The organism is Lentzea sp. NPDC102401 (genome assembly GCF_044765805.1).
Taxonomy (GTDB): Bacteria; Actinomycetota; Actinomycetes; order Mycobacteriales; family Pseudonocardiaceae; genus Lentzea; species Lentzea sokolovensis.
The window spans coordinates 1-55835 of the sequence record NZ_JBIWKS010000013.1 but is presented as its reverse complement, the minus strand read 5'-3'; the positions used below and the strand labels follow the sequence as shown (position 1 = coordinate 55835).

General features: G+C 69.5%; 61 protein-coding genes (1 of these 61 running past the window's edge). 28 read left to right on the top strand and 33 right to left on the bottom strand.

Features of this window, described 5'->3' with window-relative positions; genetic code table 11:
* The 3 genes from ACIRG5_RS36215 to ACIRG5_RS36205 all read right to left on the bottom strand — a co-directional run.
* A protein-coding gene (locus tag ACIRG5_RS36215) for a hypothetical protein (protein ID WP_402913483.1) crosses the window boundary here: on the bottom strand, positions 1-67 show its 5' end (the start). 620 nt of this gene lie to the left of the window's left edge; the window shows 67 of its 687 coding nt (coding positions 1-67); it begins with the start codon at positions 65-67; the stop codon falls past the left edge of the window.
* 26 nt (positions 68-93) lie between these two features.
* Positions 94-675 (bottom strand): class F sortase, encoded by a 582-nt coding sequence (locus ACIRG5_RS36210; protein WP_402913480.1) that lies wholly within the window; start codon positions 673-675, stop codon positions 94-96.
* Positions 676-796: 121 nt separating this feature from the next.
* Positions 797-2200, bottom strand: a complete 1404-nt coding sequence (locus ACIRG5_RS36205; protein ID WP_402913478.1) for an NAD(P)H-quinone dehydrogenase — start codon at positions 2198-2200, stop codon at positions 797-799.
* Between the two features lie 109 nt (positions 2201-2309).
* Between ACIRG5_RS36205 and ACIRG5_RS36200 the strand changes: the two genes are divergently transcribed.
* The gene (locus tag ACIRG5_RS36200) at positions 2310-2759 is read left to right on the top strand and encodes a gamma-glutamylcyclotransferase family protein (RefSeq protein ID WP_030478530.1); all 450 of its coding nucleotides are present in this window, start codon (positions 2310-2312) and stop codon (positions 2757-2759) included.
* Between the two features lie 28 nt (positions 2760-2787).
* Here the strand turns inward: ACIRG5_RS36200 and ACIRG5_RS36195 are convergent, their stop codons facing one another.
* From ACIRG5_RS36195 to ACIRG5_RS36160, 8 genes are all read right to left on the bottom strand, one after another.
* Complete coding sequence (locus ACIRG5_RS36195) at positions 2788-3594, bottom strand: ESX secretion-associated protein EspG (RefSeq protein WP_402913475.1); 807 nt, start codon at positions 3592-3594, stop codon at positions 2788-2790.
* Positions 3594-4796 carry a PPE domain-containing protein gene (locus tag ACIRG5_RS36190; RefSeq protein WP_402913472.1) on the bottom strand — a complete coding sequence of 401 codons (1203 nt, stop codon included), beginning with the start codon at positions 4794-4796 and terminating at the stop codon, positions 3594-3596. Before ACIRG5_RS36190 ends, ACIRG5_RS36195 begins: the two co-directional genes overlap by 1 nt.
* A 2-nt stretch (positions 4797-4798) precedes the next feature.
* Positions 4799-5164: a transcriptional regulator gene (locus tag ACIRG5_RS36185; protein ID WP_093591718.1), complete on the bottom strand. Its 366-nt coding sequence runs from the start codon at positions 5162-5164 to the stop codon at positions 4799-4801.
* 97 nt (positions 5165-5261) lie between these two features.
* The gene (locus tag ACIRG5_RS36180) at positions 5262-5846 is read right to left on the bottom strand and encodes a DUF3558 domain-containing protein (RefSeq protein WP_402913469.1); all 585 of its coding nucleotides are present in this window, start codon (positions 5844-5846) and stop codon (positions 5262-5264) included.
* Between the two features lie 6 nt (positions 5847-5852).
* A complete protein-coding gene (locus ACIRG5_RS36175) occupies positions 5853-6419 on the bottom strand; it encodes a GNAT family N-acetyltransferase (protein ID WP_402913466.1) in 567 nt (188 codons plus the stop codon).
* Positions 6420-6592: 173 nt separating this feature from the next.
* Complete coding sequence (locus ACIRG5_RS36170; RefSeq protein WP_402913463.1) at positions 6593-7369, bottom strand: HAD-IA family hydrolase; 777 nt, start codon at positions 7367-7369, stop codon at positions 6593-6595.
* Positions 7348-7734: a DUF1707 domain-containing protein gene (locus ACIRG5_RS36165; protein WP_402913461.1), complete on the bottom strand. Its 387-nt coding sequence runs from the start codon at positions 7732-7734 to the stop codon at positions 7348-7350. The genes ACIRG5_RS36170 and ACIRG5_RS36165 overlap by 22 nt, the downstream gene beginning before the upstream one ends.
* Positions 7735-7887: 153 nt before the next feature.
* Entirely contained in the window at positions 7888-9654 is a 1767-nt protein-coding gene (locus ACIRG5_RS36160) for an acetyl/propionyl/methylcrotonyl-CoA carboxylase subunit alpha (RefSeq protein ID WP_402913458.1), read from the bottom strand.
* A 134-nt stretch (positions 9655-9788) separates the two neighbouring features.
* Here ACIRG5_RS36160 and ACIRG5_RS36155 point away from each other — a divergent pair, with 134 nt between their 5' ends.
* Positions 9789-10445, top strand: coding sequence for a hypothetical protein (locus ACIRG5_RS36155; protein WP_402913456.1), 657 nt, complete (start codon positions 9789-9791; stop codon positions 10443-10445).
* Here the strand turns inward: ACIRG5_RS36155 and ACIRG5_RS36150 are convergent.
* The 3 genes from ACIRG5_RS36150 to ACIRG5_RS36140 form a co-directional block, all read right to left on the bottom strand.
* On the bottom strand, positions 10442-11728 hold the full coding sequence (locus tag ACIRG5_RS36150) for a dicarboxylate/amino acid:cation symporter (protein WP_402913453.1): 1287 nt from the start codon (positions 11726-11728) through the stop codon (positions 10442-10444). The two genes, ACIRG5_RS36155 and ACIRG5_RS36150, sit on opposite strands and share 4 nt — an antisense overlap.
* A gap of 183 nt (positions 11729-11911) precedes the next feature.
* A complete protein-coding gene (locus ACIRG5_RS36145) occupies positions 11912-12511 on the bottom strand; it encodes a Maf family protein (protein ID WP_402913451.1) in 600 nt (199 codons plus the stop codon).
* Positions 12471-13880 carry an MFS transporter gene (locus ACIRG5_RS36140; protein ID WP_402913449.1) on the bottom strand — a complete coding sequence of 470 codons (1410 nt, stop codon included), beginning with the start codon at positions 13878-13880 and terminating at the stop codon, positions 12471-12473. The genes ACIRG5_RS36145 and ACIRG5_RS36140 overlap by 41 nt, the downstream gene beginning before the upstream one ends.
* A gap of 77 nt (positions 13881-13957) precedes the next feature.
* On the opposite strand from ACIRG5_RS36140, the gene ACIRG5_RS36135 reads away from it, so the two are divergent.
* A complete protein-coding gene (locus ACIRG5_RS36135) occupies positions 13958-14344 on the top strand; it encodes a hypothetical protein (RefSeq protein ID WP_402913446.1) in 387 nt (128 codons plus the stop codon).
* On the opposite strand, the gene ACIRG5_RS36130 is transcribed toward ACIRG5_RS36135, so the two are convergent.
* Together ACIRG5_RS36130 and ACIRG5_RS36125 are read right to left on the bottom strand one after the other, a co-directional pair.
* Positions 14341-14562, bottom strand: coding sequence for an acyl-CoA carboxylase subunit epsilon (locus ACIRG5_RS36130; protein WP_402913444.1), 222 nt, complete (start codon positions 14560-14562; stop codon positions 14341-14343). The two genes, ACIRG5_RS36135 and ACIRG5_RS36130, sit on opposite strands and share 4 nt — an antisense overlap.
* Entirely contained in the window at positions 14559-16205 is a 1647-nt protein-coding gene (locus ACIRG5_RS36125; protein ID WP_402913441.1) for an acyl-CoA carboxylase subunit beta, read from the bottom strand. Before ACIRG5_RS36125 ends, ACIRG5_RS36130 begins: the two co-directional genes overlap by 4 nt.
* Before the next feature lie 117 nt (positions 16206-16322).
* On the opposite strand from ACIRG5_RS36125, the gene ACIRG5_RS36120 reads away from it, so the two are divergent.
* The 3 genes from ACIRG5_RS36120 to ACIRG5_RS36110 are packed head-to-tail and all read left to right on the top strand — an operon-like array spanning position 16323 to position 18580.
* A complete protein-coding gene (locus ACIRG5_RS36120; protein WP_402913439.1) occupies positions 16323-17126 on the top strand; it encodes a biotin--[acetyl-CoA-carboxylase] ligase in 804 nt (267 codons plus the stop codon).
* 13 nt (positions 17127-17139) lie between these two features.
* Entirely contained in the window at positions 17140-17664 is a 525-nt protein-coding gene (locus ACIRG5_RS36115) for a PH domain-containing protein (protein ID WP_402913437.1), read from the top strand.
* A complete protein-coding gene (locus ACIRG5_RS36110) occupies positions 17651-18580 on the top strand; it encodes a hydroxymethylglutaryl-CoA lyase (RefSeq protein WP_402913435.1) in 930 nt (309 codons plus the stop codon). Before ACIRG5_RS36115 ends, ACIRG5_RS36110 begins: the two co-directional genes overlap by 14 nt.
* Position 18581: 1 nt before the next feature.
* Here the strand turns inward: ACIRG5_RS36110 and ACIRG5_RS36105 are convergent, their stop codons facing one another.
* Positions 18582-19019: a MaoC family dehydratase gene (locus ACIRG5_RS36105; protein ID WP_402913433.1), complete on the bottom strand. Its 438-nt coding sequence runs from the start codon at positions 19017-19019 to the stop codon at positions 18582-18584.
* A 96-nt stretch (positions 19020-19115) separates the two neighbouring features.
* Between ACIRG5_RS36105 and ACIRG5_RS36100 the strand changes: the two genes are divergently transcribed.
* Genes ACIRG5_RS36100 through ACIRG5_RS36085 form a run of 4 tightly spaced genes read left to right on the top strand, consistent with a single transcriptional unit; the run spans position 19116 to position 22786 of the window.
* Entirely contained in the window at positions 19116-19601 is a 486-nt protein-coding gene (locus tag ACIRG5_RS36100; RefSeq protein ID WP_402913431.1) for a YbaB/EbfC family nucleoid-associated protein, read from the top strand.
* The gene (locus tag ACIRG5_RS36095) at positions 19598-19912 is read left to right on the top strand and encodes a WXG100 family type VII secretion target (protein WP_319975134.1); all 315 of its coding nucleotides are present in this window, start codon (positions 19598-19600) and stop codon (positions 19910-19912) included. Before ACIRG5_RS36100 ends, ACIRG5_RS36095 begins: the two co-directional genes overlap by 4 nt.
* 1 nt (position 19913) lies before the next feature.
* Positions 19914-22535 carry a TNT domain-containing protein gene (locus ACIRG5_RS36090; protein ID WP_402913428.1) on the top strand — a complete coding sequence of 874 codons (2622 nt, stop codon included), beginning with the start codon at positions 19914-19916 and terminating at the stop codon, positions 22533-22535.
* A complete protein-coding gene (locus tag ACIRG5_RS36085) occupies positions 22532-22786 on the top strand; it encodes a hypothetical protein (RefSeq protein ID WP_402913425.1) in 255 nt (84 codons plus the stop codon). The genes ACIRG5_RS36090 and ACIRG5_RS36085 overlap by 4 nt, the downstream gene beginning before the upstream one ends.
* On the opposite strand, the gene hisN is transcribed toward ACIRG5_RS36085, so the two are convergent.
* A complete protein-coding gene (hisN, locus tag ACIRG5_RS36080) occupies positions 22767-23546 on the bottom strand; it encodes a histidinol-phosphatase (RefSeq protein ID WP_402913422.1) in 780 nt (259 codons plus the stop codon). The two genes, ACIRG5_RS36085 and hisN, sit on opposite strands and share 20 nt — an antisense overlap.
* A 32-nt stretch (positions 23547-23578) precedes the next feature.
* Between hisN and ACIRG5_RS36075 the strand changes: the two genes are divergently transcribed.
* Both ACIRG5_RS36075 and ACIRG5_RS36070 read left to right on the top strand, forming a co-directional pair.
* The gene (locus tag ACIRG5_RS36075; protein ID WP_330272542.1) at positions 23579-24253 is read left to right on the top strand and encodes a response regulator transcription factor; all 675 of its coding nucleotides are present in this window, start codon (positions 23579-23581) and stop codon (positions 24251-24253) included.
* Positions 24253-25527 (top strand): ATP-binding protein, encoded by a 1275-nt coding sequence (locus ACIRG5_RS36070; RefSeq protein WP_402913420.1) that lies wholly within the window; start codon positions 24253-24255, stop codon positions 25525-25527. The genes ACIRG5_RS36075 and ACIRG5_RS36070 overlap by 1 nt, the downstream gene beginning before the upstream one ends.
* 1 nt (position 25528) lies before the next feature.
* Here ACIRG5_RS36070 and ACIRG5_RS36065 read toward each other — a convergent pair whose 3' ends face one another.
* From ACIRG5_RS36065 to ACIRG5_RS36055, 3 genes are all read right to left on the bottom strand, one after another.
* Positions 25529-26062 carry a GtrA family protein gene (locus tag ACIRG5_RS36065; protein ID WP_402913417.1) on the bottom strand — a complete coding sequence of 178 codons (534 nt, stop codon included), beginning with the start codon at positions 26060-26062 and terminating at the stop codon, positions 25529-25531.
* Entirely contained in the window at positions 25992-26591 is a 600-nt protein-coding gene (locus ACIRG5_RS36060; protein WP_402913965.1) for a GtrA family protein, read from the bottom strand. The genes ACIRG5_RS36065 and ACIRG5_RS36060 overlap by 71 nt, the downstream gene beginning before the upstream one ends.
* 112 nt (positions 26592-26703) lie before the next feature.
* Complete coding sequence (locus ACIRG5_RS36055) at positions 26704-28926, bottom strand: sigma-70 family RNA polymerase sigma factor (RefSeq protein WP_402913415.1); 2223 nt, start codon at positions 28924-28926, stop codon at positions 26704-26706.
* A 142-nt stretch (positions 28927-29068) separates the two neighbouring features.
* On the opposite strand from ACIRG5_RS36055, the gene ACIRG5_RS36050 reads away from it, so the two are divergent.
* The 4 genes from ACIRG5_RS36050 to ACIRG5_RS36035 all read left to right on the top strand — a co-directional run bounded on the left by ACIRG5_RS36050 (position 29069) and on the right by ACIRG5_RS36035 (position 32196).
* A complete protein-coding gene (locus tag ACIRG5_RS36050) occupies positions 29069-29836 on the top strand; it encodes a GGDEF domain-containing protein (RefSeq protein WP_402913413.1) in 768 nt (255 codons plus the stop codon).
* A 109-nt stretch (positions 29837-29945) separates the two neighbouring features.
* Positions 29946-30326 (top strand): GntR family transcriptional regulator, encoded by a 381-nt coding sequence (locus tag ACIRG5_RS36045; RefSeq protein ID WP_319975142.1) that lies wholly within the window; start codon positions 29946-29948, stop codon positions 30324-30326.
* Positions 30323-31117 (top strand): ABC transporter ATP-binding protein, encoded by a 795-nt coding sequence (locus tag ACIRG5_RS36040; protein WP_402913412.1) that lies wholly within the window; start codon positions 30323-30325, stop codon positions 31115-31117. Before ACIRG5_RS36045 ends, ACIRG5_RS36040 begins: the two co-directional genes overlap by 4 nt.
* Positions 31114-32196 (top strand): hypothetical protein, encoded by a 1083-nt coding sequence (locus ACIRG5_RS36035; RefSeq protein ID WP_402913410.1) that lies wholly within the window; start codon positions 31114-31116, stop codon positions 32194-32196. The genes ACIRG5_RS36040 and ACIRG5_RS36035 overlap by 4 nt, the downstream gene beginning before the upstream one ends.
* Here ACIRG5_RS36035 and ACIRG5_RS36030 read toward each other — a convergent pair.
* On the bottom strand, positions 32154-32912 hold the full coding sequence (locus tag ACIRG5_RS36030) for an NAD-dependent epimerase/dehydratase family protein (RefSeq protein ID WP_402913408.1): 759 nt from the start codon (positions 32910-32912) through the stop codon (positions 32154-32156). The genes ACIRG5_RS36035 and ACIRG5_RS36030 overlap by 43 nt on opposite strands.
* A gap of 68 nt (positions 32913-32980) precedes the next feature.
* Here ACIRG5_RS36030 and ACIRG5_RS36025 point away from each other — a divergent pair, with 68 nt between their 5' ends.
* The 4 genes from ACIRG5_RS36025 to ACIRG5_RS36010 all read left to right on the top strand — a co-directional run bounded on the left by ACIRG5_RS36025 (position 32981) and on the right by ACIRG5_RS36010 (position 36693).
* The gene (locus ACIRG5_RS36025) at positions 32981-33805 is read left to right on the top strand and encodes a helix-turn-helix domain-containing protein (protein ID WP_402913405.1); all 825 of its coding nucleotides are present in this window, start codon (positions 32981-32983) and stop codon (positions 33803-33805) included.
* Positions 33769-34965: a 5-(carboxyamino)imidazole ribonucleotide synthase gene (locus ACIRG5_RS36020; protein ID WP_402913402.1), complete on the top strand. Its 1197-nt coding sequence runs from the start codon at positions 33769-33771 to the stop codon at positions 34963-34965. Before ACIRG5_RS36025 ends, ACIRG5_RS36020 begins: the two co-directional genes overlap by 37 nt.
* Complete coding sequence (gene purE, locus ACIRG5_RS36015; RefSeq protein WP_319975146.1) at positions 34962-35450, top strand: 5-(carboxyamino)imidazole ribonucleotide mutase; 489 nt, start codon at positions 34962-34964, stop codon at positions 35448-35450. The genes ACIRG5_RS36020 and purE overlap by 4 nt, the downstream gene beginning before the upstream one ends.
* A gap of 79 nt (positions 35451-35529) precedes the next feature.
* On the top strand, positions 35530-36693 hold the full coding sequence (locus tag ACIRG5_RS36010; protein WP_402913399.1) for an acyl-CoA dehydrogenase: 1164 nt from the start codon (positions 35530-35532) through the stop codon (positions 36691-36693).
* Positions 36694-36749: 56 nt separating this feature from the next.
* On the opposite strand, the gene ACIRG5_RS36005 is transcribed toward ACIRG5_RS36010, so the two are convergent.
* From ACIRG5_RS36005 to ACIRG5_RS35990, 4 genes are all read right to left on the bottom strand, one after another.
* On the bottom strand, positions 36750-37106 hold the full coding sequence (locus ACIRG5_RS36005; protein ID WP_402913397.1) for a hypothetical protein: 357 nt from the start codon (positions 37104-37106) through the stop codon (positions 36750-36752).
* Positions 37107-37184: 78 nt separating this feature from the next.
* The gene (locus ACIRG5_RS36000) at positions 37185-37907 is read right to left on the bottom strand and encodes a hypothetical protein (protein WP_402913394.1); all 723 of its coding nucleotides are present in this window, start codon (positions 37905-37907) and stop codon (positions 37185-37187) included.
* Positions 37908-37978: 71 nt separating this feature from the next.
* Positions 37979-38458, bottom strand: a complete 480-nt coding sequence (locus ACIRG5_RS35995) for an SRPBCC family protein (protein WP_402913391.1) — start codon at positions 38456-38458, stop codon at positions 37979-37981.
* A complete protein-coding gene (locus ACIRG5_RS35990; RefSeq protein WP_330278314.1) occupies positions 38455-38781 on the bottom strand; it encodes a metalloregulator ArsR/SmtB family transcription factor in 327 nt (108 codons plus the stop codon). Before ACIRG5_RS35990 ends, ACIRG5_RS35995 begins: the two co-directional genes overlap by 4 nt.
* A 313-nt stretch (positions 38782-39094) precedes the next feature.
* Here ACIRG5_RS35990 and ACIRG5_RS35985 point away from each other — a divergent pair, with 313 nt between their 5' ends.
* The 3 genes from ACIRG5_RS35985 (at position 39095) to ACIRG5_RS35975 (ending at position 41417) form a co-directional block, all read left to right on the top strand.
* On the top strand, positions 39095-40027 hold the full coding sequence (locus ACIRG5_RS35985) for a trypsin-like serine peptidase (RefSeq protein WP_402913387.1): 933 nt from the start codon (positions 39095-39097) through the stop codon (positions 40025-40027).
* An 85-nt stretch (positions 40028-40112) separates the two neighbouring features.
* Positions 40113-40871 carry an META domain-containing protein gene (locus ACIRG5_RS35980; protein ID WP_402913384.1) on the top strand — a complete coding sequence of 253 codons (759 nt, stop codon included), beginning with the start codon at positions 40113-40115 and terminating at the stop codon, positions 40869-40871.
* 129 nt (positions 40872-41000) lie between these two features.
* Positions 41001-41417, top strand: coding sequence for a DoxX family protein (locus ACIRG5_RS35975; RefSeq protein WP_402913381.1), 417 nt, complete (start codon positions 41001-41003; stop codon positions 41415-41417).
* On the opposite strand, the gene ACIRG5_RS35970 is transcribed toward ACIRG5_RS35975, so the two are convergent.
* The 3 genes from ACIRG5_RS35970 to ACIRG5_RS35960 form a co-directional block, all read right to left on the bottom strand.
* On the bottom strand, positions 41398-42081 hold the full coding sequence (locus ACIRG5_RS35970; RefSeq protein WP_402913379.1) for a TIGR03089 family protein: 684 nt from the start codon (positions 42079-42081) through the stop codon (positions 41398-41400). The two genes, ACIRG5_RS35975 and ACIRG5_RS35970, sit on opposite strands and share 20 nt — an antisense overlap.
* A gap of 10 nt (positions 42082-42091) precedes the next feature.
* On the bottom strand, positions 42092-43279 hold the full coding sequence (locus tag ACIRG5_RS35965; protein WP_402913376.1) for an LCP family protein: 1188 nt from the start codon (positions 43277-43279) through the stop codon (positions 42092-42094).
* A 69-nt stretch (positions 43280-43348) separates the two neighbouring features.
* Entirely contained in the window at positions 43349-44824 is a 1476-nt protein-coding gene (locus ACIRG5_RS35960; protein ID WP_402913374.1) for an LCP family protein, read from the bottom strand.
* A 195-nt stretch (positions 44825-45019) separates the two neighbouring features.
* Between ACIRG5_RS35960 and rfbB the strand changes: the two genes are divergently transcribed.
* Complete coding sequence (gene rfbB / locus ACIRG5_RS35955; protein WP_402913372.1) at positions 45020-46006, top strand: dTDP-glucose 4,6-dehydratase; 987 nt, start codon at positions 45020-45022, stop codon at positions 46004-46006.
* Positions 46007-46010: 4 nt separating this feature from the next.
* Positions 46011-46859 carry a dTDP-4-dehydrorhamnose reductase gene (gene rfbD / locus ACIRG5_RS35950; protein WP_402913369.1) on the top strand — a complete coding sequence of 283 codons (849 nt, stop codon included), beginning with the start codon at positions 46011-46013 and terminating at the stop codon, positions 46857-46859.
* Between the two features lie 252 nt (positions 46860-47111).
* On the opposite strand, the gene ACIRG5_RS35945 is transcribed toward rfbD, so the two are convergent.
* From ACIRG5_RS35945 to ACIRG5_RS35930, 4 genes are all read right to left on the bottom strand, one after another.
* On the bottom strand, positions 47112-48203 hold the full coding sequence (locus ACIRG5_RS35945; RefSeq protein WP_402913366.1) for a glycosyltransferase family 4 protein: 1092 nt from the start codon (positions 48201-48203) through the stop codon (positions 47112-47114).
* The gene (locus ACIRG5_RS35940; RefSeq protein ID WP_402913363.1) at positions 48204-50690 is read right to left on the bottom strand and encodes a glycosyltransferase; all 2487 of its coding nucleotides are present in this window, start codon (positions 50688-50690) and stop codon (positions 48204-48206) included.
* Positions 50691-50693: 3 nt separating this feature from the next.
* The gene (locus ACIRG5_RS35935; protein WP_402913360.1) at positions 50694-51245 is read right to left on the bottom strand and encodes a hypothetical protein; all 552 of its coding nucleotides are present in this window, start codon (positions 51243-51245) and stop codon (positions 50694-50696) included.
* A 70-nt stretch (positions 51246-51315) separates the two neighbouring features.
* On the bottom strand, positions 51316-52218 hold the full coding sequence (locus tag ACIRG5_RS35930; protein WP_402913357.1) for a glycosyltransferase family 2 protein: 903 nt from the start codon (positions 52216-52218) through the stop codon (positions 51316-51318).
* Positions 52219-52238: 20 nt separating this feature from the next.
* On the opposite strand from ACIRG5_RS35930, the gene ACIRG5_RS35925 reads away from it, so the two are divergent.
* The 3 genes from ACIRG5_RS35925 (at position 52239) to ACIRG5_RS35915 (ending at position 55349) form a co-directional block, all read left to right on the top strand.
* Positions 52239-53210 (top strand): glycosyltransferase family 4 protein, encoded by a 972-nt coding sequence (locus ACIRG5_RS35925; RefSeq protein ID WP_402913355.1) that lies wholly within the window; start codon positions 52239-52241, stop codon positions 53208-53210.
* Positions 53211-53290: 80 nt separating this feature from the next.
* Entirely contained in the window at positions 53291-54418 is a 1128-nt protein-coding gene (locus ACIRG5_RS35920) for a glycosyltransferase family 4 protein (protein WP_402913963.1), read from the top strand.
* 76 nt (positions 54419-54494) lie between these two features.
* A complete protein-coding gene (locus ACIRG5_RS35915) occupies positions 54495-55349 on the top strand; it encodes a glycosyltransferase family 2 protein (RefSeq protein WP_402913352.1) in 855 nt (284 codons plus the stop codon).
* The last annotated feature ends 486 nt before the right edge of the window (positions 55350-55835 follow it).

The window sequence follows — 55835 nt, the reverse complement described above, 5'->3', positions numbered from 1 at the left end:
CGAACGGCGCGAACGTGAGAGCGGTGGCGACGGCGGCCAGTCCGATGGTGGCCTTGATGATCTTCATTCTTCCCCCAGATAGGTTTCTCGTGTTCAGACGAGAGTTGCGTAGACGATGACGTTGTCCCGGTAGCTGCGCGCGGCCTGGTCGTAGTTGCCGCCACAGGTGATCAGCCGCAACTCGGGTGCGTCGGTGTCGCCGTAGACGGCCTCCGTGGGGAAGCTGGCCTTGGCGATCTGTTCCTTCTTGTACACGTGGAACTTCGCCGTGGTGCCATCCTTTCTGGACACCACGACCTCGTCGCCCACGACGAGTTCCTTGAGCCGGAAGAAGATTCCTGGCTGCCTGTCACCGTCGACGTGACCGAGGACGACCGCCGGTCCCGCTTCACCCGGAGTCCGGGCGAGGCTGTACCAGCCCGCTTGCAGGGGCTGTTCGACCGGAGGGACCTCGACCGTCTCGTCGGCGTTGAGTCCCAAAGGGACCAACGACGACACGGCGTCGATCTTCGGAATGCGGATCTCGATCGGCTCCGAAGGCGGCATGCCTCGTGTCGCAGGCGACTGCGCCGTCGATGAGAGGCTGACCTGTGGCTCAACCGCCTGCGGTGCGGCACACGAACCGAGAAGTACCGCTGCCGTCAGAGCGACGGCAGCAGCGAAGACGCACCTCATCCCCAGGCCTCCTGTTGTCCGGCTTGCAGAACGGAGTCAACCCGCTCTGCCTGCAGACCACCTGCAAGCCGCCTGTAGACGGCCTGCAGGTGCGGAAGTTCTCGGGGAGGAGGGAGGAGGGTCAGTCCAGGTCGTCGTGACGCATGAGCTGGCGGCCGGCCTCGGTGATCGAGCCGGACAGCGACGGGTAGACCGAGAAGGTCGTCGCGAGGTGTTCGACGGTGAGCTGGTTCTGCAGGGCCAGCGCGATCGGCAGGATGAGCTCGCTCGCGTTCGGCGCGACCACCACACCACCGATGACCACGCCGGTGGCCGGGCGGCAGAACAGCTTCACGAAGCCGCGGCGCAGACCCTCCATCTTGGCGCGGGGGTTCGTGGCCAGCGGCAGCATGATCGTGCGCGCGGGGACCTCGCCCGAGTCGATCGCCTGCTGGCTGATGCCGACGCTGGCGATCTCGGGGTTGGTGAAGACGTTCGCGGCGACGGTCTTGAGCTTGATCGGGCTGACGCCCTCGCCCAGCGCGTGCCACATCGCGATGCGCCCCTGCATGGCGGCGACGGACGCGAGCAGCAGCACGCCGGTGCAGTCGCCGGCCGCGTAGACGCCGCTGACGTTGGTCCGGCTGACCCGGTCGACGGGGATGTACCCGCCGCGCCCGAGTTCGATACCGATCTTGTCGAGGCCGATGTCGGTCGTGTTCGGCACCGAACCGACGGTCATCAGGGCGTGCGACGCCTCGATCGTGCGACCGTCTTCCAGGTGGATCAGAACGCCGTCTCCGGTGTTCTCGACCTTGTCCGCGCGGGCGTGCTTGACGACGGCCGTGCCGCGCTCGGCGAACACGTCCTCCAGCACCGCGGCCGCGTCGGCGTCCTCGTGCGGCAGCACGCGGTCCCGGCTGGAGACCATCGTCACCTTCACGCCCATCTCGGTGTAGGCGCTGGCGAACTCGACACCGGTGACGCCGGAACCGATCACCGCGAGGTGTTCGGGCAGCTCAGGCAGGTCGTAGATCTGCCGCCAGGTGAGAATCCGCTTGCCGTCGGGCTCCGCGCCCTGCAACACGCGCGGCGTCGCACCGGTTGCGATGAGCACCACATCGGCGTCGAGGATCTCGTCGGAGCCGTCCGCGCCGGTCGCCACGACCTGGTGCTGGGCGAGCCCGCGCGAGTCGTCGACGAACTTCGCACGTCCGTTGATCAGCCGCACGCCCTCGCGCTGCAGCCGTGCGCGCACGTCTGCGGACTGGGCCAGAGCGAGGCCCTTCACCCGTCCGTGCACGACCGGGAGATCCACCGTCGCGAGCTCGTTGTGAGTCTGAATGCCCAGCTCACCGGCGTTGCGGAACGCGCTGCGGGCCCCCGCGGAAGCGATGAAGGTCTTGGACGGCACGCAGTCGTACAGCACGCACGCGCCACCTGCCCCGTCGTTCTCGACGACGGTCACGTCGGCGCCGTGTTGCGCCGCGACCAGAGCTGCTTCGTAACCTGCGGGTCCGCCGCCGATGATGACGATGCGGGTCACGATCAGTCCCCTTCCACGGGCTTGTTGGGCGGCTCAACCGTACGCGTTGACCGAATCGACCGTGTCGTCAGTACCGAAAGCTGATCGTCGTGTCGCTACGCTGTCGGACGTGCCGCTCTATGCCGCGTACGGGTCGAACATGGATCCGAACCAGATGATGGAGCGAGCCCCGTACTCCCCGCTCGCGGGGACCGGCTGGCTCGTTGGATGGCGCATGACGTTCGGTGGCGAGGACCTCGGCTGGGAGGGTGCCCTCGCGACGATCGTCGAGGAGCCAGACCACCAGACGTTCTGCGTGCTCTACGACGTGTCGCCTCGCGATGAGTCGCGGCTGGACCGGTGGGAGGGTGCGCTCGGCCTGTACAAGAAGATCCGGTTGCGGGTGCAGACCCTCGAGGGGTCCGTGGTCGCCTGGCTCTACGTGCTGGACGCCTACGAGGGCGGGCTGCCGTCCGCCCGCTACATCGGGGTGGTCGCCGACGCGGCGGAAGCCGCCGGGGCGCCCGACGACTACGTGAACGACCTGCGGACCCGGCCCTGCCAGGGCATCGGGCCCTGATCCTGAGTCGAGGCTCCTGGCCAGGCGGTCAGGAGCCCGCGGCCTCCGCGAGCAGTTCCACCAGGTGGTGGTGCATGCGCCGGTAGTCGACCGGCGTGATGGTCGACCACGGAGGCTGACCGTCCACCGCGCGGCGCATCTGCAGGTAGCGGCCCTTCGGCGTGTCGTAGAAGGCGACCACTCGGTCCGGACGGACGCGTTTGCCCCACTTGTCGCGGGCCGCCGCGCCGAACTGACCGCGGTTCGAGGCGTCGCGGACCATCTCGGCCAGCGTGTGGGCGTCGTCGGCGCGCAACGTCGCACTCAGCGCGGCCTCCAGGTCCTCCGGAGTCGTCGCTGAGGCCGCTGCTCCGTCCAGGTCCGCCGACGGCAGGGTGATGGAGTGGCCCTCGCCCGCCGGAGCCGTCGGCAGGGCGGTGAGGGCCTCGCGCGGGAGGCCGTCGGCCTCCGCCGGGCGCAGGATGAGCTGGGTGCCGTCGAGGATCGCCAGCACGCCCGCCTGGCCCTTGCCCGCGGCCAGCACCCGGAGGCTGCGTTCGTTCAGCCACATCCGGGCGTCGATCTCCTGCTGCGGGCGGTTCAGGACGTGCAGCAGGTCTTCCAGGGTCGGGTCCAGGGAACGCGGGCCGCCGAGGCCGCGGGCGCCGAGCTGCAGCCAGACCTGGTCCTCGATGGCGCGGCGTTCCTCCGTGGTCTTGCCAGGTGAGGGCACCTTCAGGACGAGCGGCATCATCTCCAGGCCCAGGTGCTCCCAGAGGACGTCGAACTCCAGCGTGGAGATGATCACCGGGTCGCGCGTGTCGCTCGTCCCGACGTCCAAGCCGAACAGAGTCATCAGTCGGTCGTGCTCTCCCCGATGACGGGCAACGTGTAGCTACCCACGCCGTAGATGTCGTCGCGCTCGCGGAGGTAGTCGGCGGCCTTGTGCTCCAAGTCCTCCTCTTCCTCGCCCTTGCGCCCGCCGCCCATGCCGCCGAACGGGTCGAACGACTGCGGCATCGGCACGGCCCTGCGGTGGACCTGGTCGCCGTTGTTCGCGGCACCGACCGTGCCCATCGGGCCCATGGCGGAACCCGACGCGTTCGCGACACCGGCGGCGTGGCCCTGGTTCATGACCGTGCCCATGGCGGCACCGGAGGCCGCGGTCGCGCCGTCCTCCATCTGTTTCACCTCGTGGCCGTTGGAGTTGCCCGAACGGCTGGAGGTGCGCTGGCCCGGCAGGCCGACGCCGGCCGTGCCCGTGCCACCAGGACCGGTGGTGGTGCCGGCCGAGACCGAGTTGTGCGTGCCCTTGACGGCGGGAGCCGTGTTGGTACCCGTGCTCGACGTACGCGTCGTGGAGCCCGGTGCGGGCGCGCTGCTCCGAGGCGGCGGGGCAGTGGTGCCGCGCGTGCCCGTCGGGGTGCGGCCGCGGGTCGCGCTGCCGCCGGTGCCGTTCGGGCCGACACCCCAGACCGCGGCCGCGCCCACCTGGGCACCACCGCCGTGCACGGTGCCGGAGCCGCTGATCTGCAGCTGCGGCGGCTGGGTGAACTGGCCGAGCGTCGAGGTGTTCGCGGTCGTGGACGAGGCGTAGGTGGACATGACCTCACGGGCGCGGCGCTCGGCGGCGTCCTGGGCCGCCTCCTGCTTCTCGTGGTCGGTCTGGCCGCCGAAGAGGTGGGTGATGCCGCTGACGAGGGCACCCGGCTGCTCCGCGGTCACGTTGACCGGCGCCGGCATGTCCGCGCGGGCCTTCGAGACGTACCCGGCCTGCAGTTCCGCCGAGTAACGCATGACGTCCGAGCCGGTGCGGGCGCTGTCCGCCCAGGCGGCGATCGGGTTCAGGCCGGCCTGCGCCAGGTCGGCGGCCTTGCCCTGCCACTTCGCGCCCGAGAGCGCGATGCCGGAGTGCAGGTCGTCGTTGATCTCGGTCAGCGCGGCCGACACGCCCTGCCAGCGCTCCATCGACGCGAACGACGCGGAAGCGCCTGGGCCTGCGTGAATGCGCTCGTACAGCTCTTTGTGGCTGTAGCCCTGCCAGCGGTGATCTGCCATGGTCAGCACCCGCTCTTGTTCATCATGCCGGTGTTGTCGCCCTCGACCACGTTGTACTGCCGTTCGATCTGGTTGAGGTTGTCCATCGCGGTCTTGAGCTGCCGCTGGTAGTTCAGCAGGGCCTGCAGAGCCGAGTCCCCGTCCGCGATCGAGCGGTCGTTGAACTTCTCCGCCGCCTCCTGGCTGACCGGGTCACCCGCCCACGGGCGCACGCGGAACTCGGTGATCGCCATCTCGATCTGCTTGTCCAGCTTGATCAGGGCGGCCGAGAACGTGTTGCGCAGCGCCGGGATCGCCTCTGGCTCCACGTTCAGCTCGTGCGAAGCGGGCGGCGAGGAGTCTGCCCCGCTGCGTCCCCCTGGCGGCATGGTGGAACCTCCGGCGGTTGTACGTGCAAGCGCATCGACACTCTAGCCACCGAAGGTAACGCTGTGGAGTGCGAACAGTGACATCCGCCCGAGTGGGTCAGCGCTTCTGGAGCAAACTGGCCATCGCGGCCTCTGCCACCCGCTGGGCGCCGAGGCAAAGATGATCTTGTTGCACGGCAGTGGAATTACCGCCGTCGCGGAACATGACGTCGAGGAACTGCCCATCCGCGACGTCTATTTCCACATTGCAGACGTCGTGCACGTCGGGTGTGCGGACAGTAATCGCCGCGAATCCCTCGATCGCGCTCACCGTGTACTCCACCTGAGCGTTCTCCGAGAGCCACACGTCCGCGCCCGAGGCGAGCACCAGTGCGATCCTCGCCACATTCCCGCTCGTCGTGCTGCGGATCGTGCACGCCTTCGCACTGCCGAAGCTCGGTTCGACGTACGCGCTGGGCGGGTTGTCGAGGCTCAGCGCCGTGCGCTGGTCGGCGGTCAGCACCGCGCAGGGGTCAACTTCGTCCAGCGGCACCGCGCGCGGCCGTTGCGGGAAGTCGAGCTGCGAGGGCGTCGTCGTGGGTGCCGGCGGTGGGGGAGGCGGGGTGGTCAGCGCGCTCTGCTGGGGCGCCGCCGTGCACCCGGCCAGCGCCATCGCGACGATGAGGAGCCCCGTGGTCCGCATGGCCGGTCACCGTAGCTGCTCGGGATGGGGGTCCGACGCCAGCCGTGACCACAGCAACTGGTCTTCGCGCTGATCATCGACCATCGCCTCCTCGCGAAGACGACCCTCCAGGGTGAATCCGCACTTCTCCGCGACCCGCTGCGAGGCCGCGTTCGACACCGCGTGCCGGTACGTGACCCGGTGCACGTCCATCGCGCCGTAGACCCAGCCGAGCACGGAGTTCAGCGCGGCCGGCAGCACGCCCTTGCCGCGGTGCTTCGGCTGACTCCAGCACATCACCTCGGCGGAGGAGAGGTGGTGGTCGACGTTGTGGATGACGATCCCGGCCATCACCTCGGCGGTGACGGACTCGCAGACCGCCCACGACCAGCGGTAGTCCTTCTCCCAGCCGTCGGTCATCAGCAGGACGAACGTCTCCGCGGACGGTGCGCCGTCCGCGGTCAGGCGCGGCATGTACCGCTTGGTGTCCACGTCGGCGAAGGCCTCCGCCAGTGCCGGCACGTCGTCGATTCGGTCGTCGCTGCGGAAGGCGCGCAGGTAGTACTCGCCCGCGTTGATCTCAACTGGCTCCACGGCCAGCAGGCTAGTGGTGTGGCCTGGAACGTTGCCGGGTGGATCTGCGGTCAGACGGGTGCATCGTGGTGTCGCCCCCACGTCCTCGTACTGGTTGTACGGGGGCGTGGGGGCGGCGCCGCGAGGCGCCCTGCTGAGCGTGGATCCACTCGCCGACGAGCCGGGTCACACCACTAACCGTCGCCGGTGAAACCGTCGTGCCGCTCGGCCAGTTCGTCGAGCTCGGCGTGGTGCGCGGACGCCGGGAGGCCGTCCGGCGCGGTGGTCAGCTCGACCACCCAGTCCACGTCCTCGGCGTCGTCCTCGCCCGCCAGCATGTCCCTGTGCACGGCGCACGGGCCCCAGCCGGCCTCCAGCAACTCCGTCGCCAGTTCCTCGGCCTCGTCGCGGTCCGGCAGGATCAGCAGCACGGTCGGCGGGATCAGCTCCCGCACGGCCAGCGCCGTCCGCAACGCCGCCGTGTCCGGCACGTGCACGCCGTCCAGCCCCGCCGCCGTCGCCGCGGCCGCGTGCTCCGCGGTGTCGTCGCAGAAGACCGCGGTCGGGTGGCCGAGCTCGTCCAGCACCCTGCGGTAGATCGCGGGATCGGGCTTCGCGAGACCGAGCCGGGACGAGTTGAAGACCGCGTCGAACTCGGCGTCGAGGCCGAGCAGTGCCAGGTCCGCCTCCAGCCTCGTGGTCGCGTTGGACAGCAACGCCACGAAGCACTGCCGTCGTGCGGTGCGGACCAGTGCCAGCGCCTCGGGGATCACCTCGCCGGGCGTGGCCTCGAAGTCCGGGCCGACCGCCTGCCGCCACTGCTCGTCGGAGATCTCCCCGGTGACCGCGCGGTGCAGCAACGACGGCTCGAAAGCTCTTGCGGCGAGCTCCGCCGGCATCGGCGGGAACCTGCGCACCACGCCGTCGAGATCGAGCAGCAGCAAGGGTTTCAGCGCCGGCGTCCGTTCCACTGGCCCCACAGGATCGCCACCGCGGGGATGAGCAGGAAGATCAACGGGTTCTTGACGAAGGCGAAGAACAGGATCGCCACGGCCACGCCCACCACAGGGATGACCGCGCCCTCCCACCGGCGCGCGGGCGCCCTGACGGGCTCGTTGAACATCGGCACGGGCGCGACGAACTGAGGCCGCGGATCAGGCAGGTCGTAGAACAACGCCATCAGCTCGCCGCGGGTCTTCGCGGTGGTGATCTTGGCGGACCGGTCGCCGTACTCGTCGATGTCGATGCGGCCCGCGCTCATGTGCTCACCGAGCACCTGCAACGCCTGCTGACGCTCGGTGTCACCGATGCGGATGTCCCTGCTCGGGTCGCTCACGAACCAATCGTAGGTGAGCGACCCGGCCGGTCCGTTCGCAAGCGCGCAGATCACAGCCCGCCGCCTCGGTCCACCGCGAGTGTCAGACCCGCTGAGTACGTTGGGTCGCGGGGGACCCAACGCCCAGGGGGACCCTTGCGCGAGCCTGCGAGCTCAGTCCTTCAGCTCGCAGATCACGGTGCCCTGGGTGATCGGGTCGCCGGGCGCGGCCGCTAGACCCGTCACCGTGCCGGCCTTGTGCGCCGTCACCGGGTTCTCCATCTTCATGGCCTCCAGCACCACGATCAGGTCGCCCGCCTCGACGGTCTGCCCGTCCTCGACGGCCACCTTCACGATCGTGCCCTGCATCGGCGCCGCCACCGCGTCACCCGACACGGCCGCCGAACCGCCACCCGCGCGCTTCGTCTTCGGCTTCTTGGCAGCGGCGGCGGCAGGCCGGGAACCGACGGCGAGATCGCCCGGCAGCGACACCTCCAGGCGACGCCCGCCGACCTCGACCACCACGGTCTGGCGCGGCGTCTCTTCCTCCGCCGCGTCGGCGGCACCGGCGAACGGCGCGATCTGGTTGTCGAACTCCGTCTCGATCCACCGCGTGTGCACGGTGAAACCCTCGGGCTTCTCGGCGGTGAACGCCGCGTCCCGCACGATCACGCGGTGGAACGGCAGCACCGTCGCCATGCCGTCGACGACCATCTCGTCCAGCGCGCGCCGCGCACGGGCCAGGGCCTCGTCGCGGTTCTCGCCGGTCACGATCAGCTTGGCCAGCAACGAGTCGAACTGCCCGCCGATCACCGAACCCGACTCGACACCGGCGTCCACGCGGACACCGGGACCGGACGGCGCGATGAACGTCGTCACGGTGCCGGGCGCGGGCAGGAAGCCACGACCGGCGTCCTCGCCGTTGATCCGGAACTCGATGGAGTGCGCGCGCGGAGCCGGGTCCTCGGTGTACCGCAGCTTCTCGCCGGCTGCGATCCGGAACTGCTCGCGCACCAGGTCGAGGCCCGTCGTCTCCTCCGACACCGGGTGTTCGACCTGCAGGCGCGTGTTGACCTCCAGGAACGAGATCGACCCGTCCATCCCGACGAGGTACTCGACGGTGCCGGCACCGTGGTAGCCGGCCTCCAGGCAGATCGCCTTCGCCGAGGAGTGGATCGTGGCGCGCTGCTCGTCCGTCAGGAACGGCGCGGGCGCCTCCTCGACCAGCTTCTGGTGGCGGCGCTGCAACGAGCAGTCGCGCGTGCCGACGACGATCACGTTGCCGTGGGTGTCGGCGAGGACCTGCGCCTCGACGTGGCGCGGCTTGTCCAGGTAGCGCTCGACGAAGCACTCGCCGCGGCCGAACGCCGTGACGGCCTCGCGGACCGCGGAGTCGAACAGTTCGGGGATCTCCTCCATCGTGCGCGCGACCTTCAGGCCGCGGCCGCCACCGCCGAACGCCGCCTTGATCGCGACCGGCAGGCCGTGCTCGGAGGCGAACGCGATGATCTCGTCCGGTCCGTTGACCGGGTCCTTGGTGCCGGGCACCAGCGGCGCGCCCGCCCGCATGGCGATGTGCCGCGCGGTCACCTTGTCACCGAGGTCGCGGATGGCCTGCGGGGTCGGGCCGACCCAGACCAGCCCGGCGTCGATCACGGCCTGCGCGAACTCGGCGTTCTCGGACAGGAAGCCGTAACCGGGGTGCACGGAGTCGGCGCCGGACTGGGCGGCGGCCGCCAGCACCTTCTCGAACGACAGGTAGCTCTCGCCGGGAGTGTTGCCGCCCAGCGCGAACGCCTCGTCGGCGAGTCGCACGAACGGGGCGTCGCGGTCGGGTTCGGCGTAGACGGCGACGCTCGTCAGACCGGCGTCACGGCAGGCGCGGATGACCCGGACGGCGATCTCACCGCGGTTCGCGATGAGGACCTTGCGCAGCGACACGGCGTCGTACCTCCTGCTGGACCGGTTAATTACGGCTCTGGCTGGTGCCGCAGTCTACGGAAATCGACGAACTCCGAGAGGGAGAGACGGCTCACTTCACATCAATCGTGAGCCCATCGGCCACAATCTGCGACGTGGGTGGAACCAGGTCGGTGCAGGTGATCGCCATCGTCGCTGCCGTGGTCGTCGTCGCGGGGCTGACGTTCGCCTATTTCCGGAGGCCGAACAACACCGATTCAGGTCAATCCGGCACCGACCCCGGAATGCGCTGCGGTACCACCGTCTGCCAGGTCGTCATCGGCAGATCGGTCGGCAAGGACCTCGTGGAGCTGCTCGCCGGAACCGGCGGCGGGCGGATCAGGGTGACCGGGGAGTCGGGTCCGTACATCTTCGAGATGACCATCGCCGAGTCCGGCGCGACGGTGACCGCCGAGTCGCTGGAGTGCCGGGCGGCGGCGATCAGCGTGTGCCTCGTGCGCGGGGACGCCGGCGGCAAGGTGCTCGGCGAGGTGCTGTTCCGCAAGGACGGCACGTGGTCGCGCGCGCAGGCCGCCTATCTGTCCAGCGCCGGGTACCTCGGGCTGCACGACGTCAACGAGGACGGCACCGCGGACATCGTCTCGGCCCAGCGCGCCTGCGACGGCCAGTGCAACGACGCGTTCGTCCAGGTGTTCTCGGCCCTCGGCGCGAACGTCGGCTGTACGACGCCGGCACCGGCGCGGGAGCAGCTTCCAGGCTGGCCCGCACCGGTGCCGAAGTTGTCGCAACTACGTCCGTGCGCTGATTCCTAAGCGTTGACGAGGTCCTTCTCCGCCGGAGCGGCGGGCTCCTCGATCAGGTTCTCGCTGCGGGCCACCAGCACCGGCACGGTGATCTGGCCGGCCACGTTGGTCGCGGTGCGCATCATGTCGAGGATCGGGTCGATCGCGTAGACCACGGCCACACCGGTCGCGATCACGGCCGGCGGCAGGCCGACGACGCTCAGCGTCAGGGTGAGCATCGTGTACCAGCCGGTCGTTCCGGCCGTGGCCAGAGCACCGAACACGGCGACGAGCACGATGCCGACGTACTGCCACACCGAGAGCTGGATGCCGAACAGGTTCGCGATGAAGATCGTCGCGACGGCCGGGTAGACCGCGGCGCACCCGTCCATCTTGGTCGTGGTGCCCAGCGGCACGGCGAAGTTCGCGTACTCCTGCGGCACGCCGAGGTCGGTGGCTGCCTTGCGGGACAACGGAAGCGTGGCGCCGGACGAGCGCGACACGAACGCGAACTGCAGCGCGGTGCCCGCCTTGCGGAAGAACTCGACCGGCGAGGTCTTGCCGACGAACTTCAGCAGCACCGGGTACACGACGAACAGCACGATCGCCGTGCCGAGGTACACGGCCAGGATCAACGAGAACAGCGGCTTCACGAACGAGTTGCCGTAGGACGCGACGGCGTTGCCGATGAGGCCGAAGATGCCGATCGGGGCCAGCAGGATGATCCAGCCGACGACCTTCTGGATGATGTCGAAGAACGACTTCACGAGGTTCGTGAACGGCGCGGCCTTCTCGCCGAGCGCGTAGGCGGCGAAGCCGACCAGCACCGCGATGAACACGATCTGGAGCACGTCGCCCTCGGTGAACGAGCTGAAGATGTTGGTGGGCACCAGGTTGTCGAGCAACGCCTGCCACGAGCCGGAAGCGCGCTTGGCGAGCTTGTCGACGGCGCCGGCGGCGGGTTCGATCTGCACGCCCTGGCCGAGCCGCAGGACCGAGGCGACCGCGATGCCGATCAGCACCGCGATGAACGACGTGATGGCGAACCACAGGAACGTCTTGCCGCCGAGACGGGCTGCCGTGCGGCCGCCGCCGAGGTTCCGCAGCGACGCGATGCCGACGACGATCGCCGTGAACACCAGCGGGATGACCGTCAGCTGCAGCAGCGACGTGAAGGTGGAGCCGATCTTGGCGAGGACGGGCGCGAGCCACGTGCCCTTGCCGAGCCAGCCCGCCAGCGCGCCGAGGACGAGCGCGCCGAGAACTGTCAGTCCGAAGACCTTGGGCTTGCGGTATGTCTGAACGAGCGACACTGGAACATCTCCTGGGCAGGGATGAGCGAAAGGGGGCGTCGGAAGCAGTCAGCTCCGACAGCCCGTGCTCGTCCTGCGTGCCAGGTCGATGTTCCTGCGACGCGTCAAGTACTCGTTCACCGCTAGTCCCCAACGCCGGCGTCAGGGGAAGTCTTCCTCGATCGGGTGAACTGTGACCAGCGTCTACCAGAGTGCGGACACGGAAACACCCACCTGGCTGAGCAGCCTTCGGGTGAGCGGCAGGCTGATGCCGATGACGGACGTGTGGTCGCCGTCGATGCCGTCGATGAACCAGCCGCCGCGCCCGTCGATCGTGAAGCCGCCCGCGACGTGCAACGGCTCGCCCGTCGCGATGTACGCCTCCAGCTCTTCCTCCGACGGCGTGCCGAACCGCACGGTCGTCGACTCGGCGGCCGAGGCGCGTCCGACGATCTCTCCCGCGGAGACCCGCAGCACGGTGTGCCCGGTGATCAGCTCGCCGCTCTTGCCCGCCACCCGCCGCCACCGCTCCAGCGCGACCTCGGGAGTGCCGGGCTTGCCCACGAGCTCGCCCTCGAACAGCAGCATCGAGTCGCAGCCGACGACCACGCACTCGTCGTCGTGCTCGATCGCCTCGGCCTTGGCCGCCGACAGCACGACGACCGTCTCCGCCGGTGTCGGGTTCTCGAGCGATTCGATCAGCGCGTCCTCGTCGACACCGGAGACGCGGACGACGGGTTCGATGCCCGCGGACCGCAGGACGCTAAGACGGGCGGGTGACTGGGAGGCCAGGATCAGACGCACGCGCCGAGTCTGTCACGCTCGGGGCGGCGACCTGCCGAAAGGCGAACGCGGCCGCGATCCCCACCACCAGCACCGCCAGCAGCAGGTAGAACGACGCCCGCACGGCCGTGGTGAAGTCACCCGTGGCCGCCAGCACGATCTGCAGCACGGCCGCCGTCACCGCGCTGCCCAGCACGTTCCCGAACTGCCGCGACGTGTTGTAGATGCCGGACCCGGCGCCCAGCAGCGATCTGTCGAGCGTGCGCGTGGAGATGTTCGTCAGCGGTGAGAACACGAGTCCCATGCCGATGCCCAGCGCGACCATCGACGGCAGCAGCACCCACTGCGAGCCGTCGCCGAGCAGGAACGTCATCGCCAGGATGCCCGCGGCCATCAGCGCGAACCCGGTGATCGGCAGGTACTTGGCGTCGGCCCGGTTCGACAACCGTCCCGCGACGATCGCCACCACACCGGACATCAGCGACGCCGGTGCCGTGACCAGGCCCGTCATCAGCGGAGACAGCTTCGGCACGGTCTGCAGGAACAGCGCCAGCGGCACGAACACCCCGGTCACCGTGATGCCGATGACGACGTTCGCGACGTTGCCGAGCGAGAAGTTGCGGTTGCGGAAGATCCGCAGCGGCATCAGCGGCTCCGGGTTGCGCGCGGACGCCTGCCAGAACACGAACAGCGCGAGGAACAGCACCCCGGCCGCGATGATCTCGGCGATCGTCAGCGGTCCAGCGACCCTGCCCCACTGGTAGTGCTCGCCGTTCTGGATCCCGAACACCAGCAGCCCGAGTCCGAGGCAGCAGAGCACGACCCCGAGCACGTCGAACCTGGGCGCGCGGTTCGGCCGCAGGTCGGGCACCCACGCGAACAGCAGCGCCAGCGCGACCACCCCGATCGGGAGGTTCACGAAGAAGATCCACTCCCAGCCCAGGTGCGTGACCAGCACACCGCCGAGCAACGGCCCGGAGACCGTCGCGAGCCCGGCCACCGACCCCCACATGCCCAGCGCCGCGCCCCGCCTGGCCGGTGGGAACAGGTGCGTGATGAACGCCATCGTCTGCGGGGTCATGGCGGCCGCGCCCAGCCCCTGGAAGACGCGCGCCGCGATCAGCGCGTCGGCACTGGTGGCGAGACCGCAGGCCAGCGAGGCCAGGAGGAACAACGTGAGCCCGATGCCGTAGAGCCGCTTGGGCCCGTACCGGTCGCCCAGCCGTCCGGTCAGCAGCAACGGCACCGCGAACGCCAGCAGGTAGGCGCTGACGACCCAGATGACGTCGTTGAGGGAGGCGTTCAGATCGGTGATCATCGACTGCAGCGCGACGTTGACGATGGTCGTGTCCAGCAGCGTCATGAAGAACCCGACGCAGAGCGCGTACACGGTCCGCCAGTTGTCGCGGTCCGTTCGAGTAGTACTACTGATGCGCGATCACATCCTCGGTCGGCACTCTCGGCAGAGTGAAGCGCTGGGTGCTTGTCCTCACCGAACGCGGCTCCGATCGCGAAGGCAAGCGCAGACGGATCGCGGCACTGCTCGTCGTGCTCGGCGGCCTCATTGGATCGTGGGGCGTTGGAAGCGTGCTCGCGAGTGACCCGATCGGCTATGGAGTGCCCATCTGGCCGTTCGCCGACACCGCCGATCGCGCGGAGCACGCGCTGCTCACGCAGATCGTGCCCGTGGTGCGTGCCGGCTCGCCGCTCAACCACTCCGGCGTGCAGGTGCTGCGTCAGACCTCCGCGTACGGCAGCGCGTTCTGGACGCTGAAGATGCAGGTCGACGGCGAGACCCGCTGTCGCGAGGTCGCCGTCGGCCTGAACGTCACCAGCCGACGAGTCGACTGCTAGCCGGCAAAGCCGGAGGCGCGCCAGGCGCCCGGTCCGTGCTGCAACGGCCGGCGAACCCGGCGTGCCGGGTTCGCCCACTCGGAGCGTTGCTTCGGCTTCTCCTCGACGGGCGCGGCCGCAGCCAGCCCGGCGATGACAGCGGTCAGCGCGGCCAGCTGGTAGTCGTCTGGCGTGCCCTTGACGACCTTGAGCAGCGGCTTCTCCTCTGGCGCGGTCACAGCGGGATGTTCCCGTGCTTCTTGGGCGGCAGCGTCTCCCGCTTGTCCCGCAGCATCGACAACGCCCGCGCCACGTAACCGCGGGTGTACGACGGCGGGATCACCGAGTCGACGTAGCCGCGCTCAGCGGCGACGTACGGGTTGCACAGCGCGTCCTCGTACTCCTGCTGGAGCTTCGCGCGCAGTGCGTCGACGTCCTCGCCGTCGGCAGCCGCCGCGGCGAGAGTCTTGCGGTGCACGATGTTCGCCGCACCCGATGCGCCCATGACGGCGATCTGCGCGGTCGGCCACGCGAGGTTGATGTCGGCGCCGAGGTGCTTGGAGCCCATGACGTCGTACGCGCCGCCGTACGCCTTGCGCGTGATCACGGTGACCAAGGGAACCGTGGCCTCGGCGTAGGCGTAGATCAGCTTGGCGCCGCGCCGGATGATGCCGTTCCACTCCTGGTCGGTGCCGGGCAGGAAGCCGGGCACGTCGACGAACGTCAGCACCGGGATGTTGAACGCGTCGCAGGTGCGCACGAACCGTGCGGCCTTCTCGGAGGCGTCGATGTCGAGACAGCCGGCGAACTGGGTGGGCTGGTTCGCGACGACGCCGACCGAATGCCCGTCCACGCGGCCGAAGCCGACGAGGATGTTCGGCGCGAACAGCGGCTGCACCTCGAGGAAGTCGCCGTCGTCGAGCACGCGGTTGATGACCTCGTGCATGTCGTACGGCTGGTTCGCCGAGTCCGGGATGAGCGTGTCGAGCTCGCGGTCGTCGTCCGTGATCGAGTCGGAGATCGACCCCTCGGCCAGCGTGCCCTCGAACGCGGGCGTGTCCGAGAGGTTGTTCGACGGCAGGTAGCTCAGGAGCTCCTTGACGTACGCGATCGCGTCTTCCTCGTCGTTGCCGAGGTAGTGCGCGTTGCCGGACTTGGTGTTGTGCGTGCGACCGCCACCAAGCTCCTCCATCGTCACGTCTTCACCGGTGACGGTCTTGATGACGTCCGGGCCGGTGATGAACATGTGCGAGGTCTGGTCGACCATCACGACGAAGTCGGTCAGTGCGGGGGAGTAGACGTGCCCGCCCGCGTTCGAACCCATGATCAGCGAGATCTGCGGGATCACACCGGAGGCCTTGACGTTGCGGGAGAAGATCTCGCCGTAGAGGCCGAGCGAGACGACGCCCTCCTGGATGCGCGCGCCGCCGCCCTCGTTGATGCCGACGATCGGACGGCCGGTCTTGATCGCCAGATCCATGATCTTGACGATCTTCTCGCCGTACACCTCGCCGAGCGAGCCGCCGAAGACCGTGACGTCCTGGGAGAACACGCACACCGGACGGCCGTCGACGGTGCCGTAGCCCGTCACGACGCCGTCGCCGTACGGGCGGTTGCGCTCCTGGCCGAAGTTCGTGGAGCGGTGCCGCGCCAGCTCGTCCAGTTCGACGAACGACCCTGGGTCGAGCAGGAGGTCGATGCGCTCGCGGGCTGTCTTCTTGCCCTTCGCGTGCTGCTTCTCGACCGCGCGTTCCGAGCCGGCGTGAACCGCCTCGTCGTTGCGTCGGTACAGGTCAACGAGCTTGCCCGCGGTGGTGTGGACGTCCGGGGCGCCTGAAGCGCCGGTGGGGACGTGCCCGATCGGCTCGGTCGCACTGCTCATGGGCTCGCAGCCTAACGAGACCATTGCTGAACTGCCCCGTGCAGTTGTCCAGGTCACGGCAACCTGTTGGCAATCTCTGATCGCACGTACTCTCTTCCGTTCCCATAACCTGGCGCGATGACCACCGCACTCGACGCAGAAGAGCTGCGCTCCCGGCTTGTCACACCCAACGGCCCGTACGCCGCTCTCGACGTCGTGGAGACCACCGCGTCCACGAACGCCGATCTGGCCGCTTCCGCCGCCGCCGACCGCACCGTGCTGATCGCGCTGGAGCAGAGCGCGGGGCAGGGCCGTCGCGGCCGCAGCTGGTCGTCGCCCGCGGGCGGCCTCTACTTGAGCGTGCTGTTCCGGCCCGCCGGCGTGCCCGCCGCGAAACTGCCGTGGCTGAACCTGATCGCCGGACTGGCCCTGGTGCGCGTCGCCCAGTCGGCTGGTGTCGAGGCGACGCTGAAGTGGCCGAACGACCTGCTGCTCGGCCCCGGCGCGGGCAAGGGCGCCGGGATCCTGTCCGAGATCACCGCCGACGGCGCGGTCGTCGTCGGCATCGGCCTCAACGTGGCGAAGCTGCCCTCCGACGTCCAGCCCGCGCCGGGCGGCCTCGCCCCGACGTCGCTGGAGGACCTGGGCGCCGCCGAACTGGATCGCGGCGAACTCGCGTTCCGGCTGCTGGTCGAACTGGCGGGCCTGGAAGGCGTGTGGCGCAAGAACGGCGGCGACGCGGTCGAGTCCGGCGTGCTGGAGGAGTACGAGGAGCACTCGTCGACCGTGGGCTCGCAGGTTCGGGTCGAACTCGCGGACGGTGTCGAGCTTCTCGGGGTGGCACAGCGCATCGAGGCAGACGGCACGCTGGTCGTGCGCGGCGCCGACGGTGCGGACCACGGCGTGTCCGCTGGTGACGTGGTGCATTTGCGCCCGGCGTAGTTAGGGTTGGCCCATGGCCTATCCCGACGACCTGCTGAGCTCCGGCGAGCACGTCGTGATCCACAAGCACCCCCACTGGAAGATGCTGATCTTCCCGGTGTTCTGGCTGCTGGTGGTGGTCGCGCTCGGCACCTACCTGGCCGGGCTGGTCGGCGACCAGTCGTGGGCCGCCATCGCGTGGATCGCGCTCGCCGTCGTCGGCGCCGTGCTGATCCTGTGGCTGACGCTGGCGCCGGTGGCGCGCTGGCGGACGACGCACTTCATCATCACGTCGGACCGCGTGATGTACCGCGAGGGAGTGTTCAAGCGCACAGGCCTCGACATCCCTTTGGCTCGTGTGAACAGCGTCCGCTTCGAGCACAGTCTGGTGGACAGGGTGCTCGGCTGCGGCACGCTGATCATCGAGTCGGCCTCGGACGAGCCGCTCGAGTTCGACGACATCCCGTCCGTGGAGAAGGTGCACACCATGCTGTACCGCGAGGTCAACGACAACCCGGAAGACGACTTCCGCCCGGGAGTGGTCGATGGGCGCGCGTGAGGTCGGCCTGCCCGACGTCGTCGGCTCCGGCTCGCTGCCTTCGCGGGTGACGATCTGGGAGGTCGGCGCCAGGGACGGGCTGCAGAACGAGTCGGTCGTCGTGCCGGTGGCCGTGAAGCTGGAGTTCCTGGACAGGCTGGCCTCGGCGGGACTGTCCGTTCTGGAGGCCACGTCCTTCGTGCACCCCAAGTGGGTGCCGCAACTGGCCGACGCCGCCGAGTTGCTGGCCGGGCTGGAACAACGGCCGGGTGTCGTCTACCCCGTGCTGGTGCCGAACGAGCGTGGCCTGGACCGTGCCCTGGAGGCCGGGGTCACGCACATCGCGATCTTCGCTTCGGCCACGGAGACGTTCGCCTCCCGGAACCTGAACCGGACGCTGGACTCGCAGTTCGAGATGTTCGAGCCGACGGTGTCCCGTGCGCTGGCAGCGGGTCTGGACGTGCGCGGGTACGTGTCGATGTGCTTCGGCGACCCGTGGGAGGGGGCCGTGGCGCGGTCCCAGGTCGTGGCCGTGGGTGAGCGCTTGCTGGAGATGGGGTGCTCGCAGTTGTCGCTGGGGGACACCATCGGCGTCGCGACCCCGGGGCAGGTCGAGTCGTTGCTGGAGGGCTTCCGCGACGTTTCCCGGCTGGCCGTGCACTTCCACGACACGTACGGGCAGGCCCTGTCGAACACCCTCGCCGCGCTGCGTTGCGGTGTGACGACTGTGGACTCTTCCGCCGGTGGGCTGGGTGGGTGTCCGTACGCGGAGTCGGCGACCGGCAACCTCGCCACCGAGGACCTGGTGTGGATGCTCGACGGTCTGGGCATCGAGACCGGCGTCGACCTGGACGAGCTGGTCAAGACCTCGGCGTGGATGGCGGAGCAGCTGGGCCGGCCGTCCCCGTCACGTGTGGTGCGAGCGCTGACGAAGTAGGTCAGCCGCGCGCGGTGAACATTCCCGTCGCGATGAACCGGTAGACCAGCTCGTCGCCGCGCCTCGCCGTCCCCTCGAACTCCACCAGGCCGAGGTCCGGGCGCTTCTTCGACAGTCGCGCGCTCAGGACCTCGGCGGCGAACGTCAGCGTGTCGCCTGGGTAGACCGGGGCCAGCCACGAGAGTTCGCGGCCTCCCGGTGAACCCTGTGAGGTGGAGTCGGCGAGGACCGCGTCGACCCAGCTGCGCATCCACAGTGAGGCCGTGTACCAGCCGGAAGCGGACAAACCGCCGAAAATCGAGTTCTTGCCCGCGTCCTCGTCCAGGTGGAACGGTTGGGGGTCGAACTTCTTCGCGAAGTCCAGCATGTCGTCCCGGTCGACGATCACCTCGCCAAGCGGGATGATGCGGCCTGCGGGCAGATCCTCGAAGGCGATCACGTCGTTGATTCTAGTAACTGAATCCGCTGGGAACCGATCTATGGGCGACGGCGTCCTAGAGCCCGAGCCCAGGGCTATGCGTGTGAGGGGGACTCGGTGGACGACCACCGTGCGCAGGTCGAGGAGCTGCTGGCCGACTACCGGCGCAGCCGCGAGCAGCTGACCTCGGTTCAGCGCGAGCTCGCTGCCGTGTCCGCGACGGCTTCCAGTCCTGACGGGATGGTCGAGGCGACCGTGGGTCCCGGGGGCAAGCTCGTGGGGCTCGTGCTCTCCGAACTGGCCTATCGCAGGCATCGGCCCGAGCAGCTGGCCGAGTTGATCGTGAAGACCGTCGCCGCGGCCGCGGCCAGTGCGGCCGAGGACACCTATCAGGCGCTGAGCGCGGTGCTGCCCGCCGCGGCGGATCCTGCCGCTGTGGTCGCCGGTACCGCTGATCTGCAGCCTTCGGAGTACGCGTCCGACGAGTACGAGACCGTGGATCTGGGACGGCAGCCCGTTCGCCGCCGTGTCGACGACGACGAGGACAACGAGCAACGGGAGAGCTGGCTCGACTCCGATCTCATCAACAGGAGGGTCCGATGACCGGGTACTCGGCCGACCTCGAGCGCTTGGACGCCGGGGCGCGGGACTTGAAGGGCTTCGCCGGTCAGGCGACCGAGATCGCGGGGTCGCTCGACAGGGCGCTGGCCGCGTTCGGTGCCTGCTGGGGTGACGACGCGGTCGGGCGCAGTTTCGCCGCCTCGCACGAGAAGCCCTCCGGGGACGCGACGGGTGCGGTGTCCGGACTCGCGACCGTGCTCGGGGACGTGGGCGACAAGCTCGCCGCGACGGCCGAGACGTACCGGCACGTCGAGCAGAGCAACGCGTCCTCGATCAGAAGGCTGGAGGGCTGACATGGGCATCGAGCTTCCCGCCGAACTCACCGCCATCGCCGCCAAGGCCGGTGTCTCCTGGCCCAAGGCCGACGAGGACGCCATGCGTTCCAGCGCCACCGCGTGGCGCGAGGCGGGCGACAAGATCAAGAGCCTCGGAACCTCATCCGACGGTGCCGCCAACCGTGCCCTGGGCGGCATGACCGGCGGGACCGGTGACGCCGCGCGTGGCCGTTGGGCCAAGGTCGTGGCGCCGGACGGCGACTTCCAGCGCGCCGCCCGCGGGTGTCACGCCGCCGCCGACCGTCTCGACCACGCCGCCAAGCAGGTCGGCGCCGCGAAGGTCGAGATCGTCCGCGAGCTCGTGATCCTCGCCAAGAACAACGACGCCGCGACGGCCTCCGCCAACGCCGGCAACCCCAACGCGCTGCTCGGCCTCGACACGCTGACCAAGGGCGCCGCGGCCAACGTCGCGAACCTCCAGAACACGCTGAGCTCCGCGATCCGCCTGGACAGCGGCATCGACATGAACCAGGGCTCGCAGCCCGTCAACACCGCCCCCGGCGCCCACGGGCCCGGCGGTGGCGGTGGTGGCCTGCTGTCGCCCGTCACGAACATCGTCGGTGGCGTGGTGGCCCCGGTGGCGGGCGTCGTCGCTCCCGTCGTCGAGCCCGTCGCCGCCGTCGTCGCTCCGGTGACCGAAGGCGTGGCTCCGGTCGTCGGTGCGGTGACCGCTCCCGTCGCGCCGGTCGTCGGCGCGGTGACGGCACCGCTCGCGCCCGTCGTCGGTGCTGTCACCGACGCCGCCGCGCCGATCCTCGACGCCGCCGCTCCCGTCACCGCGCCCGCCGCCGCTGTGGTGCACCCGGTGCTCGACGCGGTGCCCGGTGGCCGTGACGCCGCTGGTCCGGTGTTCGACAACGGCAACGGAAACGGTGAAGGGCCCCGTGGCGAAAGTCCGGGCCGCGGCGAAGGCAAGGGGCCGGTGCCCGGCCTCGTGGCCGACGTGGGTAACGCGGTCGGCCCGGTCGCCGCGCCCGTCGCACACGTCGTGGCGGACGTGATCCCGAGCGTGCACGGCACCATCGGCCCGATCACCGAGGGCACGACCCAGGCTTCGGCCGCCGTGCTCGACCCGACGCTGGTGCGCGGCTCCGACGTGCACGGCCAGGTCTCCTCCGCTCCGCAGGCCGCGGCACCCGCTGCGGCTCCGGCCGCTCCCGCGGGCCCGGCGATGGGCGCGGCCCCGGCCGGTGGTCCGATGGGCGGCCCGATCGGTGGTGCCGTGGGTGCTGTCGGCGGTGCCGTGGGCGGCGCCGTCGGTGGTGTTCCGGCGGCGGCCTCCCAGGTCGGCGCCGTTGCGGGCCCGCAGGTCCCCGCGCAGCAGGGACAGGCAGGTCAGCAGGGCCAAGCCGCCCAGCAGGCCGCCAAGTCCGCCGACGCCAAGGCGATGGACGCGAAGGCCGCCGAGCTCAAGTCCGGTGAGGCCAAGGTCGGTGAGGCCAAGGCGGGTGCGCCGCAGGGCGTCGCAGGCAAGACCGGTGCGCCGGCTCAGGCCATGAGCGGCCAGTTCGGCAACCAGCCCGGCCAGGCGCAGAACCAGATCGGCACCCAGGGACCGGGCCAGTCCGGCAACCAGGGACCGAGCCAGAGCCAGTCCGGCACCCAGTCGGCGGGCCAGACCTCCGCGGTCACCAAGGACGCGCTGGCCAAGGACCAGGCGGCCAAGGACGCGCTGCTCCACGACTCGGAGTCCGTCGACTTCGATCCTGAGACGGGCTTCGGCCCGCAGAAGGTCGGCGACACCATCGCCACCCCGGCCGCTCCGGGCGCGGACGTCGACCTCGGGGCGACTGGCGCCGGAACCGGCACCCGCGAGACCGTCACCTCGGGACCGCTGGCGACCGTCGACCCCGGCGGCCATCCGGTCTCGCACGCACTGAGCGACCGCCTCGAAAACCGGGAGAACCAGGCCCTGGCCACCGGTGTCGCCGGCGAGATCATCGGCCACACCTACACCGCGGCGGCCGCCGGCAGCTGGTTCATGGCGATCTTCCTGAGCGCGGGCCGAGCCCCGCGCCTGGCCAGGAAGCCGGCTCGCCAGCTCCCGCCGCCCCCGCAGGCCGACGAGCAGGTCATCCCGAGGTTCGCCCCGGACGACCACCCGCAGCGCGTCGACACCTCCGACCCGCGACCGTCCGCGCAGTCCGGCGGCCTCGGCAAAGATCACCCGATCGTGCAGGAGCTCCTGGAGGGCCACGACCCGCTCGCGGGCATGCACGAACGCGACTGGGAAAGCCTGTTCCAGCACGAGGACGGCACCCCGCGCTGGCCCCTCGAACGCGAGGGCGGCTACGAGGACAGCCAGGCCGAGATCCTGAAGGAAGGCGCCGAACTGGACAGGTTCGGCACCCCGGAGGGCCGCGTCCTGAGCGCGGCGGGCACTCCGTTCGCCCAGCGCTCGCTGCCGCCCCGGGCAGCGGACGAGGGCTACCGGCGCTACCGCGTCACCAAGGACCTGCCCGTGCACCGCACGATCAGCGCGCCCTGGTTCGGCCAGCCCGGCGGGGCGAGCCGGTACCGCACCACCTACCCCGTCGCGGACCTCGTCGCGCTCGGCTACCTCACGGAGATCCCCGCATGAACGTCGAGTCGCTGCCCGAGTGGCTGACCAGGATCGGCGTGCCGGACGACGTCGTCAGCATCGGCGAGGAGACGGACCAGCGCTGGTGCCTGCTCACTGACGAGACCGGGCACGAGGTGTTCTGGCAGGAGCAGGGCAACCGCTACGACTGGGCCCGGTTCGACGACGAGAGCGTGGCGTGCCACTACCTCTTCGGCCGTCTCGCCTGGGCCCAGGTCGCGCGCGGAGGTCTTACCGTTCCAACAGCTTGAGCGCCGCCTCGTGCAGGTGGCCGTTCGACGTCAGCACACTGCCGCCGTCGTAGCGCTCCTCACCGTCCAGTGAGGTGAAACGGCCACCCGCCTCGGTCACCAGCACCTGGAACGGGGCGATGTCCCACGGGTTCGCCACGCACTCGGGCGCGAGGTCGATCGCGCCCTCGGCGACCAGGCAGTGCTGGTAGAAGTCGCCGAACGCGCGGCTCTCCCAGGTCGCGTCCACCAAACGCAGCCATGCGTCGCGAGAGTGGTACTCGACCCACGACTTGATGTCCGTTGTGGACACGTAGGCGTCCTCAAGAGAACGCACGCCCGACACGGAGATGGCGCGCTCACCGGAAGCGTCCGACGCGAACGCGCCTCCTCCCGCGGCGGCCCACCAGCGGCGGCCCATGGCGGGCGCGGACACGACGCCCACGACCGGGACGCCGTCCTCGACCAGGGCGATCAGCGTCGCCCAGATCGGCACGCCGCGCAGGAAGTTCTTGGTGCCGTCGATCGGGTCGAGCACCCAGACGCGCGCCGCGTCCAGCGTTCCGCCGCGTTCTTCGCCCATGACGACGTCGTCGGGACGCTCGGAAGCCAGCACGGCACGGACCGCGTCCTCCACCGCGACGTCGGCGTCGGTGACGGGCGTGCGGTCCGGCTTGCGCTCCACGGCGAGGTCGTGAGCGCGGAATCGGGTCGCGGTGATCGCGTCGGCGGCGTCGGCGAGGCGGAGGGCGAGTTCGAGATCAGCATCGTGGCGTGACACGCGGCGATCGTTCCACGAATACGCTGAGCCCCGTGAGCGTGGTGTTGCTGGCCGAGGACGATCCGGCCATCGCGGAACCTCTCTCCCGCGCGTTGACGCGGGAGGGCTATTCGGTGCAGGTCGTGGGCGACGGGCCAAAGGCCTTCGAAGCCGCCATCGCCGGGGGTATCGACCTCCTGGTGCTGGACCTCGGCCTGCCGGGCATGGACGGGTTGGAGGTGTGCCGCAGGTTGCGCCAGAGCGGCAGGGGCGTGCCCGTGCTGATGCTCACCGCCCGAGCCGACGAGGTCGACTTCGTCGTCGGGCTCGACGCGGGCGCGGACGACTACGTCGCCAAGCCGTTCCGCCTGGCCGAGCTGATGGCCCGCATCCGGGCCCTGCTGCGCCGTCGAGCGCCGGGGACGCTGGAGGTCAACGGCGTCCGCGTCGACCTGGCCGCCCGCCGCGTCACGGTCGACGGCGGCGAGATCCAGCTGGCGAACAAGGAGTTCGAGCTGCTCAAGGTGCTGATTCAACGGGCGGGGCAGGTCGTGAGCCGCGACGAGATCCTGTCCGAGGTCTGGAACGACCCGGACCTCAAGGGCAGCAAGACGCTCGACATGCACATGTCGTGGCTGCGCAGGAAGCTCAGCGACGGCACCCCGAACTCGGCAGAGAAGCGCATCGCGACCGTGCGCGGCCGCGGCTTCCGCTTCAACGCCGACTGATGCGCCGCCGGATCCTGCGGGCGATTCTGCTCGCCGTCGCCGTCACGGGTTTCGTGCTCGGCCTTCCGCTCGGCTACACCGCGCTCCAGCTCGTCGAGGACACCGCCCGCGGCAGCCTCACCGAACGAGCCCAGCAGATCGCGACGACGCTCGACGACCAGCTCGCCCAGCAGCAGAGCATCGACATCGACGCCGTCCGGGTCGCCATACCGACCGACGGCCGCCTCACGGTCATCTCGGCAGGCGTCACCAAGGCCACCGGACCCTCGCCGGGCGACGACCCGCTGGCCGTCGAGCTGACGATCGCCCAGCAGGGCACCGTCCGCCTGGAGATCCCCTCCGGGCCGATGCACACGCAGCAGGCCCAGGTGGCGGGACTGGTGCTGCTCCTGCTGGCGCTCTCGGTGGGCACCGGCACCGTCGTGGCCCTGGTGACGGCGCAAACGCTTGCCCGGCCGCTGGGGCACGTGGCCGCCCGCGCGTCCCGGCTGGGTGCGGGCGACTTCCGCGCCGACGAGCAGCGCTACAACATCGAGGAACTCGACGCCGTCTCCGAAGCCCTCGACACCTCCGCCACGGCACTGGCCCGCCTGGTCCAGCGCGAACGCGAGCTGGTCGGCGACGTCTCCCACCAGCTCCGCAGCCGTCTCACGGCCCTTCAACTGCGGCTGGAAGCCCTGGCGGAGCACCCGGAACCCGACACGGCAGCCGAGGCCCGCGCGGCCCTGGAGCAGGCCGAACGCCTCGCCGCCGTGCTGGACGAACTCCTCGCCGCCGCCCGTGCGGCCCGAGCAGTCGGCGCCGAACCGCTGGAACTGCGTCCCGCGCTGAACCTGATCGCCGAGGAGTGGCGCGAGCAGGTCAGGAGCCAGGGCAGGGCGTTGCGCGTGCGCGTCCCGGACGGCCTGCTGGCCCGCGCCACCCCCGCTCGCCTGCGCGAGGCCATCGGGGTGCTGCTGGACAACGCCCTGCGCCACGGCGAGGGGTCCGTCGTGGTCACCGCGCGCAGTGAAGAGGGCACGGTCGTGGTCGAGGTCAGCGACGGTGGCTCAGGCGTGCCGGACGACCTGGCGGCGCACATCTTCGAGCGCGGCGTCTCCGGCGGCGGCTCGACCGGTGTGGGGCTGGCGCTCGCACGGGCACTCGTCGACGCGGACGGCGGCCGGTTGGAGCTGTCCACGGCCCGGCCGGCGACGTTCGCCGTGTTCCTGCCGGTGCCGAAGGCTCAGGACGTGGTGGGCATCTCCTGGAAGACGCCGGGCACACCGCGCTGACCTACGAGTGGCCGAGTTCCTTCTCGTCCTCGATCGACCGCTTCTTGCGGCCGTTCTCCTCGGGGAACACCCACTTCTTGTAGCCGTACCAGCGGAACGCCATCGCGATGAGCGTGCCGATGATCTGCGCGCTCAGGAAGTCCGAGATCTCCTCGGTGAGTCGCGACACGTGCGGTTCCTGCAGGTGGAACACGTACCGCGCGATGTAGAGCGGGGCCGAGTTGAGGACGATGCCGATTCCGTTGACCAGGAAGAACAGCAGTGCCTCGTGGTGACGTTCACGGCCACCGCGGGTGCGGAACGACCACTCCCTGTTCAGGATGTACGACACGATCGTGGCGACCAGGGTCGCGATGATCTTCGCGGTGACCGGGTTGTTCGGCAGGATCACGATTTTGATCCCGAAGAACAGGACCGTGTCGATCACGAAGCAGGTGCCCCCGACCAGGGCGAACTTGACTAGTTCACGATGCTTCAGCGCGATCGACCGGAACGGCTCCGGAAACTTGGAGACCACTGTTTCGCCTAGGGACACGCGACGAGTCTACGGAGATCGGGTGAACGCGCCGGTCCGGCCGCGCGTCGGCGTCCGGGAACACCCAGCGCCGCATCGCCCAGAACTTGAACCCGGTGGCGAGCAGCATGCCGACGATCGAGCCCGAGACGAAGTCCGCGATCTCCTCGGTGAACACCGGGACGAACGGTGCCTGGAGGCCGAACAGGTGCCGCGACAACCACAGCGGCAGGATGTTGATGCCCACGCCCAGGCCGCTGACCAGGAAGAACAGTGCGGCTTCGTGGTGGCGTTCGCGGCCGCCGCGGGTGTGGAACGACCACTCGCGGGACAGCACGTACGAGGCGATGATCGCCACCAGCACGCCGATGACCTTCGCCGTGACGACCTTGTCGGTCAGCACGGTGAGCTTGAGCGCGTACCAGACGCCGTTGTCGATCAGGAACGTCGTGCCGCCGACCAGGGCGAACCTGATGATCTCGCGGTGCTTGTGCAACAGGAACTGGAGTGGTTCCGGCAACCGGCTCATGGCACGGCGAACGACTGGCAGCACCTGCCCAGCTTACGGATCAAGGTAACGGCCACGGCCTCCGGGTGTTACTTTCCGCCACCCTGAGGCACGTGACCTGCACGTTCAGTGACGACCAAAGATCAACTTTTGATCAACTTCGCGGCGCGGGACACGGCCACCCGAGCAGGTCGGGGATCAGCGGCGGCAGCAGTCCCGGCCACGGGTCGCACGGCTCCGAGGTCGGCGGTGGCGTGGTCGACGACGGTGGTGGCGGCGTCTCGGACGGGTTCGGCAGCGTCGGCACGGTCGTCGACGGCGAGGTCACCGTCGGCTCGGTCGGCTTCGTGGGGACCGTGGGTTCCGTCGGCTTGGTCACCGTGGGCTCGGTCGGCCGCGTCGGCTCGGTCGGTTTCGTGGGCTGCGTCGTCGTCGTGGTCGTCGGGGGAGCCGTCGTCGTGGTCGTCGGCGGGTTCGGCGGTTCCTCGCCCGGCGGGGCCGGCCAGGCCTTGACCGGCACGGTCACGGACTTCGTCACGTTGCCCAGCGTGGCCGTGACGGTGATGTTCCCGCCGCGGTGCCCGAACGCCCAGAGGGACATCCGGTACCGGCCGCCCTTGTCGAGGTCGGTGACGCAGCGGAGCGTCCTGCCGGCCGACGTGCACTCGCGGTACGGCGTGTAGAGCACGAGGTTCTCCGACGTCGACACGTCCAGCTTCAACGTGCCCGCACGCGGACCCGTGTTGCGCACCTCGACGTCTGCGCGCGGGTTCCAGAACATCTCGTCCTGCCACGTCTTCACGGAGAGTTCGAGGTCGTCGTTCACCGGTGGCACGTTGACCGCGACGTTGATGTTGACGGAGATCGCCGCGCCCGCGCTGATGACACCGGTGATGGTGCCGGGCACGGCGGCGTCGGTCGCGCGCAGCAGGAAGTGGAACGTCGCCTGTCCGCCGGGGGCGATGCCCTGCGGCGTCACGCAGGTGATCGTGCCGGTGCCGGCGGGGCAGTTCACGGTCTGGTCGGCCGAGCCGTCCGGTTGCAGCAGGCGCGCGGCGCCGAACGACGCGGGCCCGCCGGTCGAGACGACGCCGGGCGGCAGGTTCAGCACCATGCTCGCGGGCGGTGCCGCGGTGCCGCCGGTGTTCAGGATGGAGATCGGGAAGTCCTTGGGCTCCTCGCCGGGCGTCAGCGTGTACCCGCTCGGCGTCGTCGGCGTGAGCGACGGCGGCGTGGGAGCGGGCGGCTCGGGGGCCGGGGGCTCGGGAGCCGGTGCCGGCGGCGCGGGCGGAGTCACCGGGGGCGGCGGCTCCGTCGTGGGCTGCGGAGGCTGGGGCGTGGGAGCGGGCGGAACGGGTGCCGGCGGCACCGGCCGCGGCGGCTGGACCTGCGTCTGCGAGGGCGGCGGCTCGACGGCCTGGACCACGGGCGCCTGCTGTTCGCCACCGGCCGCGGCCAGCGCGATCGCCACAGCGGCGGCCACGGCGGCAGCGGATCCACCGACCGTGACGAGCTGACGGGGGATCGCGGCACCCACGGCGCCCGCACCACCCGCGGCCGCTCCGGCACCCACGACGGCCGTCGTGGTCCCGGCGGCGATCAGGTACGTCGTGGCGCCGATGCCCAGCACCAGCGGGGCGACGAAGATCCGCAGCGCGCCGTTGACGTCCGCGAGTTCGGCGGCCAGCGCGCGGCACCGGCCGCACTCGTCGAGGTGCGCCTCGACCTGCGTCGCCTCGCGCTTGGACAGGCCCGCGCGGGTCCAGGCGCCGAGCCGGTCGACGGTCGCCCGGCAGCGTTCCGCCTCCGTGTCGGTCAGGTGCATCTGCAGGTACTGCTGCTTGAGGCCCTCACGGGCGCGGTAGGCGAGCGCGGACACGCCGTTGGCCGTCAGCCCGAGCAGCGGGGCGACCTCGGCGGGCGACTGGCCCTCGATCTCGGTGTGCCAGAGCACCATCTGCCAGCGCTCGGGCAGGGCGGCGAACGCGCGGGCGGCCATCGACTTCTCGAGCCCGGCCACCGCGGTGTCGCTGAACTGCACCGCCGGCGCGACGTCGGTCATGTCCTCGGTGAGGTCGACCTTCTTGTCGCGACGGGTCTTGTCGTACGCGGTGTGCCGCAGCGCCGTGAGCAGATACGCGCGGAACGCCGAGTCGGGTCCGCGCCCGGCACGGAGCGTGTCCAGCACCTTCGCGAACGCCTCGGAGACGAGGTCGTCGGCCTCCGCCTGGGAGCGGGCCAACTGGCGGGCGAGGTTGTAGGCCGCCGAGACGTGGCGTTCGTACAACTGGCCGTAGGCGTCGATGGTCCCGCCACGCACTGAGTCGATCAGTTCGGCGTCGCTGGGTCCCTGGACGTCTGCAGGAACGATTGCCACGGTCTTCGTTTCCCTCCCTCGCGGCGCTCAGTGTGACTTACGGCGCCTGATGGAGTCATCTCAATCCCCCGCGCGGGTTGCGTCACGAACGAGCGACGGCTGCGTCTCCCACCTGGAATCGGGTGAGCTGAAGGGAGACCGGGTGGGTGTCGCACAAGCGGAACGCCTGCTGAAGTCGAGGTGGCGGACCGCCACCATGGCCGCAGGCTGGGCGTTCCCCGCAGACTGGCCGCTCGCCGAGGTCGACGACGTGTGCGCGGCGATGCTGGAGAACACCGACCCCGGCGACGCGCTGGTCCGGCTGGGCCGGGCTCGTGCCGAGGCCGGAGCGGGCCTGAGCGAGACGCTGCTGGACCTGGCCGCGCTGCACGCCGTGCTGACCACCGTGTCGCACGTCGTGTCACCGGACGTCGACTCGCTCCCCGCGCGGATGTTGCGCATGACAGCGCTGGGATGGGCGGACGTGGTGACGAAGCAGGCCGGCGAGTGCGCGGCCGAGGACCCTCTGACAGGGCTGGCGACCGCCGCGTACCTGCGCACGAGGCTCGGCGAGGTGTACCGGGAGACACCCGTCGCCTCGCTCGACTACGCGCTGGTCATGCTGCGCCTCGACGTGCACCGGGCCTCGGGATGGTCTCGTGTGGTCGCGATGACGCTCGCGTCCGACGCGTTGCGCACTGTCTTCGACGGTGGCGAGACGCTGGCGACCCTCGGGCCGTGCGTGGCCGCGGTGCTCGTTCGCCGTGACGAACTGCTGGCGCGAAGAGTGTCGAACCTCAGAGTCCTGGCGGCCGACCGGCTCGCCGACGACCCGCAGGTCCGGCCGGTCGGACCCGCCAAGGTCTGGGTCGAGCAGTTGCCGGACACGCACGCCGAGGCGCGTGCGCTCCTCACCTCGCTTGGGCGCTGACCCCCCTGTCCCGCGCCCACGGGCTCCCCGTGTCCCCACCGGGGTGGCTTCCCAACGCTCCGAGAAGTGTTCTATTGTGCTAGTTCACTAGAACAATCTGGGAGCGTGCGTGGTCGAGTTCCACGTTGACCGCGGCAGTGGTCTTCCCGCCTACCTGCAACTCGGCAGGCAGGTCAGGGAGGCCCTGAGGCTCGGCTGGTTGCAGCCGGGTGATCGGCTGCCGACGGTCCGCGACGTCGTCGCCACGAGCGGCGTGAACGCGAACACCGTGCTCAAGGCCTACCGCGAGCTCGAACTCGCCGGCCTCGTCGAAGCCCGTCAGGGCTCCGGCACCTTCGTCACAGGGTCCCTGGGGTCCGCCGCCCCCGAGGACCTGGACCCGTTGCGCGCCAAGCTCGCCGCATGGGTCGCGGAGGCACGCTCCGCCGGGTTGGAGGACGAGGACATCGACGCGCTGGTGCGCGAAGTGCTGAGTGGGGGAGCGCAATGAGCGTCGTTGCGGCCGAAGTGTCGAAGTGGGCTTTACGGGACGTCTCGTTCGAACTACCGCCGGGCAGCGTCACGGCGATGGTGGGAGCCAACGGCTCCGGCAAGACGACGCTGCTCAACGTGCTGGCCGGGCAGCTGATGCCGGAATCGGGCCACACGTCGATCGCGGGCCGGGTGGCGTACGTGCCCCAGCACAAGCCCATGTACAAGTCGTTCAGGGTCGCGGACGTGCTGGAGTTCGGCCGCCGCATGAACACCGTCTGGGATCACGACCGGGCCGAGCAGTGGCTCAACCGGTTCCGGATCCCGCGCAAGCTCCAGATCGAGGACCTGTCCGGTGGTGAGCGCACGCACGTGGTGCTCGCGCTGGCGCTGGGGTCCCGCCCGGACGTCCTGATGCTGGACGAGCCGCTGGCCGAACTGGATCCGCTGGCGCGCCGGAAGGTCATGCGGGAGTTGCTGACCGAGGTCAACGACAAGAGCATGACGCTGATCTTCTCCACGCACGCCGTGGGGGAGATCGCGGGTGTGGCCGACCGGTTGCTGGTGCTGTCGCGCGGCCGGCTGCTGGTGGACGGCGACGCCGACGAACTGCTGGAAGAGCACGTCCTCTACACCGGTCCGCACGCCTCGAAGTCACCCGTGGAGGGGCACGTGGTGCTGGCGAAGCACGGCAGGGCCCAGTCGTCGTTCCTGGTGAGATCGGGCGGCCAGCGGATCGACGAACCCTGGACAGCCCGGTACGTGACGCTGGAGGAACTGGTCGTGGCGCACCTGGAGCGTGACCTGTGAACCTGAACTCACTCATCTGGCTGACCTGGCGCCAGCACCGCTGGGCCATCTCCGGCGTCGGGACCGTCGCGCTGATCGCCATCTGGAGCCTGTGGTCGATCGAGGCGCTCGCGTTCGCCGAGTCCTCGATGCCGCTCGGCGGCTTCTACGCCCTGATCGTGCAGACCGCGTTCGGTGCGTTGGTCGGTGCGTTCTGGGGTGCTCCGCTGATCGCCCGCGAACTGGAGGAACGCACCTACTTCGTGGCGTGGGGTCAGGACGTCACGGCCGTGCAGTGGTTGCGCGGCAAGCTGATCGTGTTCGGTGGCCTGGCCGTGCTGCTGGCCGGGCTGATCGGCAACGGCGACGGCTACTTCGGTTCCGTGCGGACGTGGAACAGCTTCGAGGCCAACTCGCTCGTGCAGATCGGTTACGCCGCGCTCGGGCTCGCGCTCGGCGTGCTCATCGGTCTGTTGAGCAGGAACGTCGTGACGGCGATCGCGGTGACGATCGTGCTCTTCGTGGTCGTGCGCATCGTCCTGGCCGTGTTGGTGCGTCCCTTCTACTGGCCACCGGCACGCGTGATCGCCCGTTGGGAGGACACACCGGTAGTGCCCGAACGAGGCTTGGAGCTCGGCCACGGCTACGCCGGGTCCGACCTGCAACCGGTGCCCGCCCGGGGCGACTGCATGACGCCCGTCAACGAGACCAGCTGCATGCGCCGTGTGAACGCCGCCATCGGCACGTACGTCGATTACCAGCCGATCGAGCGCATGGTGTGGTTCCAGATCGCCGAGTTCCTGGTGTGCGCGCTGATCACGGTGGGCTTGCTGGCCGTGGTCTTCCGGCTGATGCGCAACGGCGGCGGGTGGAAGCCCTCCCGTGCGCACCGCCGCCTCGGTCCGCCGGTGCCCGAGCCCACGCCGGACGTGGAGAAGGCCTCCGAGCCCGAGCCCACGCCCGCCGTGGAGAAGTCCTCCGAGCCCGAGCCCGAGCCCGAGCCCGAGCCTGAGCCCGTGGCAGAGCCCGAGCCCGAGTCCGATCCCGCTCCGGGTGATCAGAGCGAGCCGGACACCGCCGCCGCCAAGGCAGAGGGGTAGCGCGGGCGGAAGCCGAGCACCCGCTGGGCGTGGTTGGTCGACACGATCCCGTGCCACGGGTCGAAGTCCTGCTGAACGGCCTCTTTGGGGGTGAGGCCGTTCAGCAGGTGCAGTTCCACGGCCGTGACCGGGTTGTCGTCGGCGATGTTGAAGATCCCGCTCTCGCCGGTGCCGAGGACCTTGCCGACCGCCTGTGCCACGTCTTCGTGGTGCACCAGGTGAAGTCGCTGATGTCCTGGCCACGTCGCCGCCCAGCGCAGCGATTCCTGGAGGTGCGGATCGCCGTCGCCGTAGACGAAGGCGAGCCGGAGGATCGTGGCCTCTCTCGCGCCGAGGACGGCCTGTTCGCCGAGAGCCTTGGTGCGGGGGTAGTCGCCGAACTCCTCGGCCGGGTTCGCGGGGTCGGTCTCGGTCGCGGGCCGGCCTAGTCCCTTGGGGTACACGAGGTTCGTGCTGATATGGACGAACAGCGGCACCTTCTCGCTCAGTTCGGCGAGCTTCCGCGTGCCGTGGACGTTCACGCCTTCGAAGTCGGTGCTTGTGCGGAGAGCAGCCGCCACGTGCACCACGGCGTCCACGCCGTCGACCAGTTCCTCCACCGCATCGGTGTCTTCGAGCCTCCCGGCCAGGGTGCGCACGTCGTGGTCCTGCTCCCGCAGCCGGGGGAGGAGCCTGCTGCCGACCCGTCCGGTCGAGCCCGTCATTGCGATCTTCATGTGATCCAGCGTCGGCCGGCGTCGTGCGTGCAGCCAGGGACAGTCCGGTCCTGGCTACCGTGGAGGGCATGCGAGAAATGGCGGACTTCCTGCGCAGCCGTCGTGAGCGGATGGCGCCGGTGGGCACCGGACGGCGACGCACGCCGGGACGTCGTCGTGAAGAGGTCGCGGTCGCCGCGGGCGTGTCCGTCGACTACTACTCGCGCCTCGAACAGGCCCGTGGGCCGCATCCGTCCGTGTCGGTCCTGAACGGCATCGCCCGCGCGTTGGAACTCGACGCCGACGAGTGCGCGCACCTGTTCCGGCTGGCGGGCGAGGCGGTCCCGGAGGAGCCCGCGTCGACGTCGATCCGGCCCGCTGTCCGGCTGCTGCTCGACCGGCTGCGTGACGACCTGGCGGTGGTGATCTCCGACCTCGGCGACGTGCTCGCCGCGACCCCGCGCGCCGAGCTGGTGTTCGGGGACGTCGTCGGCCGCAACCTGCTCAGGGCGTTCTTCCTGGGCGGCGAGAGCTGGGTGCCCGAGGAGGACCGCGAGGATGTCGCCCGCTCCCACGTCGCCGATCTGCGCGCGACCCTGGCCCGGCGCCCGGCCATGCGGCCGTTGGTCGACGAGCTGATGGCGAGCCCGCAGTTCGCCCGGCTGTGGGCGGAGCACGACGTGGCGGTGCGCCGCTCGGCCCGCAAACGACTGCGGCACCCGGTCGCGGGCCTGCTGGAGTTCGACTGCGAGGTGCTCGGCGCGCCCGAGCACGACCAGCGGCTCGTGATCCACGTCGCACCCGAGGGCAGCCTCACCGCGCAGAGGCTGGATCTGCTGGTGAGCGCGCGAGAAGCCGCAGGTAGAATGCCTGAACCGTGGACTCTCGTACCCGTCTCCCCGTCGTCGGAATGATCGGCGGCGGGCAGCTCGCCCGCATGACGCACCAGGCCGCGATCCCACTGGGACAGTCGCTGCGCGTGCTCGCAGTCTCCGAGAACGACCCCGCCGCCCTCGTCGCGCGGGACGTGGTGCTCGGCACGCACACCGACCTCGACGCGTTGCGCGCGTTCGCGAAGGGCTGCGAGGTCGTCACGTTCGACCACGAGCACGTGCCGCAGGAGCATCTGCGCGCGCTCGTCGCCGAGGGTGTGAAGGTGCACCCCGGTCCGGACGCGCTGCAGTACGCGCAGGACAAGCTCAAGATGCGGGTGCGGCTGGCCGAGCTGGGACTGCCGGTGCCGCCGTTCGCCGAGGTGCACGAGGTCCGCGACGTGCAGAAGTTCGGCGCGGCCCACGGCTGGCCGTGCGTGCTGAAGGCGATCCGCGGCGGCTACGACGGGCGCGGCGTGTGGATGCTGAACACCCCGCAGAGCGCCGAGCGGGTCGTCCCCGAGCTGCTGGAGGCCGGGATGCCGCTGATGGTCGAGCAGTGCGTGCCGATGCGCCGCGAACTGGCGGCCGTCGTGGCGCGCTCGCCGTTCGGGCAGGGCGCGGCGTGGCCGGTGGTCGAGACCGTGCAGTCCGACGGCATCTGCGTCGAGGTCCTCGCGCCGGCCCTCGCTCTGGACGGCGCCGAGGCCCAGGAACTGGCGCTGAAGGTCGCCGACGCGCTGGGCGTCGTGGGTGTGCTGGCCGTCGAGCTGTTCGAGACCGCGGACGGCGTGGTCGTGAACGAGCTAGCGATGCGCCCGCACAACTCCGGCCACTGGTCGATCGAGGGCGCGCGCACGTCGCAGTTCGAACAGCACCTGCGCGCCGTCCTGGACTACCCGCTCGGCCGCACCGACCTGATGGCGCCGGCCGTCGTGATGGCGAACGTCCTCGGGGCTTCCGACGTGCCCGCGATGGGCCCGGACGAGCGCGTGCACCACCTGTTCGCCCGGTTCCCGGACGCGCACGTGCACCTGTACGGCAAGGAGGAACGGCCGGGCCGCAAGGTCGGGCACGTGACGTTCCTCGGCAACGACATGACCGAGGTCCGCCACCGCGCGCAGCTTGCCGCTCAGTGGCTGTCCACGGGCGTTTGGTCAGACGGATACGACATTCACGGCGAGAAGCGGAGTGCGGAGTGACTCAGGTTGGCGTGATCATGGGCAGCGACTCGGACTGGCCGGTGATGAAGGCGGCCACCGAAGCGCTCGCCGAGTTCGACGTGCCGTTCGAGGTGAGCGTCGTCTCCGCCCACCGCACCCCGCAGCGCATGCTCGACTACGCCGGTTCGGCCGCCTCACGTGGTCTGCGCGTGATCATCGCGGGTGCCGGCGGCGCCGCCCACCTGCCCGGCATGGTCGCCTCCGCCACGGTGCTCCCGGTCATCGGCGTGCCCGTCCCGTTGAAGTACCTCGACGGCATGGACTCGCTGCTCTCGATCGTGCAGATGCCCGCGGGCGTCCCGGTCGCCACCGTCTCAGTCGGTGGTGCGCGCAACGCGGGCCTGCTGGCCGTCCGCGTGCTGGCCGCCTCGGACGTCGCACTGCAGGAACGCATGGCCCGCTTCCAGGCAGAACTCGAGCAGCTCGTACTAGACAAGGACGCGGCGCTGCAGAAGTCCCTCTGAGTGCTCAACAGCACAGCGGCGCCCGACGTGAACGGGCGCTAACATCGTGCACGAGTACTCGCTACCGGGAGGTAACAAGGTGAACCCGAGCTTCGGCACCTATCAGCTCGCCGAGGAGCACGAGGCGCTGCGAGAGGCCGTCCGCTCGCTCGCCGAGAAGGAGATCAAGCCGTACGCGGCCGAGGTCGACGAGAACGAGCGCTTCCCGGTAGAGGCCCACAACGCCCTGGTCAAGGCAGGCTTCGCGGCCGTCCACGTGCCGGAGACCTACGACGGCCAGGGCGCGGACTCCGTCGCCACCTGCATCGTCATCGAGGAAGTGGCCCGCGTCTGCGCGTCGTCCTCGCTGATCCCGGCCGTGAACAAGCTCGGCACCATGCCGATCCTCCTCTCGGCGTCCGAGGAACTGAAGCAGCTCGTCATGCCGTCCATCGCCTCGGGCGAGGCCATGGCCTCCTACGCTCTGTCCGAGCGCGAGGCAGGCTCCGACACGGCCTCGATGCGGACCAGGGCCGTGCTCGACGGTGACCACTGGGTGCTCAACGGCACCAAGTGCTGGATCACCAACGCCGGCGAGTCCACCTGGTACACCGTCATGGCCGTGACGGACCCCAACGCCGCGAAGAAGTCCGCCGGCATCTCGGCGTTCGTCGTGCACAAGGACGACGAGGGCTTCTCGGTGGGCCCGAAGGAGCGCAAGCTCGGCATCAAGGGCTCGCCGACCCGCGAGATCTACTTCGAGAACTGCACCATCCCCGCGAACCGGATCATCGGCGAGCCGGGCACGGGCCTCAAGACGGCTCTGAAGACGTTGGACCACACCCGCCCGACCATCGGCGCCCAGGCCGTCGGCATCGCGCAGGGCGCCCTCGAAGCCGCGGTCGCGTACGTCAAGGACCGCAAGCAGTTCGGCAAGTCCATTTCGGACTTCCAGGGCGTCCAGTTCATGCTCGCCGACATGGCGATGAAGATCGAGGCGGCCCGCCACATGGTCTACGTCGCCGCAGCCAAGGCAGAACGCGGCGAGCCGAACATCGGCTTCATCACCGCAGCCGCCAAGTGCTTCGCCTCCGACGTGGCCATGGAGGTCACCACGGACGCGGTGCAGCTCTTCGGCGGCGCCGGCTACACGCGCGACTTCCCGGTCGAGCGGATGATGCGGGACGCGAAGATCACGCAGATCTACGAGGGCACGAACCAGATCCAGCGCGTCGTGATGTCGCGCGCCGTGCTCAACGGCTAGGTCAACGACCCTGTGATCGGCCTGGAGGCTCGTCCTCCAGGCCGATCATTGTCGAGTCAGGCGGCCACGCACGTGCCGATCGCCTCGCCGACGGCTCCCTTCGCCCCAAGCACGCAGGGCGACTCCGGCGTGAGCGACTTGTCGGCGAGCTGCTGCCCGAACGCGATGGCGACGTTCATCATCCGCGTCGGACTCCCGCTGTCCACGGCCGCCTTCACCGCCGCGGACCGAGCTTCCTCGGTCGTGCACGACAAATCGGTGCCGAACTTGTCCACGCGCGGCAGCCACAGAGCCTTCGAACCGGCAGCGCACGGCACGACTTCCCAGCGCGAGCCCGGAGCGGCGTGGGCGAGCGGAGCGGACAGCACGGCGAAGCCGAGCATGACGGACAGAGCCACGAGGAAACGTCCCATGCGCCCGAACGTAACCACGCCCCAGTGTCCCCGACCGGGGGAACCGTTGTCACCAAAGGTGATTACGGTCCACCAACCTCAAGCAAGGTAGAGGGCTGTCGGCAGAACGACCATTGTGGACGATTCCCGGCGCACCGCACGCCCGAAGCAGATGGCGGTGATGGTCGAGCCGTCCACGAAGACGGCCGCAGCGGAGGCCGGCACCCGTGAGCGCGGCACGGTGAAGGCGATACCGGGACCGGAAACGGCGATGTCGTTGTCTCCCAACGCGATCCGGTACGACGCCTTGACCTTCACGTAGCCCTGCGGGGAACCCGAAACGGTTCCCCCGGCGGTCAGGTCCAGCTGCACCAGCTCGTCGCGGGCGACCAGGTGTCGCAGCACCACGTCGAGCGCGCGGGCGGCGTTCGTCTCCGCTTCGAACGTCTCCCGCACGGTCTCGCTGCCCGAACGCCTGCCGCCCGCCTCGACCAGCGAACCACGAAGGCCCAGCGAACCCTCGCGTGACGTGCCGCGTTCGACCTCGCGGAGGCGTGCCTCGGCGGCGGCCTGCGGGGTTTGGCCGTACATGCTCATGATCGAGCTCTCGTCGAGCATCAGGAACGTGCGGATGCGTCCCTGTTCCAGGTCGGCCGGGGGCTCGTGGGTGGTCGCGGTGACGATCGCCAGCTTGGCGGCCTCGACGGCGGTCGCGCTCTTGTGCTCGGCGCGGCGGGCGGTCTTCGAGGCGTTTCGCCAGCCGTACACGCCGATGGCGGCCAGTACGAGGATCGCCGGTAGCAGCAGCAGTAGCGAGTTCATGGCAACCCTCCGCGTGACCGGTCACGCGGAGCATCGCCCAGATCGCCGCCCGCATTACTCCGCCGAACGGGTCACAGCGTGGCCAGGATCTCGCCCAGCCGCTCGTACGAACGCCCCGCGCCGTCGGACATGCCGGACGCCAGCACCGCGTCCCGGGCCTCCTGCGACACCAGTCGCATGGTGGTGGTCATCGTCGTCTGACCGTCCACCTCGACGAACTCCACCACGGTCACGGCCGGCGGGTTGTCCTCGAAGATCTCCGTGTTGACGATCCGCGAATGCGGCGTGACCTCCGTGTACTCCCCGTGCATCTCGAACGCGGCCGAACCGTCCGGCTGCGCCCAGCCGTAACGCCACTTGCCGCCCACGCGCAGGTCGACCTCGCAGATCGGCATCTCCCAGCCGTCGGGGCCGAGCAGCCACTGGCGCAGCAGCGACGGTGTGGTGAAAGCCTTCCACACCAACGAAGCGGGCGCGTCGAACGAGCGCGACATCGCGATCTCGGTGTCGGACGGGAGGGTGACGGTCGTGCCGAACTTCACCGTGGTCATTTCTCGTTCTCCTTCATCTCGGTCAAGAGTGCGTCCAGGCGCGAGTAGCTCGCATCCCAGAAGCGGCGGTAGTTCTCAGCCCACACGGCGACCTCCTTCAGCGGTGTCGCGTCGAGCTGGCAGGGACGCCACTGGGCTTCCCTGCCGCGGGTGATCAGGCCTGCCTTCTCCAGCACGCGCAGGTGTTTGGAGATCGCCGGGCCGCTGATGTCGAACGGCTCGGAGAGCTCCTTCACCGTTGCCGGGCCCTCGGTGAGCCGCGCGAGGATCGCCCGGCGGGTCGGGTCCGCCAGTGCGGCGAAGGTGGCGCTCAGCTGGTCCATCTCGTACCTAACCACTTGGTTATCTAACCACTGGGTTAAGTACAGCGACGAGCGTGCGGTCTGTCAACCCCCAAGTTCAAGATCGACTGTCTGGATAGCGCTTTCCAATCGGGCACATCGGTCGAAGAAATGACCCGGATGGACCTTTTTCTGGCAGGCATGGAATGGAAGCGGGGCTGAACAGAGCAACTTCAAGATATGCCTGGACACCAGGTCAGAGGCGTCGCTACGTTCGAAAAGCCGCAAGTGAACCTCGTTTAGTGAGGTATTTCGAATGAGAGCGAAAAGAACTGTTTCATTAGCGTTCGGATTTTTGCTGGCTGCTTCCGTGCTCGTGCCGACCGCGCAGGCGGCACCGAACGGCAGCGCTGCCAGCCTGGCCAGAACCTCCGACAACAAGATCCAGTCGGCCGCCGCGGCCGAGGCGTACTGGACTCCGGAGCGCATGGCCACCGCGATCCCGGCTCAGGCTCCCGCCACGGTTCAGGCCGCTTCCCCACACCAGCCCTCGGGTCGTGCGGGCAGCATCGAAGGGGTCGCACCCTCGGTGAAGGTCAAGACCGAGCAGGCGCAGGGCATCGGGACGATGCTCAACGAGTCGGCCACGGTCGGAAAGGTGTACTTCACCAACCCGGCCAACGGCCTGAACTACGTCTGCTCCGGCGCGACCGTGAGCAGCGCCAAGAGGAAGCTGGTCCAGACGGCGGGGCACTGCGTGCACGGCGGTGCCGGCGGCCAGTGGATGAGCAACTGGGTGTTCGTGCCTCGCTACCGCAACGGCGCGCGCCCCTTCGGCACGTGGAGTGCCTACCAGCTCACGTCTCGCACTGCCTGGATCAACTCCAGCAACAGTGACGAGGACATGGGCATCGTCATCATGCAGACCCTTGGCGGCAGTTCGATCGCGAACGTCGTGGGCGGCAACGGGTTGCGCTGGAACTGGGGCTACTCGGTGTCCGTCACGATCCTCGGCTACCCCGCGGGTGCGCCGTTCACCGGTGAGCTGCAGTACTTCTGCCAGGGCACGACCTGGAACGGCCACAGCCAGCAGGTGCGGGCCTGGTGCAACATGACCGGCGGATCGTCCGGCGGACCGTGGCTGCAGGAGTACAACGACCAGAACGGGCTGGGCTACATCAACAGTGTGGTCAGCCATCGGCACGCCGACGCGAGCCAGATGGACGGGCCGTACTTCGACAACGACATCAAGAGCCTCTACGACTTCGCTGAGTCGCTGTCCCCGTGACATCGAATTCTCCGTTGGCCGGGCGCGGAAATCCCGCTCCCGGCCTTCGGGCAACCACAGGGCCACGACGTTCCGTCCTACTCGCATGAGCACCCGAATCGCCCTCGCCGTCCTGATGCTGGCCGCCACCGCCTGCACGAGTCCCTCCGCGGGGCAGGGCGCGAACCTGCGGGGCAAGGTGTACGTCTCGTCCTCCGTCACCGAACAGGGCAAGCCGCGCGCCCTGGTCGAGGGCACGAGGGTGGAACTGAGATTCACCGACGACGACCGGTTGATCGCGAGCGCCGGCTGCAACCAGATGCAGAGCCCGGTGAAGCTCGACGACGGCAAGCTCTCCGTCGCCGACCTCGCCATGACCGCGATGGGCTGCCCGAAACCCGAGTTGCACCAACAGGACGAGTGGCTGTCGAACCTGCTCCGCGCCACACCGTCCTGGAAGCTCGACGGCACCAACCTCGTGCTCACCGGGGCGGATACCGAGATCGTGCTCGCGACGGAACAGCCCGCCACCCTGGAGGGCACCTGGACCGTCGACGGACTCGTCAAGCGCGACGCCGTCTCGTCCGTGCCCGCGGGCGTGAAGGCCACGATCTCCTTCAAGAACGGCACCGTGGCCGTGGACACCGGCTGCAACTTCAACGGCGGGGAACTGCCGTACGAACTGACCGGCCAGACGATCAAGGTCGCGCTCGGGCCCATCACCGACAAGGGATGCGGCGAGGTGAACGAGGTGGAGACGGCCGTCACGGAGGCGTTGGGGAAGGGAGAGTTCACCTACAAGATCAACCGCTCCTCGCTGATCCTGACCAACGCCGAGGGCGCCGGTCTGACGCTCAAGAAGTAGCGGGACCAGCGAACCTAAGGACTCGCTGTTGGATTCCTGTCGAAATCATGAGGTCGTTCAAATCTGCACTAGTTTTGGTTCGAGGCTGAACGACCTACAGCTGAACGACAGGATCGGGGAGCAAGCAACATGGTCAAGGACATCGCCGCACTCATCGGGCGCATCGCCGTCGGCATCGTGTTCGTCGCGCACGGCTGGCAGAAGTTCACCGAGTTCGGCATGGCGGGTACCGCTGGCTCGTTCGACAAGATGGGCGTGCCGCTGCCGACGCTGTCCGCGTGGTTCGCCGCGTCGGTCGAGTTCGCCGGTGGCCTCGCGCTGATCGCCGGTGTGGCGCTGCCGGTCGTCGGCGTGCTGCTCGCCGTCGACATGCTCGGCGCCTGGGTCCTCGTGCACCTGCCGAACGGCCTGCTCGGCGAGGGTGGCGCCGAACTGGTCATCGTGCTCGGCGCGGCCGCCCTCGCACTCGGCTTCAACGGTGGTGCCTACTCGTTGGACCGCGTGCTGTTCAAGAACAACAAGGTGCTCAACCCAGCAGCTGCGTGACCTTCTCGCTCTCCCGGCGCGCGGCCAACCGGCCCGCGTCGGGATTGCTCACCTGCACCAGTGAGCCGCCGGCCGCGAGTACGGCCAGAAAGCCTTCCAGCACAGCGGAAGTGGAGTCCCACTCCAGAGTGGACAGCACGCGCGGCTCGGAGCCGAGCTTCGCGCCGAACTCGCGTGCCTGAGCGACCACCTCATCCACAGTGGACTCGCCCAGTGCGGGCGTGGAGCCCGCGATCGGCTCCCACGGCATGAAGTCGTCGCCGTGCGCGCGCACGTCGTCGGCGTAGTCGACGGGGGCGCCGGAGCCCAAACCCATGGGATGCAACGAGGCCACGGCCACGACGTCCGCGTCGGCAGTACCGCCGGGCGGCACCACGGCCACCTTGGCGTCGGAGCCGGCGCCGACCACACGGGCGCCGCACCACCAGGCGCCGAGCAGCAGGCCCACGGTCTGCCAGTGCGCGGGCAGCAGCACCGCGACCGAGTCACCCGGTTCGACGTCGTGCTCGTCACGCAGCCAGTTCGCCGTCTTCGCGGCCCAGTTCTTCACGGTCGCGCGCGAGAGTTCGATCCGCGTGTTCGCCGCGTCGTCGTAGTGCGTGATCAGCGGACGACCCGGATCGGCCTTCAGCAACGGCGTGAAGAGGATCTCGGTCACGCTCACGCGGTACTCCCTAGTCGACGCACGGCACATCCTGGCGCGCTGCGGCAGCGTGCGCGCCGTCCAGCGAGAGCAGCTTTTCAGGGCCGAACCGCGCGGGCGTACTCGGGGTCGTCGACGAGGGAACGGGCTTCGGGGTCTCGCCGATCAGCTGCGCCACCCACGCCTTCACCGCCTCGCGGTCGACCGTCACGATGCTCTGCCCGCGTTCGTTGCGGCCGTCGATGCTCGTCACCGGGATCGTGGCGAACTCCACGTTGCCCGACGCGAGGCCCTGCGCCTGCGCCGCCAGCGTCGCGAGGTCGAGGTTCTGGTCCACGACGACGGACTTCGACACCGCGTCGAGCAGCCCGCTCATCTTCGCCGGATCGGTGAACGTGCCCGCGGACAGCAGCTGCTTCATCGCCTGCGACATGAACACCTGCTGGCGCGCGATCCGCCCCAGGTCACCTCCGGGCATGTTCCGCTGCCGCACGAACGACAACGCGTCACCGCCCGAGATCGTCTGCGGGCCCGCGCGGAAGTTCGCGCCGGAGTTCGGGTCCGACGTGCCGGCCTTCAGGCACACCTGCACGCCGCCGATCACCTCGGTCAGCAGGTAGAAGCCGTAGAGGTTGATCTCGGCGTAGTGGTCGACGCGCATTCCCGTCAGGTCCTGCACGGCCTGCACCAGCGCCTTGCGTCCCGCCTCGTCCGACCTGCGCTCGCGCTCCTGCTGGTCGCTCACGCCCTCGGCCTGCAACCGTTCCGCAGTCAGGTACTTCACCGCGCCGTACGCGGAATTGATCTTGTCCTCGCGGTAGCCGGCGATCGGGACGTACGTGTCGCGTGGAATCGAGATGGCGCTCACCTTGCCGCCGTTGCGGGGCACGCGCATCACGATGATCGTGTCCGTGTTCACCGTGTCCGTGCCCTCGGTGCGCAACTTGCGCAGCACGTCGGCGGGAAGCGGCCGGCCCTGCGCGTCCGTCCGGCTGTCGCTGCCCACCAGCAGGACGTCCATCGCGCCGTCCTCGACGGGCGGCGAGTTCGGGATGTCCTCCAGCACCTGGAGGATCTGCGTGGTGTTGGTGTTCTGCTTCACCAGCCGCAGCGCGGTCCAGAAGTAGCCGGAGAACGCCAGCGTCACCACGGCGACAAGCGCGATCACCACACGGCCGATGACCCGTGCGGTTTTCTTCGCGCGTGCGGCAGTGCTCAACGGTCGGCCCTTCGTGTGCTGGTTCTGCGTGCTCAGCGTAACTATCGCAAGCGCGTTACGCCGGGGCTTTCAGTTCACGCAGACCAGTCCGCCCGCCGTGATCGGCGGGGTGCTGCTCGAGCTGGCGGCCGTCGACGTGCCGGGAACGCCCTGGGGGTCGATGTCCTCCGAGTCGTCGCCCTGCGCCTGGTAGTCGCCGCCGACGAAGACCTGGATCTGTCCCTTTCGGACGGTCGCGTCCTCTTCGACGCCGACGTTCGGGCCGAGTTCCGCCGCGACCTTGCGCGCGGAGCCCTCTTCGCCGGTCGCGTACCGCACGACGGTGGTGTCGCTGTTCTGCGGCGCCGACGCCACGGGACCGCGCTGGAAACCCTTGGCCGCCAACGTGTTCATCACCTGCGACGCGAGACCCTGGATGCCCGCGGCGTTGAAGACCTGCACGGTGATCGAGGAGTTCGGCGGCGCGGGGAGGCTGGTGGTCGTCGTCGGGGCCTTGCTCGTCGTGTCCTTCTCCGCGGCCAGGTCGGTGAGGAACCTGCGCACCTGCGCGGGGTTCACCGGCAGCACGTTGCCGTCACCGTAGGTGTCCGTCGGGTCGCCCACCGGAATGGTCTTGAACTGGAAGTTGCCGCCCACGAGGCCCTGCATCTGCTCGGCGAACGTGGTGATGTCCCAGCCGGAACTGAGGATCACCGACTTCTGCACGGCCTCGACCAGCCCGTTGAGCTTGTCCGTGTCCGTCAGCGTGCCGGTCGACAGCACCTTCTTCGCGAGGGCGCCGATGAACACCTGCTGGCGCACGATCCGGTCGAGGTCGCCGCCGGGCAGGTTCTTGCGCTGCCGCACGAACGACAGCGCGGCAGCGCCCTCGATCGTCTGCTGGCCCGCCTTGAAGTTCGCGCCGGAGTCGCGGTCGGAGGTCGGCTCCTTCAGACACACCTCGACGCCGCCGATGGCCTTGGTGACCTCGTAAAAGCTCGCCAGGTTGACCTCGGCGTAACGGTCGATCCGCACCTGGTTGCCGGAGAGGCCCTCGATCGTCTTGATCAGCGTCTTGCGGCCGGCGGCCATCGACTCGGTGCGGATCCGCGCCTCGTCCGTCACGCCCTGTGAGCGCAGCTGCTGGTCGACGGTGTTGCGCTGGCGCGCGAACGCCGAGTTGAGCTTGTGCTTGCCGAACCCGTCCGCCATCTCGACGTAGGAGTCGCGGGGGAACGAGATCGCGACCGCGCGGGTGCCGTCGACCGGGATGTGCACGAGGATCATGGTGTCGGTGTTCTGCTCGCCGTCGGCGACGCCGCCGTTGAGCATGGCCAGCACCTCCTCCGACAGCGGGTTGCCCTGCGCGTCGGTGCGGCTGTCGATGCCGACCAGCAGGATGTCGACCGCGCCGTCGAGCGGCTTGGGCCCCTGCTTGGCGAGTTCCTCGGAGATGACCTCGGTCTTGACGATGCCGTCGTTCGTCGTGCGCAGCTTGTTCCAGCCGTACGACGTGACGAGAAGCACAGCGGCCGAGACGAGCGCGACGAAGATCTTCCCCGTCATCAGGAAAGCGCGAAAGGCCCCATGCGGCCGGGTGCTCACCACCCTGACCGGCAGAGTTCTGCCTTCCACAGCCGTTTCCTCCCCCACACCGCGAGCTTAGTTCTTTTATAAGTCAGACGACGTGACGTTGCTGTGGGTTGCAGCGATTAGGTACGTGACAGACTGCGAGCGGGGAACACCACGGGAGGAAATGGCATGCGCGTACTGGTGACAGGTGGGGCCGGGTTCATCGGCTCGCACTACGTGCGGGAGTTGGTGAGCGGGTCCTACCCGGCGTTCGCCGGTGCCGAAGTGGTGGTGCTCGACAAGCTCACCTACGCGGGTAGCGAGACCAACCTCGCGCCGGTCGCGGGCAAGTTCGAGTTCGTGCGTGGCGACATCTGCGACGCGGACGTGGTCGCCGAGCAGATGCGCGGCATCGACGTCGTCGTGCACTTCGCGGCCGAATCGCACGTGGACCGGTCCATCACCGGATCGGCGGACTTCGTGCTCACGAACGTCCTGGGTACGCAGACGCTGCTGCAGGGCGCCCTCAACGCGGGCGTGGGCCGGTTCGTGCACGTTTCGACGGACGAGGTCTACGGCTCGATCGAGGACGGCTCCTGGACCGAGACGCACATCCTCGAACCGAACTCCCCGTACTCGGCCTCCAAGGCCTCTTCCGACCTGTTGGCGCGTGCGTTCCACCGCACTCACGGACTGCCCGTGAGCATCACTCGGTGTTCGAACAATTACGGGCCGTATCAGTTCCCCGAAAAGGTGATTCCGCTCTTCGTCACCAATTTGATCGACGGCGGGAAGGTGCCTCTCTACGGCGACGGCCTGAACGTGCGCGACTGGCTGCACGTGGCCGACCACTGCCGCGGCATCCAGCTCGTCGCCGAGGGCGGCCGGCCGGGGGAGATCTACAACATCGGCGGCGGCACCGAGCTCACCAACCGCGAGCTGACCGAGAAGCTGCTGGAGGCGACGGGCCGCGACTGGTCGGCCGTCGAACCGGTGCAGGACCGCTTGGGCCACGACCGCCGCTACTCGGTCGACATCTCCAAGATCGCCTCCGAACTGGGCTACGCGCCGCAGGTCGACTTCACCGTCGGTCTCTCCGACACGGTCGACTGGTACCGCGAGAACCGCGCCTGGTGGGAGCCGCTCAAGGAGCGCGCGGCGCTGGCGAAGGGCTGAGAAGGTGATCCTCGTTCCCGGTGGTCGTGGCCAGCTCGGCCACGACCTCGCCGCCCTGTCCGCCGACGTCCGCGCGGTGTCCTCCGCTGAACTGGACGTGACGAAGGTCGTGGCCGCGGACCTGGCCGGTGCCTCCGCGGTGATCAACTGCGCCGCGTACACCGCCGTCGACGCCGCCGAGACCGACGAGGACCGCGCGTTCGCGGTCAACGCCGTCGGCCCTGGTCTGCTTGCACAGGCGTGCGCTTCCCTTGGCATTCCGATGATCCACGTCTCGACGGACTACGTGTTCGCCGGCGATGGCACGCGGCCCTACGAGACTTCTGACCCGGTCGATCCGAAGTCCGCTTACGGCCGCACAAAACTCGAAGGCGAACGCCGAGTGCTGGAGGCGGGCGGCTACGTCGTGCGCACCTCGTGGGTGTACGGCGTGCAAGGCTCGAACTTCGTGAAGACCATGGCAGCGCTGGAATCCTCGCGACCATCTCTGTCCGTTGTGGATGATCAGGCCGGTTCGCCGACGTGGTCGCACGACCTCGCGGCCGGACTTCTCGAGCTGGCCTCGGTTCTGCCCGAGACGCGTCTGCTGCACGCTACCGGCGGCGGTGAAACCACCTGGTTCCGTTTCGCACAGGCCGTTTTCGAGGAGCTCGGCGCCGATCCCGCGCGCGTCCAGCCCTGCACCACGGCGGACTTCCCGCGCCCGGCCCCGCGACCCGCCTACTCGGTGCTGTCGGGTGCCGCGTGGGCAGCGGCGGGACTACGCCCGTTGCCGCACTGGCGAAGCGCCCTTTCGGAGGCAGTCCGCGCCGGGGTGGTAGCTCCTCGTGCCGGTGCTGCGCCATTGGGGTGACCGGTCTGGCACGGTAGTCCCAAGTACGGGAGCCTGTTCGGCATGTTCGATTCCGGGCGCACACCTCAGCGTCCCGTGACAACGGATTCCGATCGGCAACGCTTCCTGAAATGCGTTGCCGTTGTCACGGGCTCGCGTCAGGTGTCGATGAGCCAGCTCGACAAGCGTTCGCCGAGGCCGCGCTCTCGGTGAAGTCGTTGGGGCGTCTGCAAGTACCACCGACCGCGAGCCGGTAGTACTTGCAGACGCACTTCAGGCCTTGCTCCGCCGGTACGCCTCGACCGTCTTCTCCGCGCACCGCCGCCAGGTGAACCCGGACGCGTGCGCACGCCGTTCGGACTGCGCCTCCGGAGTGGTCGGCGCCGCGACGGCCTGAGCCAGCCCGTGGGCCAGTGCCTCGACGTCCCCGACCGGTACGTGCAGCGCGTGCCCACCGGCGACCTCGCGCAACGCGGGCACGTCCGAGCACACCACAGGAACGTTGCAGGCCAATGCTTCCAGCACGGGCAGTCCAAAGCCCTCGTCCCGCGACGGCAGCACCAGCGCCGTCGCCCCGGCCACCACCGAACGCAGGTGCACGTCGGACAGGTAGCCGGTCCGCAGCACCCGGCCCTCCACACCGGACCGGCCGGGCCCGACGATCACCAGCGGCGGCAGCGACGGATCGGACGCGTGCGCCTTGATCAGGTACTCGAGGCCCTTGCGCGGCCCGGCCGCACCCACGAACAGCAGGTACTCCGAGCCCAGACCCAGCCGTCCGCGCAACGTCGGCGACGGCGGCCGCGAGGCGAACCAGGCGGGGTCGACGCCCAGCGGCGTCACCACGATCTTCTCCAGCGGCACCGAGAACCGGTCCGCGACGACCGAGGCGACGGCCGCGGTCGGCGTGCAGATCACGTCCGCGCGCTGAGCCGACAGCCGGACGAGTTCGGGCAGCCGGCGGTCCGACGGCGGGAGGTCGCCGGGCGCGTCCAGGAACGCCAGGTCGTGGATCGTGACGACCTTGCCGGCCCGGATCGTCGGCGGCAGCACGAAGTTCGTGGCGTGCATGACGTCGGTGAACCCGGCCAGCATCTCGACCGGCGGGAACGGGCCGCGCAGCCACAGTTCGCGCAGCGCCCGTGCCGAGACGGGCAGGCCGCGCGCGGTCACGTCGTGCGGGAGAACGGTGCGCAACGCACGCCAGCCGCGCAGCGTGAACGCCACGGCCCGTACGTCGACGTCGTCCGTCATCGACGCCAGTTCTTCGGCCAGCGCCGAGGTGTAGCGGCCGATTCCGGTGCGATGTCCTAGCAGAGGGGTGCCGTCGAGCAGCACCTTGAGGGGTTTCGGGGATCTCGCCATTTACCTGCCACCACGCGCGATTTTCCGCAGACGCCCCGTCGCCCGCTTGGCCAACTCGGTCGGGCCACCCGCGTCCAGGTACTCGCGCACCAGGTGCAGGTCCCGCTTCACCTTGTCCGTCGTGCTGAGCCCCGGTGTGCGCACCATGGGGGCCGAGCCGGGCAGACGGTCCGCGGCGGGCCTGGGGTTGCGGCAGAACTCGGCCAGCGGCGCGAGTGCCGTCTCCCAGGTGAACCGTTCGCGGACGACGGCGATGCGCTCACGGCACGCGGCCGCGAACTCCTCGTCGTAGAGCACCTTCTCCAGCGCGTCGGCCAGTGCCTCCGGGTTCTCCGGCGGCACGACGACGCCCAAACCCTCGCGCTCCACCAGGTCCGCGAACGAGTCGCCGGACGTGGTGACGATCGGCAGGCCCGCCCACAGGTAGTCGAGCACCCGAGTGCGGAACGCGAACGTGGTCTCCACGTGCTCGTAGTGCGTGGTGACACCGCAGTTCGCGTCGAGCAGCCAGTTCTGCCGGTCGTTGTACGGCACCCAGCCGTCGTTGAAGAACACGGTCTCGCCGGTCAGCCCCAACTGTGCGGATAGCGCCCGCGTCTGGCCGGCGATGTCCATGTCCGGGACCTCGGGATTCGGGTGCTTCATGCCGAGGAAGTACAGCTTCGCGGACGGCTGCCGCCTGCGCAGGTGGTCCATCGCCTCGATCAGCGACAGCGGGTCGAACCAGCTGTAGACGCCACCGGCCCAGATCACGACCTTTTCCGCGTCCGTGACGCCCGGCACGACGCCCTTGATCGCCGGGCCGGTGCGCTGCGGCGGCTTGCCCGACAGTCCGAAGGGGACGATCCCGAGCAGTGACTGCGTCGTGGGGTCGTTGTCGTACAACGTCGGCGTCAACCGGCCGAGCGCGGCCAGGTGGCCGAGCCAGAAGTGCCGCTGCCGTTCCGACGCGCACAGGAAGAAGTCGCCGCGTTCGAGCTGCGTGTTCAGCACCTTGGTGACGGCGGCGAGGTCGAGGGCGCGCTTGTCGTCGGCCTTGTCCTTGCCCTGTTCCAGCAGTTCCAGGTGCATCGGGTCGTACATGTCGCAGACCACGATCTTGGTCGACGACTCCTTCTTCAGCTCGCCGACCATCTCGAGCGCGTGGCCCTGCAGCACGACCACGTCCGCCCACGCGACGTGCGGCGGCAGTTCCTTCGGCCGGGCACGCTCGACGCCGAACGGGGCGTCGGGCGGCGCGCACAGCGGGTTCGTCGTGACGAGGCGCACCTGGTGCTCGCCGGACAGCACGTCGGCCATGTGCCAGGCGCGGATCGCGGGGCCGGCCATCCGGTCCGAGATCGCGTCGCCGGTGATCACCAGGATCTTGCGGGGCCTGCCGAACACGTCGTCGATGCCGAGGACGTCCACGAGGATGTCGTGCGCGGCGAGATAGCGCGGCAGGGGATAGGCCGGTTCGAGAGCCTTGCGCATCAACGGAACCAGGTCGGTGTCCGACATCCGGCGCGCGGCCTGCTCGATCCCCCGGGACTTGGCCAGCGACGGCATCAGCTCGACGAACTGGTCGATCGCGAGGAACCCCGCGAGCGACTGGCGGGACATCCCGACCGGCTCGCGGTCCTGCGCGGGGTCGGCGGGGCGGCGGGTGATCTCCAGCTGCGTGGGGTCGATCTCACCGCGGGCCGTCGCCCGGCGCACGCACAGCGCGAGCGCGGCCGGCAGCACCTTCGCCAGCGTCTCGTCGGAGAAGTTCTTGTACAGCGACATGAGCGCGTTGCGTTCCAGCAGGTACAACTCGCGGCTCTCGTGGATCGAGCTCATCGACGCGTGGTGGCGGTGGAACGTGAGCGACGCCGGTTCGTAGCGGACCCGCCAGCCGCGCAGGTTCAGCCGCCAGCCGAGGTCGACGTCCTCGTAGAACATGAAGAACCGCTCGTCGAACCCGCCGAGCTTCTTGTAGAGGTCGGTGCGGACGAACATCGCCGAGCCGGTGGCGAACAGCACGTCCTTCGGGCCGTCGTGGCTGCCGTCGTCGTCCTGGCCGGCGTGCCGCTTGTAGCCCATGCCGAACCAGGTCAGCCCGCCGTCGACGAAGTCGATCTTCTCGCCGTCCCAGTCGAGGACCTTGCTCGCGACCGCGCCGACCGCCGGTTCGGAGTGGAACACCCTGATCGCGGCCTTGATCCAGTTCCGGTCCGCGCGCGCGTCGTTGTTGAGGAACGCGAGCACCCCGCCAGTGGCGTGGTCGACGCCGAGGTTGCAGCCGCCCGCGAAGCCGAGGTTCTTCTCCGAGGTGATGATCTCGACGCCGGGCAGTTCCGCCTTCAGCCGTGCGGTGTCGTGCGCCTCGTTGTCGACGACGATCACCTGGAGCAGCTCGGCCGGGTAGTCCACCTCGGCCAGCCCCCGCACGCAGGTCACGGTGTCTTCCGCGCCGCGATAGTTGACGACCACGACGGACACGACGGGCAGCGAGACTCGATCCACGCGCTAAGCCTGCCTCATCACTCTGCGCGCCCGCAGTGTGGTTGCACAGATCAGGAGCAACACGACAGCAAGAGGGACCCCGAAGACCCACTCGGTGGACCAGTCGTTGCGCTCGGCGAGCAACGGCCGCATCAGCGGATGCCGCAGAACCGTGGCCGGGCCAGGCCGCATCTTCTTGTCCTGCTCGCCCCGCACGACTATCCGCAGCTCGGTGCCGTCCGGGCAGGTGACGCGGTGCGCGTACGCGGGGTTGTCCGGCCCCGGCACGTCCTCGACGCTGGTGATCACGCACGTCTGGGGCGTGGCGAGGACGTCCATCAACGCGCGGTGACCGTCACCGACCAGCACCGCTGTGCCGGGGATCACGACCATGAACGCGGGCAGCACGAGCCACGCCGGCCCGAGCTTGCCGACGCCCCACGCGAACGCGATCGACAGCAGGCAGCACGGCATCAGCACCGCGAGCTCGTACTGCTCGGGCACGACGGCGCCCAGCACGACCGCGACGGCGACCGCGGCGAGCCCGATCACGATGAGTGGCGCCGGCCGCCTCACGACTGCTTCCAGAGGTTCATCGTCACGGGGGACGCCTGTGGGCGGCAGGAGGTTCCATCGCCGCGGGACATCAGCGGCCGGCCCAGTCCCGCCAGACGCTCGTGCGCGGGACCTCGGTCCTGACTCTGAGGCGCTGGACGAGCGTGACGGGGAGCCTGAGCAGCACCTCGGCCAGGACCTGAGCGCGGAGCCCGAGGCGGAAGTTGGCGGCGTCCGGGACGTTCTTGCGGAACGGCAGCACGGCGGTGATCGCGGCGAACCGGGCGAGCTGGGTGAACGCGACCCCGGCGGGCGCGCACCGCAGCAGCATCAGCAGGCGGTTGCGTTCGTTCCAGCGGTGGAAGAGCGTCGAACCGGGACGCGTGCTGGCGCCGTGCTTGTGCCTGACCCGCGCCGGTCCCACCGAGATCACCCGGTGGCCGGCCAGCCGCAGCCGCCAGGCCGTGTCGGTGTCCTCGTAGTAGCAGAAGAAGCTCGCCGGGACGCCGCCCACGGCCCTGAGCTCGTCGGTCCTGAGCAGCGCCGCGCCGCCGCAGAACCCGAACACCTCGCGTCCGGCGAGCACGACATCCCTGCCGTGGCCGTCCGCGGTCAGCGCCACGCCGACGGACTGCGTCGAGCCGTCCGTGAGCAAGATCGACGAGGTGGCGGCCGCCGCTCCGGGCTCGCCGTTGAGAGCGCTCTCCAGCTCGGCGAGCCACGACGGCTCCGGCGCCGCGTCATCGTTGAGCCACGCGACGAACTGGGTGTCGACCATGTCCAGAACGGCCGCGAGACCGCCCGCGTAACCGCGGTTGCGCGGCAGCCGCACGACCTCATGTCCGCTGATCAGCTCGGCAGTGCCGTCATCGGACGCGTTGTCCACGATGATCGTCCTATGTGGACTTTTCTGGGCCGCGAGGGCGTCCAGGCACGCCGTGATGTGGTCACGGCCTCGCCACGTCACGACCACCACGGTGCTGACTGCCGACACGGCGTGAGACGGTACGCGACGTGCCCGAGCTAGTAGTGCTGACCGAGCAACTCAACGCCCCGGTCCCCGGCGGAACCGGCCGCTACACGGCGGAGTTGCTCAAGGCGTTGGGGGAGAGCGTTCCTGACGGCTGGTCCGTGGTGACCGCGGCGACGTCCCGCGCCGACCGCGTGATCAGGGTGCCGCGCCGGGCGCTGGTGGCGTTGTGGGAGCGCGGTCTTCCGCCGAAGCTCGGCCCGCACGTGCACGCCCCGACGCCACTCGCCCCACTGCCGGGCGCGGTCGTGACCGTGCACGACGTGGTGCCGTGGACGCATCCGGAGACTTTGACTCCGCGTGGGGTCGCCTGGCACCGCAAGGTGATCGCGCGGGCGGCACGCGAGGCGCGCGCTCTGGTCGTGCCGACGCACGCCGTCGCGTCTCAGTTGGCGGCGTGCGTGCGCGTCGAGGTTCCTGTGCACGTGGTGCCCAACGGCGTGACGCGACTCGTCGCCCCGCCAGCAGACGACCTGCCCCCGTCGTACGTGCTCGCCATTGGCACCGTGGAGCCGCGCAAGGGCTTCGGGCTGTTGGTGCGGGCGACCGAACGGCTGCGCGTGCCGTTGGTCGTGATCGGCCAGCAGGGCTGGGGCGACGTCGACCTGAGCGCGCCGCACGTGACGTTGCTGGGCAAGGTCTCCGACCAGCGGCTCGCCTCGGTGCTGGCCGGCGCCACCGTGCTCGCCGCACCCAGTCTGGCCGAGGGTTTCGGCCTGCCGGTGCTGGAGGCGATGGCCGCCGGCGTGCCCGTCGTGCACTCCGACGACCCGGCTCTGGTGGAGGTCGCGGGAGGCGCCGGAACCGTCGTGCGGCGCGGCGATCTGGCCTCGTTGACGGAAGGGCTGCGGGCCGTCCTGGCCGATCCTCGTCACACCGTCGAGGCCGGAATCACCCGCGCGAGTGAGTTCACCTGGGAAAATACGGCGCAGGGTGTCTGGGACACACACGCTTAACGACCGGATTAGTGCATTCCCGTTAAACGCATAAGCAAATGACATTACGCTAGCTGATCGTGCCCACCGTCGAACCCAGCGTGTTGATCGACGCCACCGCGATCCCCGCAGACCGGGGCGGCGTCGGCCGTTACGTGGATTCGCTCGTCGCGGCACTGGACGCGGACGGGGCCAGACTCTCCGTCGTGTGCCAGCCACGCGACGAGGACCTGTTCACCAAGATCGCGCCGAACGCCAGGATCATCAGGGCCGCTGACGCCGTCGCCACCAGGACGGCCCGCCTGGCCTGGGAACAGACGACGCTGCCGCGCCTGATCCGGACCCTGGGCATCGACGTGGTGCACTCACCGCACTACACACTCCCGTTGGCCGGCAAGGCCGCCTCGGTCGTGACGCTGCACGACGCCACGTTCTTCACCGACCCGGTGCTGCACTCGTCGGTGAAGGCCCGCTTCTTCCGCACCTGGACCCGAGCGTCCCTAAGACGCGCGGACCTGTGCGTGGTCCCGTCCCAGGCCACGGCTGACGAACTGGTCCGCGTGGCCGGAGCCGACCGCCGAGTCCTGCACATCGCCCAGCACGGCGTCGACACCGAACGCTTCCACCCGCCGTCACCGGACGAGGTCCTGGCGGTGCGCAAAGCCCTCTCCTTGGGGGACACGCCTTACGTGGCGTTCCTGGGGGCCCTGGAGCCCCGCAAGAACGTCCCGGCACTGATCCGCGGCTTCGCCCAGGCGATGGTGGGCCGAGCCGACCCGCCCGCGCTGGTGCTGGCCGGCCAGCCCGGCTGGGACGGCCAGGTGGAGCGCGCCCTGGACTCCGTCCCGCACCGCATCCGCGTGATCCGCGCCGGCTACCTGCCGTTCGAGCAGCTCGCCGGCTTCCTCGGCGGTGCCGAGCTGGTGGCCTATCCGTCTTTGGGCGAGGGCTTCGGGCTGCCGGTGCTGGAGGCCATGGCTTGTGGCGCGTGTGTTCTGACGACGCGCCGGCTGTCGCTGCCCGAGGTGGGCGGCGAGGCCGTCGCCTACTGCGGTGTCGGCGCCGGTGACATCGCCGCCGCCGTCGCCGACCTGCTGGACGACCCGGCTCGCCGGGCCTCGCTCGCGGCTTCCGGGCAGCAGCGGGCCAAGGACTTCTCGTGGGCGGTCAGTGCCGATCGTCACCGGCTGGCCTACGGGCGCGCGGCGTTGGTGCGGCGCCGGCGCTGACGCCTCGGTGCACCGGCTCGGTGTGCTGGCTTGGTGCGGCTTCGGCGGCTGACCGGGCGACGCTAGGGTGACGCGCGTGAACTACGGCGACGGACTTGGTGTCGTGACGGTCACGTACTCGCCGGGCGAGACGCTGGCTCCCTTTGTGGACACCCTTTCGAAGGCAACTTCCCGGCCGGTGCAGGTGATCCTGGCCGACAACGGGTCCACCGACGGGGTTCCCGAGGAGGTTGCCGCATCTCGGGATCATGTGACGTTCCTGTCCACCGGGGGAAACCTCGGATACGGCGGTGGGGCCAATCGTGGCGTCGCCGCTCTGGGGCCCGACGTCGGGTGGGTGTTGATCTCCAACCCTGACATCGAGTTCGCGCCCGGCAGTGTGGACGCGTTGATCGCCGCTGGTGAGCGGTGGCCTCGGGGCGGGATGTTCGGGCCCTTGATCCGGGAACCCTCTGGGGAGGTCTACCCGTCTGCTCGGCTGTTGCCCTCGCTCGGGCGTGGGGTTGGGCATGCCCTGTTCGGGGCTGTCTGGAAGTCCAACCCCTGGACTCGGGCCTATCGGCAGGAGAAGTCGCCCGTCGAGCGGGCTGCCGGGTGGTTGTCGGGGTCCTGCTTCTTGATGCGGCGTGAGGCTTTCGACTCCGTTGGCGGGTTCGACGAGCGGTACTTCATGTACTTCGAGGACGTTGACCTCGGAGAACGTGTCGGTGCGGCTGGGTGGGTCAACGTCTACGTGCCTGAGGCCGAGGTCGTGCACATCGGGGGGCACTCGACTGCCCGGTCTTCGGATCGGATGTTGAGGGAGCATCATCGGAGTGCTTATCGGTACTTGGCTGATCGGCATGCCGGGGTGGTTTGGGCGCCGTTCCGGGGTGTGTTGAAGGCTGGGCTCGGGTTGAGGGCTTGGGTTCTCACTCGGAAGAGTGCCTGACGCCTTCGGCGTGGGCGCGTCGGTTTCGTGGGTCGTCCCCCGGTTTCGTTGGCGGGTGCCTGGTTCGTGTTCGTGGGTGGTTGGGGTGCGTGCTGGTGTGGCGGCTGATTCCTGGGGCTCCGCCCCAGACCCCGCCAATCTGATCAAAAGCCGGGGTCTACGCCGTGCGCGGGTTGATGGCACGCCTGTTGCGTTGGGCGGAGTGGCGTTGCGTAGGTGGGCGCGTTGGTGGGGTGGCTTCGTCACGAGCCGAGCCAAGAGCGGGCCACAGCTGGGAAGGGATGTCAAACGGACGAAAAGCGTGTCCGTTTGACATCCCTTCCCAGCTGCAGCAAGAGCTGTGGCACGACTCGTGACGAAGCCACCCCACCCTGACCGCGCGGTAAAGACGGCTCGCCTAATGAGTGCTGAGCCGGTCGTCTGGCAGGCTCGGTTCTGGTAGCGCTGGTGGGTGAGCACTCTGCTCGCCTGGACTGTGAGTCCTTG

What these genes read in the sequence shown, in the direction of transcription:
- ACIRG5_RS36085 (WP_402913425.1), top strand. Translation starts at nt 22,532, where the DNA reads ATGAACGTCGAGTCGCTGCCCGAGTGGCTGACCAGGATCGGCGTGCCG.
- ACIRG5_RS36095 (WP_319975134.1), top strand. Translation starts at nt 19,598, where the DNA reads ATGACCGGGTACTCGGCCGACCTCGAGCGCTTGGACGCCGGGGCGCGG.
- ACIRG5_RS36025 (WP_402913405.1), top strand. Translation starts at nt 32,981, where the DNA reads ATGCGAGAAATGGCGGACTTCCTGCGCAGCCGTCGTGAGCGGATGGCG.
- ACIRG5_RS36005 (WP_402913397.1), bottom strand. Translation starts at nt 37,106, where the DNA reads ATGGGACGTTTCCTCGTGGCTCTGTCCGTCATGCTCGGCTTCGCCGTG.
- ACIRG5_RS35960 (WP_402913374.1), bottom strand. Translation starts at nt 44,824, where the DNA reads ATGACGGGGAAGATCTTCGTCGCGCTCGTCTCGGCCGCTGTGCTTCTC.
- ACIRG5_RS36070 (WP_402913420.1), top strand. Translation starts at nt 24,253, where the DNA reads ATGCGCCGCCGGATCCTGCGGGCGATTCTGCTCGCCGTCGCCGTCACG.
- ACIRG5_RS36030 (WP_402913408.1), bottom strand. Translation starts at nt 32,912, where the DNA reads ATGAAGATCGCAATGACGGGCTCGACCGGACGGGTCGGCAGCAGGCTC.
- ACIRG5_RS35945 (WP_402913366.1), bottom strand. Translation starts at nt 48,203, where the DNA reads ATGGCGAGATCCCCGAAACCCCTCAAGGTGCTGCTCGACGGCACCCCT.
- ACIRG5_RS35975 (WP_402913381.1), top strand. Translation starts at nt 41,001, where the DNA reads ATGGTCAAGGACATCGCCGCACTCATCGGGCGCATCGCCGTCGGCATC.
- rfbB (WP_402913372.1), top strand. Translation starts at nt 45,020, where the DNA reads ATGCGCGTACTGGTGACAGGTGGGGCCGGGTTCATCGGCTCGCACTAC.
- ACIRG5_RS35990 (WP_330278314.1), bottom strand. Translation starts at nt 38,781, where the DNA reads ATGGACCAGCTGAGCGCCACCTTCGCCGCACTGGCGGACCCGACCCGC.
- ACIRG5_RS36110 (WP_402913435.1), top strand. Translation starts at nt 17,651, where the DNA reads ATGGGCGCGCGTGAGGTCGGCCTGCCCGACGTCGTCGGCTCCGGCTCG.
- ACIRG5_RS36000 (WP_402913394.1), bottom strand. Translation starts at nt 37,907, where the DNA reads ATGAACTCGCTACTGCTGCTGCTACCGGCGATCCTCGTACTGGCCGCC.
- ACIRG5_RS36115 (WP_402913437.1), top strand. Translation starts at nt 17,140, where the DNA reads ATGGCCTATCCCGACGACCTGCTGAGCTCCGGCGAGCACGTCGTGATC.
- ACIRG5_RS35980 (WP_402913384.1), top strand. Translation starts at nt 40,113, where the DNA reads ATGAGCACCCGAATCGCCCTCGCCGTCCTGATGCTGGCCGCCACCGCC.
- ACIRG5_RS36125 (WP_402913441.1), bottom strand. Translation starts at nt 16,205, where the DNA reads ATGAGCAGTGCGACCGAGCCGATCGGGCACGTCCCCACCGGCGCTTCA.
- ACIRG5_RS35995 (WP_402913391.1), bottom strand. Translation starts at nt 38,458, where the DNA reads ATGACCACGGTGAAGTTCGGCACGACCGTCACCCTCCCGTCCGACACC.
- ACIRG5_RS36190 (WP_402913472.1), bottom strand. Translation starts at nt 4,796, where the DNA reads ATGGCAGATCACCGCTGGCAGGGCTACAGCCACAAAGAGCTGTACGAG.
- ACIRG5_RS36195 (WP_402913475.1), bottom strand. Translation starts at nt 3,594, where the DNA reads ATGACTCTGTTCGGCTTGGACGTCGGGACGAGCGACACGCGCGACCCG.
- ACIRG5_RS36040 (WP_402913412.1), top strand. Translation starts at nt 30,323, where the DNA reads ATGAGCGTCGTTGCGGCCGAAGTGTCGAAGTGGGCTTTACGGGACGTC.
- ACIRG5_RS36120 (WP_402913439.1), top strand. Translation starts at nt 16,323, where the DNA reads ATGACCACCGCACTCGACGCAGAAGAGCTGCGCTCCCGGCTTGTCACA.
- ACIRG5_RS36210 (WP_402913480.1), bottom strand. Translation starts at nt 675, where the DNA reads ATGAGGTGCGTCTTCGCTGCTGCCGTCGCTCTGACGGCAGCGGTACTT.
- ACIRG5_RS36180 (WP_402913469.1), bottom strand. Translation starts at nt 5,846, where the DNA reads ATGCGGACCACGGGGCTCCTCATCGTCGCGATGGCGCTGGCCGGGTGC.
- ACIRG5_RS36090 (WP_402913428.1), top strand. Translation starts at nt 19,914, where the DNA reads ATGGGCATCGAGCTTCCCGCCGAACTCACCGCCATCGCCGCCAAGGCC.
- ACIRG5_RS36185 (WP_093591718.1), bottom strand. Translation starts at nt 5,164, where the DNA reads ATGCCGCCAGGGGGACGCAGCGGGGCAGACTCCTCGCCGCCCGCTTCG.